The sequence below is a fragment of the Pseudomonas plecoglossicida NBRC 103162 = DSM 15088 genome (genome assembly GCF_000730665.1).
GTDB classification, from domain to species: Bacteria; Pseudomonadota; Gammaproteobacteria; order Pseudomonadales; family Pseudomonadaceae; genus Aquipseudomonas; species Aquipseudomonas plecoglossicida.
The window spans coordinates 55,908-113,578 of the sequence record NZ_BBIV01000009.1; the positions used below are offsets into that span (position 1 = coordinate 55,908).

The window sequence follows — 57,671 nt, forward strand, 5'->3', positions numbered from 1 at the left end:
AACTTGCCGATTTCGACTACGACCTGTAGCCCTGCGCAAAGCCTCCATGCGGAGGCTTTGCGCATTCAGGCTTCACGTCAGGCCATGCCGACGGGCCAGTTCGATCAGATCCACCAGCGAATGCGCGTTGAGTTTCAGTAGCAAGCGGGTCTTGTAGGTACTGACCGTCTTGTTGCTGAGGAACATGCTCTCGGCGATTTCCTTGTTCGACCTGCCCCGCGCCAATTGCTGCAATACCATCATTTCCCTTGCCGACAAGCGATCGACCATCTCCATTTCGCTGCCCGCCCCCACTCGGCCACGAGACTTGTGCAAGGCCTGGTTGGGAAAATAGCTATAGCCAGACAACACGGCCTTGATGGCACTGAGCAGTTCGGTAAGTTCCTGTTGTTTGCACACATAGCCGCAAGCACCTGCCTGCATGCAGCGCATGGAGAAATGCCCCGGCGCCTGCGAAGTCAACACCAGCACTCGGCTCCCAGGGCTGGCGGAAGATAAACGGGCGATCACCTCCAGCCCGTCGAGTTTGGGAATGCCGATATCCAGTACCACGATATCGGGGAGGTATTCCCGCGTAAGCTGCAAGGCTGCTACTCCGTTGTCGGTTTCCGCGACCACATCGTAGCCATGCCGCTCCATCAGCATGCGCACTGCCAGGCGTATGACCGGATGGTCATCCACGATTAGGACTTTATTCATGCGATATCCATTCATTCATTATTTTGCTTTGGCGACGGCCCCACGATAACCGAGCCGCACGCTCGAAGGCGTGTCAAATCCCAAAGCAAATACATGAATAGATGAACCTTACGTCGCTTTCAGAATATTCCTACAAACAAGAATTTAAACCCACTCAGCAAATAGAAGGCCGGCATGGCAAGCCAATGCCTTTCCCAATAGCGTCATTCATTACCGACAAAGGGCAGCGGGATCATTTTCATGGCCCGGAATAAATCCACTATTCCGTTTCAAGGCATGCCCGGGCTATAGATAGAGAAAACCGCAGGAGGCGGCCAACATGACAACGCAACCCGCAGCTCCGCTGACCATCATTGCGATCTTCGCTGGAATCATCGAGTCCTCTGCGCTGGCAACGCTACCCTTCCTGAGCGACGAAAGTCAGACCTTGTACACATGGTTTCTTGTGGGGTTTCCGTTCTTTCTGACGGCGCTGTTTTTTCTGACACTTAACTTCAACTACAAATCGCTCTACAAGCCCGAAGAGATAAAAGACGTCAATGAAGCCACCCGCGCGACGGCAAGTAATTTCAAGCCAACCTCCACGGCCAAGGCAGAACCCATCACTGTCATGCTTTCCGGTCCAGATGTGCAAAAGATGATTACCCAGCAGTTACTTCACGTCATGGAAAACCCTCATGAGTCGGGCCAAGCCTGGTTGTTCTGCAACCTGGAGAATCAGCAATGCTTTCGCTTGTCGATAGGCGATCTTGCGGACAACGCTCAGGAACTGAGCGCAAAAAAAAACCCGACCTGAAGTCGGGTTTTTTAGCCAGCCACTCGACTCATCGTCAGAGCAAGGCACGGCCCTTGTTGGCTGCAATGCGCATGCGCAGTGCATTGAGCTTGATGAAGCCCGCAGCGTCAGCCTGGTTGTAGGCGCCGCCATCTTCCTCGAAGGTCGCGATGTTGGCGTCGAACAGCGAGTCGTCCGACTTGCGGCCGACCACGGTAACGTTGCCCTTGTACAGCTTCAGCCGCACGACACCGTTCACATTGACCTGCGAAGCGTCGATCATCTGCTGCAGCATCAGGCGCTCCGGGCTCCACCAGTAGCCGGTGTAGATCAGGCTGGCGTACTTCGGCATCAGCTCATCCTTGAGGTGAGCGACTTCGCGGTCCAGGGTGATCGACTCGATGGCACGGTGAGCCCTGAGCATGATGGTGCCACCAGGGGTTTCGTAGCAGCCACGCGACTTCATGCCGACGTAACGGTTCTCGACGATGTCGAGGCGACCGATACCGTTGGCACCGCCGATGCGGTTCAGGTCGGCCAGCACGGTGGCCGGGGACTTCTCGACACCGTCGATGGCCACGATGTCACCGTTGCGGTAGGTGAGCTCGATGTAGGTCGCCTGGTCCGGGGCATTCTCCGGCGAGACGCTCCAGCGCCACATGTCTTCTTCGTGCTCGGTCCAGGTATCTTCCAGGACACCGCCTTCATAGGAGATGTGCAGCAGGTTGGCGTCCATCGAGTACGGCGACTTCTTCTTGCCATGGCGCTCGATCGGGATGCCGTGCTTCTCGGCGTAGTCCATCAGCTTCTCGCGGGACAGCAGGTCCCACTCGCGCCATGGAGCGATGACCTTGACGCCTGGCTTCAGCGCGTAGGCGCCCAGCTCGAAACGAACCTGGTCGTTACCCTTGCCGGTGGCGCCGTGGGAAATGGCGTCGGCGCCGGTTTCGTTGGCGATCTCGATCAGGCGCTTGGCGATCAGCGGACGGGCGATGGAAGTACCCAGCAGGTACTCGCCTTCGTAGACGGTGTTGGCGCGGAACATCGGGAAGACGAAATCACGCACGAATTCTTCGCGCAGATCGTCGATGTAGATCTCTTTGACGCCCATAGCCTGGGCTTTGGCGCGAGCCGGCTCGACTTCTTCGCCCTGCCCCAGGTCAGCGGTGAAGGTCACCACTTCGCAGTTGTAGGTATCCTGCAGCCACTTGAGAATCACCGAAGTATCAAGGCCGCCGGAATACGCCAGTACGACCTTTTTTACGTCCGCCATGCCATCACTCCACGGGGTTGTACGGAAAAGGCCCGATTCTACCGACGTTGCGGAAAAATTTACAGTGGGGCGACAGCTTCTGACGACAAAGCGACAGGAATTGTCGAGGGCGCGACGTCCTGTCGCACTCAGGACGCCTTGGCCCCCGGTGCAGCCGAGGGATTGCCCGGCGCCGTCGTCGCGGGGGCTGTGGCCGGTGCTGCAGTGGGCTGCGGAACGGTCTGCTGGGCCGGCTGAACTGCAGGCTTCTCGACCGGGGTGACGCGGTCCAGTTCGATATTCACGCGTCGGTTGCGCGCACGGTTGGCCGCACTGTTGTTTTTCGCCAACGGATACCGTTCGCCATGGAAGCGCACGAGGATCTGATCTTGCGCAATGCCGTGGGCAACCAGGTAATCGGCCACCGCCAGTGCGCGACGGCGCGACATGTCGCGGTTGGTCAGGCGATTGCCGATGTTGTCCGAGTGGCCGTTGAGTTCGATGTGATTCACCGTCGGATCGGCCTTGAGGTAGTCGACGATCAGATCCAGGCGCGCCCGCGCCGCGGCGTCCAGTTCGGTACCTGCGCCCGGAAAGCCGATTTGGGTCTGGCGCACCTGGTCATAGTTCATCGCCAGCATCTTGCCGGCACACACCTGGTAGTCGCTGTAGGCCTTGGCAAAACTCACCGGCAGCACCCGTACTTCCATTGCCCGACCAGCCTCGCCGGCAAAACTGCGCACCACCGTGCTGCGCCCGTCGAGCAAACCATTGATCAGGCGGCTGGCCTGGCCCTGGGAAGAAGTGAACAACACGCCATTGCGGGCCATGCGCACGGCGCCGAGATTGATATCCCCTCGCCCGGGTTGCCACGGCGCCGCTGCCGCCAGCAAGGTGGCCGAGCCGACGCCGAGTACATTGCTGTCCGAACGCAGCTGGAATACAGGTTGCTCACCCGCCCGACGCACGAACTCGCCAGTGCCGAAGCCGTCGATCGGCTGGATCAGGCGACATTCGAACTGGTCACCCTCGACCTTCCAGGCGATGTTCTCCATGCGTGTCTGGAAAGTCAGTGCACCGGCCGGGAGGCTGGCGAACAGGGTCAACAGGGCTAGGTAACGCTGGCGCACAGGCGGCTCCACTCTTTCTGACGGCTTACCTGGAGGCTATCGGACACGCAGCGGAAAACTTGATAGCCGTGCTCCAGCCAGGGTTTTCCGGTAGCATTGACGCCTGAGTTCGACCCGCCTGGAATCCCCAATGTCCGATCGCCTGACCCTCCTGCGTCCCGACGACTGGCACATCCATCTGCGCGATGGTGCCGTCCTGCCTCATACCGTTGGCGATGTGGCGCGTACTTTCGCCCGTGCCATCATCATGCCCAACCTGGTTCCGCCGGTGCGCAATGCCGTCGAAGCTGGCGCCTACCGCGAGCGCATCCTCGCCGCCCGCCCGGCCGGCAGCCGCTTCGAACCGCTGATGGTGCTGTACCTCACCGACCGCACCAGCCCCGAGGACATCCGCGCGGCCAAGGCCAGCGGCATCGTGTACGCCGCCAAGTTGTACCCGGCCGGCGCCACTACCAACTCCGATTCGGGCGTGACCAGCATCGACAACATCTTCCCGGCCATCGAGGCACTGGCCGAGACCGGCCTGCCCTTGCTGGTGCATGGCGAAGTGACACGCAGCGAGATCGACGTGTTCGACCGCGAAAAGCGTTTCATCGACGAGCACATGCGTCGCCTGGTCGAACGCTTCCCGACGCTGAAAGTGGTGTTCGAGCACATCACCACGGCCGATGCCGCGCAGTTCGTCACCGAGGCACCGGCCAATGTCGGCGCGACCATCACCGCCCAGCACCTGCTGTACAACCGCAACCACATGCTGGTCGGCGGCATCCGCCCACACTTCTATTGCCTGCCGATCCTCAAGCGCAACACCCACCAGGTGGCGCTGCTGGATGCGGCCACCAGCGGTAACCCGAAGTTCTTCCTTGGGACCGACTCGGCGCCCCACGCCCGTCACGCCAAGGAAGCCGCCTGCGGCTGTGCCGGCTGCTACACCGCCTATGCGGCCATCGAGATGTACGCCGAAGCGTTCGAGCAGCGCAATGCGCTGGACAAGCTGGAAGGCTTCGCCAGCCTGCACGGCCCTGCTTTCTACGGCCTGCCGGCGAACACCGACACCATTACCCTGGTTCGCGAGGAATGGACCGCGCCGGACAGCCTGCCATTTGGCGAGCAGACGGTAGTCCCATTGCGCGCCGGTGAAAAACTGCGCTGGCGTCTGCTGGAGGGCAACGCGTGAGCGAAGACCTCTACGAAGACGACCAGGACGGCCAGAGCGGCGGCGGTTCGCGCCACCCGATGGCCGAGCGCTTCCGTGGCTACCTGCCCGTGGTGGTGGATGTCGAGACGGGCGGCTTCAACAGCGCCACCGACGCACTGCTGGAAATCGCCGCCGTGACCATCGGCATGGACGAGAAAGGCTTCCTGTTCCCCGAGCACACGTATTTCTATCGCGTAGAGCCGTTCGAGGGCGCCAACATCGAGCCCGCGGCCCTGGAATTCACCGGTATCAAGCTGGACCACCCGCTGCGCATGGCAGTGAGCGAGGAAAGCGCGCTTACCGACATCTTCCGTGGTGTGCGCAAGGCGCTGAAGGCCAACGGCTGCAAGCGGGCGATCCTGGTCGGTCACAACAGCAGCTTCGACCTGGGCTTCCTCAATGCCGCGGTGGCGCGCAACGACCTCAAGCGCAACCCGTTCCACCCGTTCTCCAGCTTCGACACCGCCACCCTGGCCGGGCTCGCTTATGGCCAGACCGTGCTGGCACGCGCCTGCCAGAGCGCCGACATCGACTTCGACGGACGCGAGGCGCACTCGGCGCGTTATGACACCGAGAAGACTGCCGAACTGTTCTGCGGCATCGTCAATCGCTGGAAGGAAATGGGCGGCTGGCGCGACTTCAACGACTGAGTCGAGGGCCAGATCGCCGGCATCGAGCTGCTCTCACGCTCACTGTGGGAGCCGGCTTGCCGGCGATGAGGCCCGAACAGCCACTGCAAGCCCTGAATTGCAGGCACAAAAAAACCGGCCACCAGGGCCGGTTTTTTCATGCGCATGGCAATTACAGCTTGCCAGCGTTCTCGCTCAGGTAAGCAGCAACGCCTTCCGGCGAAGCGTTCATGCCCTTGTCGCCTTTCTTCCAGTTGGCTGGGCAGACTTCGCCGTGCTCTTCGTGGAATTGCAGGGCATCGACCAGACGCAGCAGCTCGTCCATGTTACGGCCCAGCGGCAGGTCGTTGATGATCTGCGAACGAACGACACCGTTGGTGTCGATCAGGAAGGCGCCACGGAAGGCCACGCCGCCTTCGGACTCGACGTCATAGGCCTTGCAGATTTCGTGGGTCATGTCGGCTGCCAGGGTGTACTTCACCTGGCCGATGCCGCCGTTGTTGACCGGGGTGTTGCGCCAGGCGTTGTGGGTGAAGTGCGAGTCGATCGACACGCCGATCACTTCGACGTTGCGCGCCTGGAAGTCAGGGATGCGGTTGTCCAGGGCGATCAGCTCGGATGGGCAGACGAAGGTGAAGTCCAGTGGGTAGAAGAACACCAGGCCGTACTTGCCCTTGATGGCCGAGGCCAGGTTGAAGCTGTCGACGATCTCGCCGTTGCCCAGCACAGCTGGAACGGTGAAGTCGGGGGCTTGTTTGCCAACGAGTACGCTCATTGTAATCTCCTGATGAGGGTGAGAAACCGTTTGCCGGGGCAAGGCAGGCTTGCCCGACATCCAACAAAGGCCGACCATCATACACGGCTTCTGATGACAGGCCGAATCCAACCGCCGGTCGCTCAACGGCAGCGCTTTCGGAAAGTCCTTTGACAAGCATTCTCATTAACATTAAGCTCCAACCCATCGACTCAACCCGCGATGGTCAGCCCTTATGTATGTGTGTCTTTGTGTCGGCGTTACCGACGGACAGATCCGCGATGCGATCTATGAAGGATGCTGCAGCTACAAGGAAGTCCGTGCTGCGACCAATGTCGCCAGCCAGTGCGGCAAATGCGCTTGCCTGGCCAAGCAGGTGGTCCGCGAAACGATCACCGAGCTGCAGGTGAGCCAGCAGGCCGCCCTGCCCTACCCGGTGGAGTTTACCGCTGCCTGATATCACCGAATTTGAAGAACCGGACCTTGCGTCCGGTTTTTTTATGCCCAGATTTCAATAAGTTAGCGCACCAACGCGGTTCACAAACATTCTTATTCCTATTAATTTTCACTTATTATTCAAGAACTTAGGTTTGACACACCTAAGTATCGGGCTCAAACTTCTGTGTATTGGCACACTTCACAGGGCAGGAACCCGAAATGAAAGGCGACGTAAGCGTCATCCAGCATCTCAACAAGATCCTCGGAAACGAGCTGGTCGCGATCAACCAATACTTCCTGCACGCTCGCATGTACGAAGATTGGGGCCTGAACAAGCTCGGCAAGCACGAGTACAAGGAATCCATCGACGAGATGAAGCACGCTGACAAACTGATCAAGCGTATTCTCTTCCTCGAAGGCATCCCCAACGTTCAGGACCTGGGCAAGCTCCTGATCGGCGAGCACACCAAGGAAATGCTCGAGTGCGACCTGAAGATCGAACAGAAGGGCCTGGCCGACCTGAAAGCCGCCATCGCCCACTGCGAAACCGTCGGCGACTTCGGCTCGCGTGACTTGCTCGAAGAGATCCTCGAGTCCGAGGAAGAGCACATCGACTGGCTGGAAACTCAATTGAGCCTGATCGACAAGATTACCCTCGAGAACTACCTGCAGTCGCAGATGGGCGAAGAGTAATTTCCCAGGCAATAAAAAACCCGCCTTGAGCGGGTTTTTTATTGCCTGCCAGATGATCAGGCTTCGGACGCCTTGGCCTTGGCGGCTGCATCCTTGATCAGGGTCTGCAGCTCACCCTTCTCGAACATTTCCAGCATGATGTCGCTACCGCCGACCAGCTCGCCAGCTACCCACAGTTGCGGGAAGGTTGGCCAGTTGGCGTACTTGGGCAGGTTGGCGCGGATTTCCGGGTTCTGCAGGATGTCGACGTAGGCGAACTTCTCGCCACAACCCATCACGGCCTGCGAGGCACGCGCGGAAAAGCCACACTGTGGGGCATTCGGCGAGCCTTTCATGTAAAGCAGAACGGTGTTGTTGGCAATCTGCTCTTTGATCGTTTCGATGATATCCATGTAGCACCTCGGCTGAACTTTGCGACGCGGTCGTCGGACGGTGACGCATTGTAACGGAATCCCAAGCGGCGTGCTCGGCCTCTACATCGCTCGAGCGGCCTCGACCTGCACAGGCACGCCATTGAGCGCAGCATTGCCGGATACCGGGTCGCGCAGACGCTCATCGGTCAGGTCGTTGGCACTCACGCCAGGCTGCGCCTGAGCGATCTGCAGGTGCACGCCAAGGCGACCATGGCCGAAGCCATGGGGCAGGCTGACCACGCCCGGCATCAAGTCCTCGCAGGCTTGCACATCGACTTCCAGGGCGCCGGTGCGCGAGCGGATACGCACCCGCTGGCCATCCTGCAGGTGGCGCTGCTGCAAGTCCTGCGGGTGCATCAACAGCTGATGGCGCGGTTTGCCTTTCACCAGGCGATGGAAATTGTGCATCCATGAATTGTTGCTACGAATGTGGCGACGGCCGATCAGCAGCAGCTCACCAGGCACCGGCGGTACCTGGCTGGCAAGCCGGCGCAAATCGTCCAGCAGCACCTGCGGGGCCGCTTCGACCGCCTTGCTGGCGGTCATCAGCCGCGGGCCGAGATTGCTCCGCAACGGGCCGAGATCAAGGCCATGGGGGTGTTGGTCCAGGGTATCGAGCGAGAGGTTGAAGGCGGAGTCCTCGCCATAGCGCCCTTTGCGCAGGGCCAGATCGATCATCTGAGCGGGCGGTCGAGTCGCCTTCAGTTCCAGCTCGGCTCGCTCGGCAAAAGCCTGCGCCAGGCCAACGAAGATTTCCCAGTCATGCAGCGCTCCATTCGGCTTGGCCAGGATGGCCCGGTTGAAACGCGTGACATTGCGAACCGCCAGCAAGTTGAAGGTGCTGTCGTAATGGTCATTTTCCAGTGCTGAGGTGGACGGCAGGATCAGGTCGGCATGGCGGGTCGTTTCGTTGATATAGAGGTCGATACTGAGCATGAACTCCAGACCCTGCAGCGCCCTGTCCAGCTGACGACCATTGGGCGTGGACAGCACCGGGTTACCCGCCACGGTGACCAGCGCACGCACCTGGCCTTCACCCGGTGTGAGCATCTCTTCTGCAAGGACTGTCACCGGCAGCTCCCCGCCATACTCAGGCAAACCCGACACGCGGCTCTGCCAGGCATTGAAATGCCCGCCCGAGGTGCTTGCCACCAGGTCGACGGCAGGTTCGGTGCACAGCGCCCCACCCTCGCGATCAAGATTGCCCGTGACCAGGTTGATCACTTGCACCAGCCAATGACACAAGCTGCCGAAGGCTTGGGTGGATACCCCCATGCGTCCGTAGCAGACGGCTTTGTCGGCAGCGGCGAAATCCCGTGCCAGTTGACGAATGTCAGCCGCATCGATCCCGCAGTGTGCGCTCATGGCCTCGGCGCTGAATGCCGCGATGGCCTCGCGCACCTGCTCAAGGCCGATGACCGGCAAGTGCGTACCGCGGGCCAGGCCTTCGTCGAACAGGGTGTGCAACAGCCCGCACAGCAAGGCCGCATCGCCACCTGGGCGGACGAACAGATGCTGGTCGGCCATGGCGGCCGTTTCACTGCGCCGCGGGTCGACTACCACCAGCCGCCCACCTCGTGCACGCAGGGCCTTCAGGCGTTTTTCCACGTCTGGTACGGTCATGATGCTGCCATTGGAGGCCAGTGGATTGCCTCCCAGGATCAGCATGAACTGGGTATGGTCGATGTCCGGAATCGGCAACAGCAGCCCGTGACCGTACATCAAGTAGCTGGTCAGGTGCTGGGGCAACTGGTCCACCGACGTGGCGGAAAAGCGGTTGCGGGTCTTGAGCAAACCAAGGAAATAGTTGCTGTGGGTCATCAACCCATAGTTGTGCACGCTGGGGTTGCCCTGGTACACCGCCACGGCGTTGCGGCCATGGGCTTGCTGTATCGCCCAGAGCCTTTCGGCGGCCAGTGCGAACGCCGCGTCCCAGCCGATGGCCTGCCATTGCTCGCCTACCCGGCGATGGGGTTGGCGCAGGCGGTCCGGATCGTTCTGGATATCCTGCAAGGCCACGGCCTTGGGGCAGATGTGGCCACGGCTGAAGGGATCGTCAGGGTCGCCCTTGATCGCGCTGATGCGCGCCGGTCCGTCATGATCATGGCTCACCTCGATGTTGAGCCCGCAGATGGCTTCGCACAGGTGGCAGGCACGGTGATGCAGGGTCTTGGTCATGGCCGCCTCTGCGTTGTCGTTGTCGAAGGCCAACTATGCGCGCCACCCTCATCTGCTGCCATCCGGTTTCGTGGCGTGAATCCTGCGACATCAGGCTGGCGATTCGAGCAAAGCCATTTGCCAAGTCGCCAGCAAGCCGTGTACAACCCGTGTAGCAAATAAAAAACAGCCAGGTGCAAAGCCCCGCGACACCCTTTGCAATAGAGCCGCTGTTTCCCCTCTTGGTTTTAGGCGACATTTAATTATAGTATTGCGCCTTTCCCTATTTCGTCCGCCCCGTGCGGCTTACGCCGCAGGTCACCCCCGTTGTCAAAAAAAACCATACGGTCGACCTGCATACCGTTGCAGATAAGGTAGTCAATCATGAGCGCTAGGCACTTTCTCTCCCTGCTGGACTTCACCACCGACGAATTGCTCGGTGTGATCCGCCGCGGCATCGAGCTGAAGGACCTGCGCAAGCGAGGCGTGCTGTTCGAGCCCCTGAAGAATCGCGTGCTGGGCATGATCTTCGAGAAATCCTCGACCCGTACCCGCGTGTCGTTCGAGGCCGGCATGATCCAGCTCGGTGGCCAGGCCATCTTCCTGTCCCCGCGCGACACCCAGCTGGGCCGTGGCGAGCCGATCAGCGACAGCGCCATCGTGCTGTCGAGCATGCTCGATGCAGTCATGATCCGTACCCATGCCCACAGCACCCTCACCGAATTCGCCGCCAATTCGCGGGTGCCGGTGATCAATGGTCTGTCGGACGAATCGCACCCCTGCCAGCTGTTGGCCGACATGCAGACGTTCCTCGAGCACCGCGGTTCGATCCAGGGCAAGGCCGTTGCCTGGATAGGCGACGGCTTCAACATGTGCAACTCGTACATCGAGGCGGCCCGCCAGTTCGACTTCCAGCTGCGCATCGCTTGCCCGGAGGGTTATGAGCCGGACCCACGCTTCATGGCGCTGGGAGGTGACCGCGTGCAGATCATTCGCGATCCGAAGGAAGCCGTGCGTGGCGCACACCTGGTGACCACCGATGTCTGGACTTCCATGGGGCAAGAGGAGGAAACTGCACGGCGTCTGGCGCATTTCGCGCCTTACCAGGTCACCCGCGAACTGCTTGACCTGGCGGCACCCGACGCCCTGTTCATGCATTGCCTGCCCGCCCACCGCGGTGAGGAAATCAGCCAGGACCTGCTCGACGACCCGCGCTCGGTCGCCTGGGACCAGGCTGAAAACCGGCTGCATGCACAGAAGGCCCTTCTCGAATTCCTTGTAGAACCGGCTTACCACCACGCATGAGTCAACCCCTACTGCTCAACCTGCGCAACCTCGCCTGCGGCTACGGCGACCAGCGCATCGTCCAGAACCTCAACCTGCACCTCAATGCAGGCGACATCGGTTGCCTGCTGGGGTCCTCGGGGTGCGGCAAGACCACCACCCTGCGCGCCATCGCTGGCTTCGAGCCGGTGCACGAGGGTGAGATACAGCTGGCTGGCGAAGTCATTTCCCGTGCAGGCTTCACCCAGGCACCGGAAAAACGCCGGATCGGCATGGTGTTCCAGGACTATGCGCTTTTCCCTCACCTGACCGTGGCCCAGAACATCGCCTTTGGCATTGCCAAGCACCCGCGCCAGGCGCAGGTCGTCGAAGAGATGCTGGACCTGGTGAAGCTCGGCGGCCTGGGCGGGCGCTACCCGCACGAACTGTCAGGCGGCCAGCAGCAACGTGTCGCCCTGGCCCGTGCGCTGGCCCCGGAACCGCAACTGCTGCTGCTCGACGAGCCATTTTCCAACCTCGACGTGGAACTGCGCCGACGGCTCAGCCATGAGGTCCGCGACATTCTCAAGAGCCGCGGCACCAGCGCCATCCTGGTCACCCATGACCAGGAAGAAGCCTTCGCGGTCAGCGACCACGTGGGCGTGTTCAAGGAAGGCCGGCTGGAGCAATGGGATACCCCCTACAACCTCTATCACGAGCCGCAGACACCGTTCGTGGCCAGCTTCATCGGCCAGGGCTATTTCATCCGTGGTCAGATGAGCAGCCATGAAGCGGTCAATACGGAGCTGGGCGAGTTGCGTGGCAACCGCGCCTACATCATGGCCCCAGGCAGTTCGGTGGACGTGCTGCTGCGTCCTGACGACATTGTCCATGCTGCGGACAGTGCCCTGCGTGCCAATATCGTCGGCAAGAGTTTCCTTGGCGCTTCGACCCTGTACCGCCTGCAGCTGCCGACCGGCAGCCAGTTGGAAGCGATCTTCCCAAGCCATATCGACCATCAGGTGGGTGAAGATGTAGGGATTTCCGTCAAGGCCGATCACCTGGTGCTGTTCCCGGTGCCAGGCAGTGTCGCGGCGCAGTTGCCACGGCAAGAGAACGGTGTTCGTCGCTACAGCTCGGCGAGCTGATTCAAGATCCGGGGGCCGCTATACGGCCCTTTCGCGACACAAGGCCGCTCCTACAAGGATCGCTGGGCTGCGCTGCAGCCCTGAAACCTCAGCCCCGCCCGATCCCGGCAAACTTGCCCTGGGTGTGCTCGGCCAGCACCGTCGCTGCCAGTTCGACTTCCAGCCCTCGCCGTCCAGCGCTGACATGGATGGTTGCAAAATTCTGCGCAGAGTCATCGATGAAGGTGCGCAGCCGCTTCTTCTGCCCCAGCGGGCTGATGCCCCCAACCAGGTAACCGGTGGCGCGCTGTGCGACGGCAGGGTCTGCCATTTCGCACTTCTTCACACCTGCTGCATGGGCCAACGCCTTGAGGTCCAGCGTGCCGACCACAGGCACCACAGCTACCAGTAGCTCGCCCTTCTCGCTGCTCGCCAACAAGGTCTTGAACACCTGCTGTGGGTCGAGCCCGAGCTTTTCTGCTGCCTCCAACCCGTATGACGCCGATTTGGGGTCATGTTCATAACTGTGCACACGGTGCTCGGCGCGGGCTTTTTTCAACAGGTCGAGGGCGGGGGTCATGCAGGGCTCCGGTCTGGAACAGGTCGGCGGCTACTTTAGGCCAATTACCACATCCCAGCCAGTTCAACGCTCATGCGCTCGTCTAGCGTGCGGATTTGACCGTGCATCAGGCGTTCAGAACGTGACCGACAGTTCACTTTCGACCTTTGACATAAGCGTTTCTTGTCTATATTTTTTCGTTTCTGAATAAAGTGGTGCACTTTTTAGGTGCGATACCTGTATCTGCCCGGGGTCAACGGAGATCGACACCGGGCCTTGCTGTCGAGCGCCCACGCGCCTCACAACAAAAAAAATCGAGGTCATACATGACGACTGCTCTACGCGAACCCACGCTGTCCAGCCAATGCCTGGCCGAGTTCCTCGGCACAGCGCTGCTCATTTTCTTCGGTACCGGTTGCGTCGCCGCCCTCAAGGTTGCGGGCGCCAGCTTCGGGCTGTGGGAAATCAGCATCATCTGGGGTGTCGGCGTGAGCATGGCGATCTACCTCACCGCCGGTATTTCCGGCGCACACCTGAACCCCGCCGTGAGCATCGCGCTCACCCTGTTCGCCGGTTTCGACAGGCGCAAGCTGCCGAGCTACATGCTGGCCCAGCTCTGCGGTGCATTCTGCGGTGCAGCGCTGGTCTACACCTTGTACAGCAACCTGTTCTTCGATTTCGAACAAGCCCACGCCATGCTCCGCGGCAGCAGCGAGAGCCTGGAGCTGGCCTCGGTGTTTTCCACCTACCCACATCCGTTGCTGTCCACTGGCCAGGCATTTCTGGTCGAAGTGGTGATCACCGCCATCCTCATGGCGGTGATCATGGCCCTGACCGACGAGCGCAATGGCCTGCCCCGCGGGGCAATGGCACCGCTGCTGATCGGCCTGCTGATCGCCGTGATCGGCAGCGCCATGGGCCCTCTGACGGGCTTTGCGATGAACCCCGCGCGCGACTTCGCTCCAAAACTGATGACGTTCCTGGCCGGATGGGGCGAAATCGCCTTCACTGGCGGTCGGGACATTCCTTATTTCCTGGTTCCGATTTTTGCTCCGATCCTCGGCGCTTGCCTGGGTGCCGCTGCCTATCGCGGCCTGATCGCCCGCAACCTGCCAGCTATGCCAATCGCGAACCCGGAGACAAACGACAATCGCCAGGGCGATACTCAAGCCAACTGATGCTGGTGCCCTGACCTCCTTATTTTGCAAGGCCTACGACCATGACAGACACCCAGGACAAGAACTACATCATCGCCCTGGACCAGGGCACCACGAGTTCGCGGGCCATCATTTTCGACCGCGACGCCAATGTGGTCGGTACCTCCCAGCGCGAGTTCGCCCAGCACTATCCACAAGCGGGCTGGGTCGAACACGACCCGATGGAAATCTTCGCGACCCAGAGCGCGACCATGGTCGAGGCCCTGGCCCAGGCCGGCATCAGCCATGCCCAGGTCGCCGCGCTGGGCATCACCAACCAGCGTGAGACCACGGTGGTGTGGGACAAGGAAACCGGTCGCCCGGTCTACAACGCCATCGTCTGGCAGTGCCGCCGCAGTACCGAAATCTGCGCCCAGCTCAAGCGTGACGGGCACGAAGACTACATTCGCGAAACCACCGGCCTGGTCACCGACCCGTACTTTTCGGGCACCAAGCTCAAGTGGATCCTGGACAATGTCGAGGGTGCACGCGAACGTGCCGAACGTGGCGAGCTGTTGTTCGGCACCGTCGATACCTGGTTGATCTGGAAGTTCTCCGGCGGCAAGGTACATGTCACCGACTACACCAACGCCTCGCGCACGCTGATGTTCAACATCCACAGCCTGCAGTGGGACGACAAGCTACTGGAGATCCTCGACATCCCGCGGCAGATGCTGCCCGAGGTGCGCCCGTCGTCCGAAGTCTATGGCCACACCAAGAGCGGCATCGCCATCGCCGGTATCGCCGGCGACCAGCAGTCCGCGCTGTTCGGCCAGATGTGCGTGGAGCCCGGCCAGGCCAAGAACACCTATGGCACCGGCTGCTTCCTGCTGATGAACACCGGCGAACAGGCGGTGCGGTCGTCCCATGGCCTGCTCACCACCATCGCCTGCGGCCCGCGTGGCGAGGTGGCCTATGCACTGGAGGGTGCGGTGTTCAATGGCGGGTCCACCGTGCAATGGCTTCGCGATGAGCTCAAGATCGTCAACGATGCCCTCGATACCGAGTACTTCGCCAGCAAGGTCAAGGACAGCAATGGCGTGTACCTGGTGCCTGCCTTCACCGGCCTCGGCGCCCCGTACTGGGACCCGTATGCACGTGGGGCGCTGTTCGGCCTGACCCGCGGGGTGAAGGTCGACCACATCATTCGCGCCGCGCTGGAATCCATCGCCTTCCAGACCCGCGACGTGCTCGACGCCATGCAGCAGGACTGTGGCCAACGCCTGTCGGAACTGCGCGTGGACGGTGGCGCGGTGGCCAACAACTTCCTCATGCAATTCCAGGCCGATATCCTCGGCACCTGCGTGGAGCGCCCGCAGATGCGTGAAACCACGGCCCTTGGCGCTGCCTACCTGGCAGGCCTGGCCTGTGGCTTCTGGAGTGGCCTGGACGAGTTGCGCGACAAGGCGATCATCGAGCGCGAGTTCAGCCCGCAACTGGACGAGTCACAGAAAGAGAAGCTCTATGCCGGGTGGCGCAAGGCTGTCGATCGTACCCGTGACTGGGAAGATCACGAGGCCTGATGTGATGTGAGTCTTGCGGCCTCATTGCGGCAAGCCGGCTCCCACGCAACCTGTGGGAGCCGGCTTGCCGGCGATGGCCGCATGGCGACCCCAATAGTCTACTGGCCGTCATCCCCTTCGTACGGCATCATTGCAGAATTTGTCCGGCAGCCCCAAAGGACCGCCCATGAATCTGCCCCCACGCCAACAACAAATCCTCGAGCTGGTCCGTGATCGCGGCTACGTCAGCATCGAAGAAATGGCGCAGCTGTTCATCGTCACCCCGCAAACCATCCGTCGCGATATCAATCAGCTGGCCGAACTCAACCTGCTGCGCCGATACCACGGGGGCGCAGCTTATGACTCGAGCATCGAGAACACCGCCTACGCCATGCGCGCCGACCAGATGCGCGATGAGAAACAGCGCATTGCCGAAGCCGTGGCCAGGCAGATTCCCGACCATGCGTCGGTGTTCATCAACATCGGGACCACGACCGAGTCCATTGCCCGCGCTTTGCTCAACCACAACCACCTGAAGGTCATCACCAACAACCTGCACGTAGCTGCGATCCTGGCGGCCAAGGATGACTTCGAAGTGTTGGTCGCTGGCGGCACGGTACGCCGTGACGGCGGCGTGGTGGGTCAGGCCAGTGTCGACTTCATCCACCAATTCAAGGTCGATTTTGCCCTGGTCGGCATCAGCGGCATCGATGAAGACGGCAGCCTGCTGGATTTCGACTACCAGGAAGTGCGGGTTTCCCAGGCGATCATCGCCAATGCACGCCAGGTAATCCTTGCCGCCGACTCCAGCAAATTCGGGCGCAATGCCATGGTTCGCCTGGGTTCGATCAGCCTGGTCGATTGCCTGGTGACCGACCAGCCGCCCAGCCCGGCACTCAGCCAGTTGCTCAACCAGTACAAGATTCGCCTCGACGTGGTCTGAGCCCAGGCGGGCCATTCCAGGCCCGCCATTTTCGATAATGTTCACTTTATTGTCATCCGATCAGTTTTTTCTATAAAGACTGACTGGCGACCCGCATTGTGTTGCGCTAGTATTTTCGGAAACGAACATAAATGTTCATATTCGAGGAGGCTTTGCCTGTGTCCCAACCCGTTTCGTCCCAGCTCCCACTCGCCGACTGCTACGACCTCGCCGTGATCGGCGGTGGCATCAACGGCGTGGGCATCGCTGCCGACGCCGCCGGGCGCGGTTTGAACGTGTTCCTTTGTGAAAAGGACGACCTGGCCCAACACACCTCCTCGGCCAGTAGCAAACTGATCCATGGTGGTCTGCGCTACCTCGAACACTATGAATTCCGGCTCGTGCGCGAGGCGCTGGCCGAACGCGAGGTGCTGCTGGCCAAGGCCCCGCACATCGTCAAGCCGATGCGCTTCGTGCTGCCGCACCGCCCACACCTGCGCCCGGCGTGGATGATCCGTGCCGGCCTGTTCCTGTACGACCACCTGGGCAAGCGCAAGCGTCTGGGCGCCTCGCGCGGCCTGCGCTTTGGCCCGGGCTACCCGCTCAAGCCGTCGATCACCCGCGGTTTCGAATACGCCGACTGCGCCGTCGACGATGCGCGCCTGGTCGTCCTCAATGCCATGGCCGCCCGCGAGAAGGGTGCACATATCCAGACCCGCACACGCTGCCTGCGCGCCGAACGCAGCGACGGGCTGTGGCAGGTCGAACTGCAGCATGCCGATGGCAGCGTGCAGACCATCCGTGCTCGCGCTTTGGTGAATGCCGCCGGCCCATGGGTCGCCAGCTTCATCAAGGATGACCTCAAGCTCGACGCCCCCTACGGCATCCGACTGATCCAGGGCAGCCACCTGATCGTTCCGCGTCTCTATGAGGGCGAACACGCCTACATCCTGCAGAACGAAGATCAGCGCATCGTCTTCTGCATTCCCTACCTCGATCGCTTCACCCTGATCGGCACCACCGACCGTGAATACAGCGGCGACCCCGCCAAGGTCGCGATCACCGAAGAGGAAACCGACTACCTGCTCAAGGTGGTCAACGCCCACTTCAACCAGCCGCTGAGCCGCGCCGATATCCTGCACACCTACTCCGGGGTGCGGCCACTGTGCAATGACGAGTCGGACAACCCTTCGGCCGTTACCCGCGACTACACCTTGGCGCTCTCCGCCAGCGAGGGCCAGGCACCGCTGCTGTCAGTGTTCGGCGGCAAGCTGACCACCTACCGCAAACTGGCCGAATCGGCCATGGACGAGCTCAAGCCCTACTTCACCCAGATGCGCGGCAGCTGGACCGCCAGCGCACCGCTACCGGGTGGTGAAGACATGACCACCGCGCAAGCGCTTGCCGGCGCCGTGCTGGCCCGCTGCAGCTGGCTGCCCGTGGATATCGCCAAACGCTGGGCGTTGACCTACGGTAGTCGCGTATGGCACCTGCTCGAAGGCGTACAAGGGCCACAAGACCTGGGCCAGGCCATCGGCGGTGGCCTGTTCGGTCGCGAAGTGGATTACCTGCGAAACGAGGAATGGGCCATCAGCGCCGATGACATCCTGTGGCGCCGGACCAAGTTGGGCCTGTTCACGACTGATGCCGAACAGCAAATCCTGCGCGATTACCTGCAACGGCTTCAGGCACAGGATCGCGCCGCCTGATCGACGCGAGCGCCCCAAACGGGGCGCTCGCTTGATTTACCGCTGGGATCGCTCGTAAGCCTCACGGGCCAGGGTCCGGATCAGCTCACGCTCAGCCACATGCAGTTCATGCATCAAGGCATTGCTGGCCTCCAGATAGGCCTGCTCACCTCCCGTGCTCGCCGCGTTTTCGGCTTCGACCAGACGCTGGTGGAAACCCTCCACCAGCACCTCGAAACGCAGGTTTTCGCGCTCGCGCACGTGGTTCTGCCAGAACGGCCGCTCGGCCAGCGAATCACTGACTGCCTGCGCAGTTTCCGCAGCCTGCACCGCACGCAGCGCACGCTTCAGATCGCTGCTAGTCACCTGGGCAAAACTTTCGTAGTGCATCGTGTCGGGCTGCGCCGGCAACTCCAGTGCGGGGGCCAGCTTGACCCGATAGCACAGACGCACCTCGATATCATCAATGGCTGACGCCCCCCGCTCGTGCAGACGAACAATGTGCCGGGCCGCCTCCTGGTCGACCTGGTCGAGACGAAACAACGTGGTGCCCAACCGTACCAGCCGTCGTTCGAGATCGGCGACACTGACGTTGTCGATGCCCCGTTGGACCAGCACGCTGATTTCCATCTGGCTGAGCATCAGCAGCAGCCGATCGTCACAGGTGCGCGGTCCGCCGGCTTCCCTGAACAACGAAGTGCGCACCGACTCGTGCTGCTCGCAGGTTTCCAGCAAGCGCCAGATGCGCATGCGGTAATGGCCCGGATGCTCCTGGAAGTCGTCCGACACGGCAAAATCGGCAAGAAAGCGGAACAGGTCGGCCGACCCTGGCTCGCCGTGCAGGGTGTCCCACAAGGCCTCCCGGTCGCTGCGCAGGTCGTCGCGAACACTGCCAATCCATATCTCGCGCACTGTCGCATCCGGGCTCTGGTGACGATAGCCGGCACTGCCCCTCGCGGCGCCGTGGTCGTTTCCGCGAGCTTGATCCAGGCGCCGGGCGCTGGGCTCGTCCAGCGGGTTGTCATGTAGGTGCAGGCGCTGCACGCGCAAGCGCAGGCCGTCGACATGCTCACGGATCTGGCGGATATGGTTTTCCCGCAAGTCGGCCAATGACTGCCAGCCCAGGCTACTGGGCGCAGGCAGCTCGGCGAGTGCCGTAGCCCTCAGATGCAGATGACGCAAATGAATCAGGCTTGAGACATCGGGTGTCTCGCCCAACTGGCTGAAGCTCAGGTCCAGCCTTTGCAAATGCGTCAAGGCGCCGAGGCGCCGATTGCCATCGGCATCCATCACGATCCGGTTGCTACTGAGGTCCAGCAGCCTTAACTGGCTCAGATTCTCCAGGCCCGGAGGTATTGCAGTGAGCTGATTGCCACGCAGGTCGAGTTCGACCAGGTTGCCGAATCTGTGCAGGAAATCAGTGCCCAGTGTGCTCAGGTCCATACCGCGCAATGTCATGCGCCTGACATGGCCGTAATCCACACCCTCGGGCAGTACTGGAAGCTCCCCTGTGCGCTCGCCATCGATGAACAGCACATACTCATCGGCCAGGTTGACCACTTTGCGCCGCCAGCAACGTCGCAAGGCCTCCGCCACGCGGCGCCGCCTGAGCATCTGCCGCAAGCCACGGCCCTGCTCCTGCCAGCTGTCCAGCGCTGCGCGCAGGCTGGACAGCTGGGCTTGCAGTTGCTGGTAGTGATCCCAGAGGTTCACTTCGCGATTCATCAGGTCGAGCAGGTAGACCTCCATCTCAGCATCCTGCAATGTCGGAAAAATCTGCTGAATACCCCGCCGGATTGCCTGACGGCTGCTCTCGCCGCGCCCACTGAGCGGGTATCCCAGGCGACCATCGGCAAAGCGTCGTGGCGGACGAATGCCGGCCCCGACCGGTGCCATGCCAAGCAGCGCGGCCGCCTGTTCGCGATGCTCGCTGGCATGGTTTGCCTGCCAGATGCGCAAGTCCTCCACTGCCTCGGGTAACGGCGCAGTCGGACCGGTCAGTCCCAGGGCCAATCTCTGCGTATCGGCATTGCTCGCCTCTGCCATGTGCAACCCCAGACAGGCGCGATCGAGACGACTGTCACGCACATACCAGCGCGCCTGCTCCGCCAGTGCCAAGGGCACCCGCCCCTGGTCGAGCAGGCTGTCACGCTGGGCAGTACTTGCCTGCTCGAGGATTTGCGCTGCACCACGCACGCTCAGGCCAGGGAAATCCCGCAGCAGCACCGCCTGCTCCGCTGACGGCATACCCTGCAGGCTGGCAAGGTGCAGCTCCAGCGCATGCGCCTGCAGCGCCGGGCTCTGGTGCAGGACAAGGTAACGATCACGAAGGTCGAGCAAGCGCGCCGGGGCGGGTGCACCGTCATGATGCAGACGGCGTAACTGGTCGAGGCGCATCCCGGTGCTCTGCAGCAGCACCTCGGCGGTCCCGTCGGTGTCATCGGCCAGCGCCCCGCCCCATCGACGCAACAGGGAGCCATGATCTTGCAGGTCATGCACGGGCGCCTCACCCTGGGCCAGCTTCAAACGGCTCGCTCCGCGCGGCTCCGGCACCAGCTCATCGACGAACTCGACGCGCTTGAGCACGGCCTTGCCCGCAACCATCGCCCCCCCCAGCAACAGGCTCTCGGCCACGCCCAGCGCCACGCCGAAGACATGATCGAGCGCACCTTGCCTGTCACCCAGTTGCCAGTCCCGATAGCCTTCGTAGACCTCATCGGCAACTTGCACGGCAGCCACCGCGAACATCACCTCGCCCAATACCGGGACAAACAATGCCGCCAGGTTGAGCAGGTCAAGGCCAGCGCCGACCATCGCTTGCAGGCGAAGGTGGCGTTCAAGCAGGTCCTCTTGCGCGGTGGGCACCGCCAGCATGCCGGCATCGTCCAGAAGCTTGTCGAGCTGACGGTTGCGCAAGCAGGCAAAGACTTCCGACTCGATGGCAAAGTGGCGAATATCCAGCTCGGCATTCTCCAGGCCCAGTTGCACGCCAAGGGCAACGTCGAAGGCTGGCCGATCCCGTTCACGGATAAAGCGCGCGAAATGGCGCCGGTACCCGCTGCTCCGTAAGCGCTGCGCCAGGGCAGCCTGCAGGTCCTCCCAGCTGGCATGCTGGGACAAGGTTGCAAGCGGGTCTTGTGGCAGCCACAACACGATGCAGCTCGGTGTGTCGGCCTGCGGCGCGTGTATCCCCAGGGCCAGCGCCCCAACGATCGGCTTGCCCAGCAGATTCAGATGATGGGCAGTCACCCGTCCTGGCAGCGCTGGCACGGTCGGCACGGCGGCGATCAGTGGAAGCAGATGCAGGTAAGCGGCATGGCTGAGCATACCTTTCAACGCAGCCAGGCGCACGGCGGCTTCCAGTTGCAAACGCAGATTGGTTTCCATCAGTCGCTCGATGCCTGCGCCAGCCATCCCTTTCGGGCTGCCAGGCCGATCCTTGGGCCGCAAGATCTGACCGATCAGCGTCTGATAGCGACCGCCGAGATCCAGTTGCCTGCAGCAGCGTGCGAATGACTGAAAGTCGAGCGACAGCGGTTGGCCGTGCGCATCCACCAGCATCGCCTGTCGTCGCAACATGGGCTGCGTGTCATCAGCATGAAAATTGTGCAGCGCCGCTGCCAACAGGCTCTGCCGGGACCTGAACGTCTGAGTGGGCACTGGCAAACGCGGCGCAGCCGTGGGCAGGTCGAGCTCCTGAGTGATACGCACCTGCATGCGGCGTACATCAGGTACTTCGACACCCAGGTCGCGCAACGCCTGATCGAGCAAGGGCATGGCGAACTGGTCGAGCGCAGGAAGGCGCGCGAAGACTCGCTTGAGCCGTTCCGCGCACTCCTGCTGTTGGCTCAGCGCCCGATGCAGCTTGCGCAGGTGTTCTGGCTGGGCCAAAGTCAGCCAACCGGGCAGTTGACGGGCGATAAGCGCATCTACAGAGTCGGGGGGGAAAGTCATGGCGGGCACTCCTGGGGATGGGAGGCCAGCTCAACGCAGATCGCCAAAGCAGCGGTATTAGTTAACTGCCACTTCAGCGGTCACTCATTCGGATTTCCGAACGGGCGCAATGCAACTCATTCGGAAGCCCGTCCGCCCTGCGCAGTTGTAAAAACACCGCAATTCCTTCAGCCCCAGTATTTTCGGGGGGTTATGATCGATGTCAGGGCTTGGCACGAGTCATGCTCTACACTTGGAAGTCGAATGCACACCGCTTCTTGCTGTATTCGTTGAACGAAAGAGTCCGCCAACGGCTCCATAAAAAAAACAAACACGTCGAGGAAAATTTGATGCGCATCGTTCGTCAATTGCTGGGCGCCGCCATCGCGGCTGCAGTCATCGCTTCGCCGGCCATGGCCGAGGAGCTGACCGGCACCCTGAAGAAGATCAAGGACTCGGGCACCATCACCCTGGGGCACCGTGACTCCTCCATTCCGTTTTCCTACCTGGCCGGCAAGCCCGAGCCCGTGGGCTATTCGCACGACATCCAGCTGGCTGTCGTCGACGCCCTGAAGAAGCAACTGGGTACGGACATCAAGGTCCGTTACAACCTGGTCACCTCGCAAACCCGCATCCCGCTGGTGCAGAACGGCACCGTCGACCTGGAGTGCGGCTCCACCACCAACAACGTCGAGCGCCAGCAGCAGGTCGGCTTCTCGGTGGGCATCTTCGAAGTCGGTACCCGCCTGCTGACCAAGGTCAAGGACGGTCAGCCTTCCTACAAGGACTTCCCTGACCTGGCCGGCAAGAACGTCGTGACCACCGCCGGTACCACCTCCGAGCGCATCCTCAAGGCGATGAACGCCGACAAGCAGATGAAGATGAACGTGATTTCCGCCAAGGACCACGGTGAAGCCTTCAACATGCTCGAAAGCGGCCGCGCCGTGGCCTTCATGATGGACGACGCCCTCCTCGCCGGTGAAATGGCCAAGGCCCGCAAGCCGGCCGACTGGGTCATCACCGGCACCCCGCAGTCGTACGAAATCTACGGCTGCATGGTGCGCAAGGATGACGCAGCGTTCAAGAAAGCGGTCGACGACGCCATCGTTGCCTACTTCAAGTCGGGCGAAGTCAACAAGAGCTACGACAAGTGGTTCCAGCAACCGATTCCGCCAAAAGGCCTGAACCTGCAGTTCCCGATGAGCGACGAGCTGAAAAAACTGATCGCCGAGCCGACCGACAAGGCCGCGGACGAGAAGAAGTCCTGATCCTCAGATAGTGGCCTGGTGCGCAAGCGCACGAATCAATCCTGCAGGCCACTCATTAGTGTCTAACCTTTCATCCGAGGGCGCATGCCGCCCTTGGATGCTCGAAGGTGCCCGTGAAACAACCGTCTGAGGGGAAATCCCGATGAATTACAACTGGGACTGGGGCGTGTTCTTCAAGTCCACCGGCGTGGGCAGCGAAACCTATCTGGACTGGTACATCACCGGTTTGGGCTGGACCATCGCCATCGCCATCTCCGCCTGGATCATCGCGCTGCTGCTGGGCTCTGTGCTCGGCGTCATGCGTACCGTGCCGAACCGACTGGTCTCGGGCATCGCCACCGCCTATGTGGAACTGTTCCGCAACGTGCCGCTGCTGGTGCAGCTGTTCGTCTGGTACTTCCTGGTACCGGACCTGCTCCCCGAAGGCCTGCAGGAATGGTTCAAGCAGGACCTCAACCCGACCACTTCGGCGCTGATCAGCGTGGTCATCTGCCTGGGCCTGTTCACCGCCGCCCGCGTTTGCGAACAGGTGCGTACCGGTATCCAGGCGCTGCCCAAAGGCCAGGAAGCCGCCGCCCGTGCGATGGGCTTCAGCCTGCCGCAGATCTACAACAACGTGCTGCTGCCGCAGGCCTACCGGATCATCATTCCGCCGCTTACCTCCGAGTTCCTCAACGTGTTCAAGAACTCCTCGGTGGCATCGCTGATCGGCTTGATGGAGCTGCTGGCACAGACCAAGCAGACTGCCGAGTTCTCGGCCAACCTGTTCGAGGCCTTCACCCTGGCCACGTTGATCTACTTCACCCTGAACATGGGGTTGATGCTGCTGATGCGCATGGTCGAGAAGAAAGTCTCGGTGCCGGGCCTGATTTCCGTGGGAGGCAAGTAAATGGACATGGATTTCAGCGAAATCATCCCGGCTTTGCCAGCCCTCTGGGAAGGCATGATCATGACCTTGCAGCTGATGGTCATGGGCGTGGTCGGCGGTATCGTCCTCGGTACCCTCCTGGCCTTGATGCGCCTGTCGTCGAACAAGCTGATGTCGAACCTGGCGGGTGCCTACGTCAACTACTTCCGCTCGATCCCGTTGCTGCTGGTGATCACCTGGTTCTACCTGGCAGTGCCATTCGTGCTGCGCTGGATCACTGGTGAAGATACCCCGGTGGGGGCCTTCACCTCCTGCGTGGTGGCCTTCATGATGTTCGAGGCCGCCTATTTCTGCGAAATCGTGCGGGCTGGCGTGCAGTCGATCTCGAAGGGCCAGATGGGCGCCGCCCAGGCCCTGGGCATGACCTACGGCCAGACCATGCGCCTGATCATCCTGCCCCAGGCCTTCCGCAAGATGACCCCGCTGCTGCTGCAGCAGAGCATCATCCTGTTCCAGGACACCTCGCTGGTGTACACCGTCGGCCTGGTGGATTTCCTCAACTCGGCACGCTCCAACGGCGACATCATCGGGCGCTCCCATGAGTTCCTGATCTTTGCCGGGGTCGTCTACTTCCTCATCAGCTTCTCCGCTTCGTGGCTGGTCAAGCGCCTGCAAAAAAGGATCACCGTATGATTTCCATCAAGAACGTCAACAAGTGGTACGGCGACTTCCAGGTACTGACCGACTGCAGCACCGAGGTCAAGAAGGGTGAAGTGGTGGTGGTCTGCGGCCCCTCGGGCTCTGGCAAGTCCACGTTGATCAAGTGCGTCAACGCCCTGGAGCCGTTCCAGAAGGGCGACATCGTGGTCGATGGCACTTCGATCGCCGACCCGAAGACCAACCTGCCCAAGCTGCGCTCGCGGGTGGGCATGGTGTTCCAGCACTTCGAGCTGTTCCCGCACCTGACCATCACCGAGAACCTGACCATCGCCCAGCGCAAGGTACTGGGCCGCAGCGAAGCGGAAGCCACCAAGAAGGGCCTGGCCCTGCTCGAACGTGTCGGCCTCAGCGCCCACGCCAAGAAGCACCCCGGCCAGCTGTCCGGCGGCCAGCAGCAGCGCGTGGCCATTGCCCGCGCGCTGTCGATGGACCCGATCGTCATGCTGTTCGACGAACCGACCTCGGCGCTGGACCCGGAAATGGTCAACGAAGTGCTCGACGTGATGGTCGAACTGGCCCACGAAGGCATGACCATGATGTGCGTGACCCACGAAATGGGCTTCGCCCGCAAGGTGGCCAACCGTGTGATCTTCATGGACAAGGGCAGCATCATCGAGGACTGCCAGAAGGAAGACTTCTTCGGCAACCCGACTGCTCGTCACGAACGCACCCAGCACTTCCTCAGCAAGATCCTGCAACATTAAGTCGTCCACAGCATCCGCTGCCCTGCCCTGTACCGGGCAGTGGATGCTGGTGGTGACAAGGCCACTGTGATGAAATGCGACCCCTCGCTTCTTCGCCCTGCCCAGCCTGCCGTGAAATCCCGCCTGATCCGCCAACTGCTGCTACCCCCTCTGATCATCCTGCTGATGCTCGGCCTTGGCCTGGCCGGCTTTTTGATCAGCGAGAACAACGGCATCCGCACCCTTAGCGAAAACGGCGAGCGCCAGCTGGAGCTGCACGCGCGCACGGTCGAAAGCGAAATCAGCAAGTACACCTACCTGCCAAGCCTGCTGGAGCTGGAAGACAGCGTCTCGCTGTTGCTTACCGACCCCGACGGCGCCAACCGCCAAACCGTCAACGAATACCTCGAAGGCCTGAACCGGCGCAGCCGCAGCCGGGCGATCTTCGTCCTGGATACCAACGGCCGCGTCCAGGCCACCAGCAACTGGCGTGATGCCGACTCGTTCCTGGGTGAAGACCTGTCGTTCCGTGCCTATTTCCAAAGTGCCGTGCGCGGCGAACCGGGGCGCTTCTACGGCATCGGCAGCACCACCGGCGAAGCCGGCTACTACCTGGCCCACGGCCTTGAAGAACACGGCAAGATCATCGGTGTGGCGGTGATCAAGGTACGTCTGGACACCCTGGAGGAGCGCTGGCAACGGGCGCGCCTGGAAGCCTTCGTCAGCGACGAGAACGGCATCATCATCCTCTCCAGCGACCCGGCCCGGCGGCTGAAATCGGTGCGCCCGCTGACGCCACAGATCAAGGAACGCCTGGCCCGCAGCCTGCAGTACTACTGGTGGCCGCTCAACGAATTGCAGCCGCTGGCCCGCGAAACCCTGGCCGATGGCGTGGAAAAGCTCACCTTCCCGGCCAACAGCGAAACCGCTCAGGGCAAACCCCACGAGGTCGCCTACCTGGCGCAGACGCGGCGGCTGGCCGATACACCGTGGCATTTCACCTTGCTCACGCCCCTGCAGGACCTCAAACGTGAATCGCTGGTGCAAGGCATCCTCGCAGGTGTGGCGTTTGCCCTGCTGGCGATCCTCGGCATCGCCTGGAACGAGCGGCGCAAGGTGATCGCCACCCGCCTGGCCGCTCGCGAAGCGCTGGAGGAAGCCAACAGCCAGCTGGAGCGGCGGATTGCCGACCGCACCGCCGACCTGCGGGCAAGCAACGAGCGACTCAAGGGCCAGATCCGCGAGCGTCGCCACGCCGAACAGACCCTGCGCCACGCCCAGGACGAACTGGTGCAAGCCGGCAAGCTGGCGGCCATCGGGCAGATGTCCACCAGCATTGCCCACGAGCTCAACCAACCACTGGCGGCACTGCGCACCTTGTCCGGCAACACGGTACGCTTCCTCGAGCGCGGCGCGCTGGAAACCGCCAGCACCAACCTGCGCACCATGAACGACCTGATCGACCGCATGGGCCGCATCACCGCCAGCCTGCGCTCGTTCGCCCGACGCGGCGACGACACCGGCCAGGCATCGCTGGCCAAGGCCGTCGACGCCTCGCTGCAGGTACTGGCCAACCGCATCAGTGCCTGCCACTTGCAGTTGCACAGCCAGTTCGACGACCATCAACTGGCCATCGACCAGACGCGCCTGGAGCAGATCCTGGTCAACCTGATCGGCAATGCCCTCGATGCCATGACCACCCAGCCGCTGCCCGAGCTATGGCTGGAAGGCGAGCTGCAAGGCGACAAGTACCGCCTGCAGGTACGCGACAATGGCCACGGCATCGACGCCGAAGCACGCAAGCACCTGTTCGAACCTTTCTTCACCACCAAACCCGGCGAACACGGCCTGGGCCTGGGCCTGACCCTGTCGGCGAGCCTCGCCGCCGCCGCCAAGGGCAGCCTGAACGTCGAGCATCCCGCCAGTGGCGGCACCGCCTTCGTGCTTGCCCTGCCTCTGGTCACGCCCCCTAGCGAAACGGCAGAGCATCCATGAACCCAGCACCCCTTACCGTCCTGATCGTCGAAGACGACCCGCATGTGCTGCTCGGCTGCCAGCAAGCCCTGGCACTCGAAGACATCGCCTGCGAAGGGGTCGGCAGCGCCGAGCAAGCCCTGGAGCGCATCGGTGACGACTTCGCTGGCATCGTCGTCAGCGATATTCGCCTGCCAGGCATCGACGGCCTGGAGCTGCTCAACCGCCTCAAGGCCCGCGACCGCAGCTTGCCGGTGGTGCTGATCACCGGCCACGGCGATATCGACATGGCCGTCGGCGCCATGCGCAACGGCGCCTACGACTTCATGGAAAAACCCTTCTCGCCCGAACGCCTGGTCGACGTGGTCAGGCGCGCCCTGGAACAGCGCGGACTGTCGCGCGAGGTGTTCGCCCTGCGCCGCCAGCTCGCCGAGCAGAGCAGCCTGGAGGGGCGCATCATTGGCCGCTCGCCGGCGATGGAACAGTTGCGCGAACTGATCGCCAACGTGGCCGACACGTCGGCCAACGTACTGATCGAAGGCGAAACCGGGACAGGCAAGGAGCTGGTCGCGCGATGCCTGCACGATTTCAGCCGTCGCCAGGGCCAGCCTTTCGTGGCGCTGAACTGCGGTGGGTTGCCGGAGAATCTGTTCGAGAGCGAGATTTTCGGCCACGAGGCCAATGCCTTTACCGGGGCAGGCAAGCGCCGCATCGGCAAGATCGAGCATGCCAACGGCGGCACCCTGTTCCTCGACGAAGTCGAGAGCATGCCGATCAACTTGCAGATCAAGCTGCTGCGCGTCCTTCAGGAGCGCACCCTGGAGCGCCTGGGCTCGAACCAGAGCATCCCGGTGGACTGCCGGGTGATCGCCGCGACCAAGGCCGAGCTGGCCACCCTGGGCCAGAGCGGCCAGTTCCGCAGTGACCTCTACTACCGCTTGAACGTGGTCACCCTCGAATTGCCCCCCCTGCGTGAACGGCGCGAAGACATTCGCCAGCTGTTCGAGCACTTCCTGCAGCAATCGGCACTGCGCTTCGACCGGGAACTGCCGCAGCTGGACAGCCAGACCCTGTCCCGGCTGATGTCCCACGACTGGCCGGGCAACGTGCGCGAGCTGCGCAACGTCGCCGAACGTTTCGCCCTGGGCCTGCCTGCCTTCAAGAAGGGCCCGACCGGCGGCGCCAGCCAGGGGCTGGGTTTTGCCGAGGCGGTCGAGGCCTTCGAGCGCAATCTGCTCGGCGACGCCCTGCAACGTACCGGCGGCAATCTCAGCCAGGCCAGCCAGGAACTGGGCATGGCCAAGACCACGCTGTTCGACAAGGTGAAAAAGTACGGGCTTGGCTGAAATCGGCAAGGGAAGCGTTGCTCGCCTGCTGAAAGCTGACGCAACTCCTGTGGGAGCCGGCTTGCCGGCGATAGCGCAGGCCTTTCGATCTGAGCCCCTACAGGCCGGCGATATGCGTCACGTTCTGTCGGTGTGATTGCAGGTACGGCAACACCGCCCCGAGCAATGGCGCCTTGAACGGCTCCTGGAAGCGGTGCGCCAACCCCGGAATCAGGCGCAGCTCGCTGCCGCGGATATGCGCCGCCAGGTGCACGCCATGCATGACCGGCAACAACGGATCGGCCGTGCCATGCACCACCAGGGTTGGCACCCGCAGTCGATCGAGCAGCGCCACCCTGCTCGGCTCGGCCAGGATCGCCATGATCTGGCGCTTGGCCCCTTCGGGATTGAACGCTCGATCATAGGCCGCTGCAGCCTGCTGCAACAGCACTGCCCGATCGTCTCGCACCTGCGGGCTACCGAGCGCCGCCAACAGGTCGGCCTGCTGCTCGATGGCGACCTCCCGGCTGGGTGCACTACGCCGCGCCAGCAACTGCACCAGTGCCGGGCTTGGCGCGGGCAGACCGGCCGCCCCCGAGCTGGACATCACCAGGGTCAGGCTGCGCACCCGCTCCGGCGCCATGGCCGCCAGGTGCTGGGCGATCATGCCGCCCATGCTCACGCCCAGCACATGGAACTGACGGATGCCCAAGGCATTCATCAACCCCAGGCCATCGTCGGCCATGTCGGTCAAGGTGTAAGGCGCCGCCACCGGCAAGCCCAGCTTGTAGCGCAGCAACTGGACCGTGAGGTTGGCCGTGGGCGGCAACCGGTTCCAGCGTGACAGGCCAACATCGCGGTTGTCGTAGCGGATTACCCGGAAACCCTGGTTGCACAAGGCCTCGACCACATCGTCCGGCCAGTGGATGAGCTGGCCGCCCAGGCCCATGACCAGCAACAAGGCCGGATCGCGCGGCGACCCGACGCTCTGGTAGACCAGGCTCACGGCGCCGATCTCGGCCCGTTGCACCGGCACACTGGCGTCGCAGCGGTTGTCGGCCAGGCTCGCCGACACGCTGAACAGGAAATAGAAAACGACCCAAAAAACACGCATGAAAGAAAACCAGAATGCAGATCCCCAGTAGAGCGCGAGTCTGATGACTTTCATTCAAGCGCGCTGCCACAGTTCGGTGACAGTTTGATGAACCCTGCCGAGCGGTTGGCCCAACGGTGTGTCGACATGCAGGGCCAACATGAGGGAAACTCAACTCATTCCCTGTTTCCTCACCATTTTTTCTCGGAGTCAGCCGTGCTGGAGATCCGCCACCTGAAAACCCTTCATGCCCTGCGCGAAGCGGACAGCCTCGTCGAGGCTGCCGAACGCCTGCACCTGACGCAATCGGCGCTGTCGCACCAGTTCAAGGAACTGGAAGAGCGCCTGGGCTTGCCCTTGTTCGTGCGCAAGACCAAGCCGATCCGCTTCACCAGCGCCGGCCTGCGTCTGCTGCAACTGGCCGACGCCACCCTGCCCCTGCTGCGCGGCGCCGAACGCGACATCGCCCGCCTGGCCGGTGGCACGGCTGGACGCCTGCACATGGCCATCGAGTGTCACAGCTGCTTCCAGTGGCTGATGCCGACCATCGACCAGTTCCGTGATGCCTGGCCGGAAGTGGAGCTGGACCTGGCTTCGGGGTTCGCCTTCGCCCCGCTGCCGGCCCTGGCCCGAGGCGACCTCGACCTGGTGGTGACCTCCGACCCGGTGGACCTGGCCGGTATCACCTACGTGCCGCTGTTCACCTACGAAGCCATGCTCGCCGTGGCCAACCAGCACCCACTGGCCAGCAAGCCTTACATGGTGCCGCAGGACCTGATCGACCAGACCCTGATCACCTACCCGGTGGAACGCGATCGCCTGGACATCTTCACCCGCTTCCTGGAACCGGCCGACATCGAGCCGGCGGCCGTGCGCACTTCGGAGCTGACGGTGATGATGATGCAGCTGGTGGCCAGCGGCCGCGGTGTTTGCGGCATGCCGCACTGGGCGCTGCACGAATACAGTTCGCGCGGCTATGTGAAGGGCAAGCGCCTGGGCGAAAAGGGCCTGTTCGCCACCCTTTACGCGGCGGTGCGCACCGACATGCTCGATGCGCCATACATGCGCGACTTCCTGCTGACGGCCAAGGACACCTCGTTCGCCACCCTCGATGGGGTCAGTGCGGTGCGCTGACCGCCTGGCGATACAGCGGCAGGATCAGGTCGCGGGTCAGCGGCGCCAGCTGCAGTTCAGGTGACTGATCAGCGGCCAGCCACACCACTTCTTCGATTTCCGCCGCAGGCGCCACGGCCTCGGCGCAGTCGACCCGAAACAGTTGCGCTTGCACCTCGAATCCTGGTTCGTTGGCGGCCGGGGCACTGAACTGGCCCAGCGCGATGGCCTGCGCCGGGTCGATATGCAGGCCCAGTTCCTCGTGCAGTTCGCGCACCAGCGCGGCGACCGCCGACTCGCCGGCATCGATCTTGCCGCCCGGCTGCATGAACGCCTGGGTGCCGCGTTTGCGCACCAGCAAGGTGCGGCCTTGGGGGTCGATCAACAGGGCGGCGGCGATGCGGATGATGTTGGGCATGGAATAGGCTCGCGGGCAAAGGCAGGGAGGATCCCATGGGCTCCTGGGCCTGACAAGGACAGTGCTGACTGTACCGGCCCTGTCGCCGGCTTGCCGGCGACAGGGCCCTCGCAGACGAACGGCCCCTTGCCAATCCGCCGTCCACCCTCCATAACCAACACATGAACCTGCCAGCCCACCAGCACCCGGTGCTCGAGCTGTTCCATCCCGCCGTCGGTGCCTGGTTCCGTCGCCATTTCGCCACGGTCACCGATGCCCAGGCCAAGGCCTGGCCGCTGATCCATGCCGGCCAGTCGATGCTGCTCGCCGCGCCGACCGGCTCGGGCAAGACCCTCAGCGCCTTCCTTGCGGTGCTGGACGAACTGTTCCGCCAGGGCCTGGAACACCACGGCGTATTGCCCGCCCAGACCCAGGTCATCTACGTATCGCCCCTCAAGGCGTTGTCCAACGACATCCGCCTGAACCTCCAGGCACCGCTCGAAGGCATCAGCCAGACCCTCGCAGCGCAGGGCCTGAAGGCACCGCACATCACCACCGCCGTGCGCACCGGAGACACGCCACAGAAGGAGCGCGCGGCCATGCGCAAGCTGGCCCCGCACATTCTGGTGACCACACCCGAATCGCTCTACGTGCTCATGGGCTCGGCCTCCGGACGCGCAGGCCTGGCCAGCGTGCACACCGTGATCGTCGACGAAATCCACGCCTTGGCCGGCAACAAGCGTGGCGCCCACCTGGCGCTGACGCTGGAACGTCTGCAGGCGCTTTGCGGGCAACCGTTGCGGCGCATCGGCCTGTCCGCCACGCAACGCCCGGTCGAGCGTGTGGCGCAGTTTCTGGTCGGCTATCAGCGGCCCTGCGCGATCGTCGATATCGGCCATGCCCGCCAGCGCGACCTGGCCATCGAGGCGCCCCCCGTGCCACTGGGTGCGGTGATGGCCACCGATGTGTGGGGCCTGGTCTATGACCGCCTGGCCGCGCTCGCCCGCGAACATCGAACCACGCTGGTGTTCGTCAACACCAGGCGCCTGGCCGAACGCCTGACCCGCCACCTCAGTGACCGCCTGGGCAAGGAAGCGGTGGCCGCGCACCACGGCAGCCTGGCCAAGGAGTTGCGCCTGGATGCCGAGCAGCGGCTCAAGAACGGGCAGTTGCAGGTGCTGGTGGCCACCGCGTCGCTGGAACTGGGCATCGACATCGGCGATGTCGACCTGGTCTGCCAGATCGCCTCGCCTGGCTCGATCGCCGCCTTTCTGCAGCGCGTCGGGCGCTCCGGGCATCAGGTCGAAGGCGTGCCCAAGGGGCGGTTGTTCGCCACCTCACGAGACGACTTGATCGAATGCGTCGCCTTGCTCGACTGCATCCGCCAGGGCGAGCTGGACGAGCTGCACATCCCCAGGGCGCCGCTGGACGTGCTGGCCCAGCAGATCGTTGCCGAGGCCAGCAACCAGGCCTGGCCGGAACAGGCCTTGTTCGACTGCCTGCGCCAGGCGACGCCCTACGCAGAACTCGACGCCAACCACTACCAGGCGCTGCTGCGCATGCTCGCCGAAGGCTACAACGGCCGCCTGGGGGTACGCAGCGCCTACCTGCACCGCGACGCGGTCAGCGGCACCTTGCGCGGGCGGCGGGGCAGCCAGCTGACCGCGCTGACCAGCGGCGGCACCATCCCCGAGACCGCCGACTACACGGTGCTGCTCGAACCCCAGGCGCTCAGCATCGGCAGCGTCAACGAAGACTTTGCGGTAGAAAGCATCGCCGGCGATATCTTCCAGCTAGGCAATGCCTCCTACCGCATCCTGCGGGTCGAGCCGGGCCGGGTGCGGGTCGAGGACGCCCATGGCCTGCCACCGACCATTCCGTTCTGGCTCGGCGAAGCGCCGGGGCGCAGTGACGAACTGTCCGCCGCGGTGTCCCGCCTGCAGGCGCGCATCGACGAGCAGTTGGGGCGGCACGATGGCGATTTCACCCCGGTATTGCAGTGGCTTCACGTCACATTCGAGTTGAACGAGGCCTGCGCCAGCCAGTTGCTGGACTACCTGGGCCGAACCCGCGAAGTGCTGGGCGCCCTGCCGTCCCAGCAGACCCTGGTGATGGAGCGCTTCTTCGACGAGTCCGGCGGCACCCAGCTGATCATCCATTCGCCCTATGGCAGCCGCATCAACCGCGCCTGGGGCCTGGCCTTGCGCAAGCGCTTCTGCCGCACGTTCAACTTCGAGTTGCAGGCTGCGGCCAGCGAGGACGCCATCGTACTGTCGCTGTCCACCAGCCACAGTTTCGAGCTGGATGAAGTGTGGCGTTACCTGTCCAGCCGCAGTGCCGAGCAGATCCTGGTGCAGGCCTTGCTCGACGCGCCGCTGTTCGGTGTGCGCTGGCGCTGGAACGCCGCCGTGGCCATGGCCCTGCCGCGCTTCGTCGGGGGTCGCAAGGTGGCCCCGCAGATCCAGCGCATGAAGAGCGAAGACTTGATTGCCGCAGTATTCCCCGACCAGATCGCCTGCCTGGAAAACATCGCCGGCGAACGGCAGATCCCCGATCACCCGCTGGTCGAGCAGACCCTCGACGACTGCCTGCACGAAGCCATGGACAGCGAAGGCTGGCTGGCCTTGCTCAAGCGCATGGAGCATGGCGAGGTAAGGCTGCTGAGCCACGACTTGCCGGCACCCTCCCCACTGGCCTCGGCCATTCTCAATGCCAGGCCCTATGCCTTTCTTGACGATGCCCCGCTGGAGGAGCGGCGCACCCAGGCGGTACTCAACCGGCGCTGGAACCCCGTGCAAAGCGGCGATGACCTTGGCGCGCTGGATGCCGATGCCATCGCTGCCGTCGAGGCCGAGGCGTGGCCACACCCGGGCAACGCCGACGAAATGCACGAAGCCTTGATGAGCCTGGGTGCCATCAGCCAGCACGAAGTGCACGTCAACGCCAGTTGGGACCTGCTGCTGCGCCAACTGGCCAAGGCCGGACGCGCGCTGCAATTGCCCACGCAACAGCTGTGGCTGGCCCGCGAGCGCCTGAACCTGTTGCTGGGGCTGTATCCACAAGCGCGCCGCAAGCCTGCGCTCGACGTACTACCCGGGTTCGACCAGGCCATCGACCCGGACACGGCCCTCGGCGAGCTGCTGCGGGCCCGCTTGAGCGGCTATGGTCCGCTGACCCTGGCCCAGATCGCCAGCCCGCTTAGCCAGCCAGACGCGGCGGTCGAGCAGGCGCTGGCCCGGCTGGAAGCCGAAGGCTATGTGATGCGCGGGCACTTCAGCCCTGGCCAGACCGAAACCCAGTGGTGCGAACGTCACCTGCTGGCGCGTATCCACCGCTACACGGTCAAGCGCCTGCGCCGGGAAATCGAGCCGGTCAGCCTGCAGGATTTCACCCGTTTTCTGCTCGACTGGCAGCACCTGGCGCCTGACGAACGCCTGCGCGGGCCGCTGGCCGTGACCGAGGTGCTTGGCCAGTTGCAGGGCTTCCCCAGCGCGGCTGCAGCCTGGGAGGCGGAACTGTTGCCGGCACGAATCGCCGACTACAGCCCGCATTGGCTGGATGATGCCTGCCGCAGCGGGCAGTTCGCCTGGAGCCGGCTGGCGGCAACGGCGGCCAGCAATACCCTGTCCAGTACCCCGCTGGTGCTGCTGCCGCGGGAAAACCTGAACACCTGGCGCAGCCTGGCACCGGCCACTGCGGTAGACACCCTCGGCCCGCGTGCGCAGCGGGTCCATGAAGTGCTGCAAGCGCAAGGGGCGTTGTTCTTCGACGAGCTGACGCAGGAGGCCCATCTGCTGCCCAGCGAGCTGGAAACTGCCCTTCAGGCCCTGGTAGGCGCCGGGTTGGTGGGGGCCGACAGCTTCATCGGCCTGCGCAGCCTGATCACCCCGGCGGCAAAGCGCACTTCGCGCAACAGCAGGCGTGGCCACCCACCGCTCTCGAGCAGCATGGCCCATGCCGGACGCTGGGCCTTGTTGCGCCGCAGCAGCGGTAATGCCGATGACAGCGAACGCCTGGAACACATCGCCCGGGCCCTGCTGCGCCGCTATGGGGTGATGTGCTGGCGCTTGCTGGAACGCGAGAGCGATGTGCTGCCGCCCTGGCGCGAGTTGCTGCGTTGCTATCATCGCTTGGAGGCGCGTGGCGAGATCCGCGGCGGGCGCTTCATTGCCGGCCTGGCAGGTGAGCAGTTCGCCTTGCCGGAGGCGCTCGGCCTGCTCAGGCAAGTGCGACGGCGAGCGCTGGACGGCGCGCTGGTGGTGGTCAGTGCCAGCGACCCGCTGAACCTGGTGGGCTCGCTGCTGCCTGGGGCGAAAGTACCCGCGGTCAGTGGCAACCGCCTGCTCTACCGCGATGGAATGCCGGTGGCAGTACGGATCGCCGGGCGCTACAGCTATCTGGTCGAGGCGTCGAGCCTGGAACAGGAAAGCTGGCGGCAAAAACTCTTGCGCGAATGATTTTCTTTAACTCGATTTTCATTTTCTCCGCCGGCCAACCGGGCTATGGTCGGGGTTTGTTCCAGGCCCTGAGCCTGACCGAGCCATCGCAAGGACCCCGTATGAGCCTGTCACTTCTCAGCCGCTACGCCTTTTTCGCCGCCTGTGTACTGTTCACCTTGGCGAGCCTGCCGTTTCTCCATCACGAATGGCTGTGGCCATTCACCCTGGCCACCGCGCTGCTCAGCCTGATCGGCGTGATCGACCTGCTACAGCAGCGTCACGCGGTGCGCCGCAATTACCCGATCCTTGGCAACATTCGCTACCTGGTCGAAGGCATTCGCCCGGAAATCCGCCAGTACCTGCTGGAAGCCGACAGCGATGCCCTACCCTTCTCCCGCGCCCAGCGTTCGCTGGTGTACGCACGGGCCAAGAACGAGGCGTCGGACAAGCCCTTCGGCACCCTGATCGACGTGTATCAATCCGGCTTCGAGTTCATCGGCCACTCCATGCGCCCGGCGCCGCTGGCCGACCCGGCGAGTTTCCGCACCATCATCGGAGGCCCGCAGTGCAGCCAGCCGTACTCGGCGTCGATCTTCAACATTTCCGCCATGAGCTTCGGCTCGCTCAGTGCCAATGCCATCCGCGCGCTGAACCAGGGCGCCAAGCTGGGCAACTTCCACCATGACACCGGAGAAGGCAGCATCAGCCCCTATCACCGCGAACACGGCGGCGATCTGGTCTGGGAGCTAGGTAGCGGCTACTTCGGCTGCCGCACGGCAGATGGCCGCTTCGACCCCGAGCGCTTCGCGGCCCAGGCTCGCACCCCGCAGGTGCGGATGATCGAGATCAAGATGAGCCAGGGCGCCAAGCCCGGCCACGGCGGCATCCTGCCCAAACACAAGGTGACCAAGGAAATCGCCGATACCCGTGGCGTCCTGATGGGCGAGGACTGCATCTCGCCATCGCGCCACAGCGCGTTCTCCACGCCAGTCGAGATGATGCATTTCATCGCCCAGCTGCGCGAGCTGTCGGGCGGCAAGCCGGTGGGCTTCAAGTTCTGCCTTGGCCACCCGTGGGAATTCATGGGTATCGCCAAGGCCATGATGGAGACTGGCATACTGCCCGACTTCATCGTCGTCGACGGCAAGGAAGGCGGTACCGGTGCCGCGCCGGTGGAATTCACCGACCACATCGGGGTGCCGCTGCGCGAGGGCCTGCTGTTCGTGCACAACACCCTGGTCGGCCTGAACCTGCGCGACAAGATCAAGCTCGGCGCCAGCGGCAAGATCGTCAGCGCCTTCGATATCGCCAGCGTGCTGGCCATCGGTGCGGACTGGGCCAACTCGGCACGCGGCTTCATGTTCGCCATTGGCTGCATCCAGTCGCAGAGCTGCCACACCAACAAGTGCCCGACCGGCGTGGCCACCCAGGACCCGCTGCGTCAACGGGCGCTGGTGGTGCCGGACAAGGCCCAGCGGGTGCTGAACTTCCACCACAACACCCTGCGTGCCCTGGCCGAGATGCTCGCCGCGGCGGGCCTGGAGCACCCGGCGCAACTGGAAGCCAAGCACCTGGTACGGCGTGTGTCGGCCACCGAGATCAAGCTGTTCTCGCAGATGCATGTGTTCCTCAAGCCGGGGGAGCTGCTGACCGGCGAGGTGGATGGCCAATTCTATTCGCGCATGTGGCAGATGGCGCGCGCGGACAGTTTCGAGCCGCACAGCGAAGTGGCGGCCTGAGATGGCTAACGATTGACTCACCCAGGCGCTGCGAAGAGCAGCGCCTGGGTCGAGCCCTCGATTATCTCGTCGATTTTTACCCACCCATCGAGCGGCACGTATGGCGTGTTACTGGCCGTTGGGCTGTTCACCAGCCACAGCCGCTTGAATCGCCGGGTCAGTGCCTGTGGGTTTGCAACGTAAAGCTCATCAGAGCGTTGATACAACAGCGTCAACGTGCCGTAAGTGGTTGCTGCCTTGCCGGTGGCATCGGGCTCGATCCGGGTATAGAGAAATGCCGGGCGTCCGGTGGCGTTGTAGTACTCGATCGAGAAGTAGGACCTTTTGCGATCAGCCAGCAATGCATCACCGGTGCGCCATTGCTCATTGACCTGGGCCATGACAGTGGCCAGTTCACCACCCGGTTTGCCCTGATAGCTGAAGAAAAAGGTCAACCCGGTCAGTTCCATGAGCAAACAGCCGACAATCGCTAACCACAACGCTCGCGTTGGCAATGTATCTGCAGCAATTGCCACCACCAGCGGTAGTGCCAACAGTGCAAAGAACAGATACCGATTGATGTACAACGGCATGAAAATGGAGACCAGCCAGACCACGCAGACAGGCACAAAGCAGTAACACAACAACAGAACACTCGGCTTGCCGGGCTTCGAATCCCGGCGCAGTACATGGAGCGACGCAAGCAGAAGCAAAACCGACAACAGCACGGCGTACACATCGGTGTGTGCGGTGCTGGTGTTCATGGTAAAGGCTTTCCAGAACGTTCGCGGCAGGCTCATGACCGAGGTGGGGTAATGAACGATCCATCCCACCAGCTCGCGATGTTCCAGTTGGCTGAACAAGGTCGGCAGCCAGGGCAGATAGGCAATGGCCACCGCTGCATTCGCCACCCACCACGCGCGCGAGAGTGCCTGCACCTTGCCCCGTGCATCCCTTGTCAGCGACAGATAGACCCAATTGGCCAATGCACACAGCAGTGCAAAATAATGCGTGTACAGTGCAGCGACCATCAACACGGCATAGGCAACCAGGTAGAGGGTTCTCTGCTTGTTGACCCACAGCCAGAGCATGTAGACGGCCGTGATGAGCAGCAAGCCCAGCAATGCGTACATACGCACTTCCTGGCTGTACCGTATCGCGATGGGAAAGAAGGCCAGTAACAGGCCGGCAAGTACTGCGGCGCGGCGCGACGCCAGTTGCCGAGTCAGCAGCATGGCCACGCCAACGGTGGCGATGCCGGCGACAATGCTCAGACCACGAGCCGCGAGGGGGGCGCTGCCGAACCCGTTCATCCAGTAATGCAAGATCAGGTAGTACAGAGGCGGGTGAACGTCCCGGGCGGTATGGAACAGGATTTCCTCGACCGACAGCCGACTGAGCATGACGCTGAACGCTTCGTCATACCAGATCTCAGGCATGGTTGCCTGATGCAGTCGCACCGCCGCGCTCATCAGCAGGATGATCACCGTTAGGCCCACGGTTGCGCCCTTCGGCTGCCATCGTGGCGAAACGGTCATCGTTGTTCCTTGAACACGCTGCGACCACCTTGAGTCGCATTGCGCCCCAGCGTGCGTTTGACGACATAACGCGGCCGGTGCTTGGACTCCATGTAGATGCGACCGATGTATTCCCCCAGGACACCGATTCCAACCAGCTGAACCCCGCCCAGGAACAGGATGGCCGTCATGAGCGAGGGATAGCCTGGCACGGGGTTGCCCAGGATGAGCTTGTCCATGACCAGCAGCGCCGCATAGGCAAACGCCATGATGGCGATGGCGCCCCCCACGTAGCTCCACAGCCGCAGTGGCACGGTGCTGAACGAGGTGATGCCATCGAGCGCCAGGTTCCACAGTTTCCAGGCATTGAAGCGGCTGCCGCCCAATGTTCGCGGCGCCCGCTCGTACTCGACGACCGTCGTGCTGAAGCCCGCCCAGGACAACATGCCTTTCATGAACAGTTGCTGCTCTGGCATCGACTTGATCACGTCCACGACCTTGCGATCGAGCAAGCGGAAGTCGCCGACATTTTCTTCGATGTGTACTTGCGAGATGCGATTGAGCAGGAAGTAGAACCCCCCGGCCGAGATGCGCTTCAGGTAGGTATCACTGGATCGATCGCGGCGCTTGGCAAGTACCACATCGTAGCCGGCGCGCCACTCTTCGATCAGCAACGGAATGACCTCCACCGGGTCCTGCAGGTCTACATCGATCGGAATGATCACGTCGCCCTCGGCCATTTCCAGGCCGGCGAACAGTGCAGCCTCCTTGCCGAAGTTTCGCGACAGGTCGACCAGCATGACATCCGGGTCGCCGGCAACCAGCTGACGAATCTGCCACTCGGTATCGTCCTGACTGCCATCGTTGACGAAGATCACCTCGACCCTAGCGGTTTCGCCGCCCAATGCCTGGCGAACCGCGTCATAGAAAGGTCGGATCGCCAGTTCTTCATTGAATACCGGTACGATCAGCGAAATAACCATCCGCGCCGCTCCGTGAAGATCCATCGAGACAGCAGGAAACCCAGCAGCAGGCTGAGCGCCGAATACACAACGACAGTGGCCATCGGGCGCCAGCTCTGAAGATCGGCAATAGACCCCACTGCCACACTCAGGCTGCCCATGCCTGCCACGAACGTCAGGTAGCGCAGGAGCGATACCGGTGCCCTGAAGGTGTACCGGGCATTGGCCATGAACGAGAACGACAGCGCCACGAAGAAGGCTGTCAGGTTGCTGATCGCCTGATCAGTACCGGCCAACAGCTGCATTGCCGTGAACACGGCGGCGTGAATGGCGGTATTGAAACAACCTACGAGCAGGTACTTGAAGAACGTCGGCGTTGTGAATCGCATGATCGGTCATGCCCTTCCTTGCCCGGCATGAACGCCACGTTAGGCGAGATGGGGAAGGTGTTCTACTGACAAAAATGCCAGTTGACGATCACATCGACCTGGAGGATAGAAGGGTGAAAGGGCCGCAGCAGCGGCCCTCTTGCACTGTCAGAGCGCTGGGCTGACCACGCCCTGCGCTTGTTTCGGCGCGAGCCGGAACACGTGATACAGCACCGTCAGCAGCACCAGGAACGCCGGGCCGATGTACAGCGCCACGCGGGTGTCCTCGAAGTACGCCATCAGGCCCACCACCAGCACCAGGAACGCCAGGGCCAGGTAGGAGCTCAGCGGCCACAGCCACATGCGGTACTTCAGGGCCTTGCGCTCGGCGCTCGACAGCCCGGCGCGGAATTTCAGCTGGGCCAGCAGGATCATCACCCAGGTCCAGATCGCGCCGAAGGTGGCGATCGAGGTGACCCAGACGAACACTTTCTCCGGCACCAGATAGTTGGCCAGCACCCCCAGCAGCAAGGCCCCCATCGACAGCAGCAGTGCGTTGCGCGGCACGCCGTTTTTCGAGGTCCGGGCGAAGGCCGCCGGGGCCTGGCCATTCTGCGCCAGGCTGTAGAGCATGCGCCCGGTGCTGAAGATACCGCCGTTGCAGGACGACAGCGCGGCAGTGATGACCACGAAGTTGATGATGCCGGCGGCGGTCTTTATCCCTAAGCGCTCGAAGGTCATCACGAATGGACTGCCCTGGCTGCCGATCTCGTTCCACGGGTAGATCGACAGGATCACGAACAGTGCACCGACATAGAACAGCAGGATGCGCCAGAACACCGAACCGATGGCTTGCGGGATGGTTTTCTGCGGGTTGCGTGCTTCACCGGCGGTCAGGCCGATCATTTCCACGCCCAGGTAGGCGAACATCACCATCTGCAGCGACATCAGCACACCGGTCACACCGTTCGGCATGAAGCCGCCATTGCTCCAGAGGTTGGAAATGCCCACCGCCACGCCGTCATTGCCGAAACCGAAGGCAATGATGCCGATGCCGCCCAGGACCATGGCGACGATGGTGACGATCTTGATCAGGGCGAACCAGAACTCGAACTCGCCGAACGCCTTGACCGCGATCAGATTCACCGCACCCATGCTGCCCAGTGCCGCCAGGGCCCAGATCCAGCGCGGCACGTCAGGGAACCATATGCCCATGTAGATGGCCACGGCGGTAATTTCCGCGACGCAGGTCACCAGCCACAGGAACCAGTAGTTCCAGCCGGTGAGAAAGCCCGCGAGTGGGCCAAGGTAGTCTTGCGCATAGCTGCTGAACGAGCCGGCGACCGGGTTGTGCACGGCCATTTCGCCGAGCGCGCGCATGATCACCAGGATCGCCAGGCCGCCAATGATGTAGGAAAGCATGATGGCAGGGCCGGCCATTTCAATGGCCTTGGCCGAACCGAGGAAAAGACCGACACCGATACAGGCGCCTAGCGCCATCAGACGGATGTGCCGTTCGCCCAGTTCACGCTTGAGTGGGCCGCCCTGGGCGGTCTCGGCATGGGCAGGGTGGTTGCCGACTGGCATAGCAATACAACCTCATTTTGTTATTGGATTTGACCTTCGTGCAGCCGAGGCCCGCCGATAGGCGTGGCGTTGGCTCGCCAGGCTGGCCTTGTGGGCCGGCCTGCATGCCGGTGTAGAGCGGCCGGCAGGGCGAAGGGGCCGAGCAGTATAGGAAGCCCGACGTAGGGCTTTTCACTGTAAATCTCGAGAAATTTGGCGAGAACTCGGGCTGGAAACCTGTGCCTTGTGTCGCCATGCAGCCACCCTAGCAATATCGTCGCAGGAAAAAACCCACACCAAAGCCGCATATCCCACTTCTGTTTTCTGCACTTCCTACAAATTTTTCACCTCTTTCCGTCAACGTCTAAGCTTCAGGCAAAGCAATACGAAAATACCTGGCCGGATTGAAGACTATGGGCGCACTGTGGCAATCGGAACCAACCAGAACGGAAGCACCCGAAACACCTCTGGCCGAGACGCCACAGCCAAAGTCACCCCGTCTACGTCGGCTTTGGTGGCGGCTGATCCTGCTGATCCTGCTGGTGGCGATCATTGCCATCGGCTTCGCTGCCTATGATGAATTCCGCACCTCCGAGTTGCAGTCGCGGGAATTCAGCAAGCTGGCCACCACCCTGACCTACTCGCTGCAGCCCGGCCCCAGCGATGCCATCGTCTATCCGGGCGAAGGCCCCTTCGACAAGCGCCTTGGCTACAGTGCCCTGGGCGAATTCCTGCCGCGGCTGCTCAAGCGCGACTACCTGATCAGCGAACAGGTGAAATTCTCCCCGGCCTTGATGAACTACGTGGATCACGGCCTGTTCGCACCCTACATCGAGAAGATCCAGGCGGGCCTTGCGATCACCGACTGCCGCGGCGACATGCTGTACCAGTACAACTACCCGCAACACCTGTACCCCAACTTCGCGGCGATCCCGCCGGTGATGGTCAACAGCCTGCTGTTCATCGAGAACCGCGACCTGCTGGACCCCAAGGACCCGAAGAACAACCCGGCGGTAGACTGGCCGCGCTTCGCCAAGGCCGCCTACAGCCAGGTGGCCAAGTACCTGGCCCTGCCCGGCCAGTCCGCCGGCGGCAGCACCTTGGCCACCCAGCTGGAAAAGTACCGCCACTCGCCCGACGGCCTGACCGTGTCAGGCGCCGAAAAGATTCGCCAGATGATGTCCGCCAGCGTGCGCGCCTACCAGGGCGGCCCGGACACCACCGAAGCCCGCCAGCGCATCGTGCGTGACTACCTCAACAGCGTGCCGCTCTCGGCAGTGCCCGGGCATGGCGAGGTGCACGGCATGGCCGAAGGCCTGCGGGTGTGGTACGGCGCCGATTTCGACCAGGTCAACCAGGCACTGACCTCCACTGCCAGCGATCCGGACAGCATGGCCGCGCGCGGTCTGGCCCTGCGCCAGGTGCTGTCGTTGATGATCGCCCAGCGGCGCCCCTCGCACTATCTGTCCAAGGGACGGGTGGAGCTGGCCGAGCTGACCGATTCGCACATTCGCGTACTGGCCGCCAACAACATCATCGAACGCCCGCTGGCCGACGCAGCGCTGGCCAGCAAAGCGGTGTACCGCGACTGGGTGGCGCAACCGACCATCGTGCCGATCATCACCAACAAGGGCATCAGCCTGGCGCGCAACCGCCTGGCCGCCATGCTCAACCGCCCCCTGTACGACCTCGACCGCCTCGATGTGTCGGCTACCAGCACGTTGCAGGCCGACCTGCAGATGCAGGTCAGCCAGTACCTGAAGAACCTTTCCGATCCCGAGTTCGCCGCGCAGATCGGCCTGATCGGCGAGCGCCTGCTGACCTTGAAGACCACTGACCAGGTGCGCTACAGCTTCACCCTGTTCGAGCGCACCGCCGACGGCTCGCGGGTGCGGGTGCAGACCGACAGCACCGACCAGCCCTTCGACATCAACGAAGGCAGCAAGCTGGAGCTGGGCTCGACCGCCAAGCTGCGCGTGCTCACCACCTATCTGGAAATCATTGCCGAACTGCACGACAAGTACGCCGGCAAGCCTGCGGCCGAGCTGAAGCAGGTCGAAGTCGCCGAGCTCGACCGTATCACCCAGTGGTCGTTGGAATGGCTGCAGCAGAACAGCAAGAACCAGAGCCTGGACGCCATGCTCGACGCCGCGCTGGAGCGCAAGTACTCGGCCAATACCGGCGAAGCCTTCTTCACCGGCGGCGGCATGCACGTGTTCAACAACTTCCGCAAGGAAGACAACAGCCGCAACCCGACCTTGAAGATTGCCCTGCGCGAGTCGATCAACCTGCCGTTCATCCGCCTGATGCGTGACCTGGTGCGCTACGTGACCTACCAGCAACCCTTCAACCGGGTACCGCTGCTCAAGGACGATTCGGACCCGCGCCGCCAGGAGTACCTGGCGCGCTTTGCCGACAAGGAAGGCACCAACTACCTGATGCGCTTCTGGAAGAAATACCAGCGCAAGACCTCGCAGCAGCGCCTGGATACCTTCCTCGACAGCATGCGCGTTACCCCGCAGCGCCTGGCGGCGGTGCACCGCTACCTGTTCCCGGAAGCGGGCCAGGAAACCTTCAACGCCTTTGTCCGCGCGCACAGCAAGGACGACAAGATCGCCCTGGGCAAACTCACCGACGGCCGCCTGGCAGAAATGTACGAAGCCTACGGCCCTGGCAAGTACGACCTGCCCGACCAGGGCTATATCGCCAAGGTGCACCCGCTGGACCTGTGGTTGCTCGGCTATCTGCTGAAGAACCCGAGCGCTTCGCTGACCGAGATGGTCAATGCCAGTCGCTTCGAGCGCCAGGAAGTCTATGGCTGGTTGTTCAAGAGCCGACACCAGGGCGCCCGTGACAGCCGCATCCGTACCATGGTCGAGATCGAGGCCTTCACCGACATCCACCAGCGCTGGAAGCGCGTGGGCTACCCGTTCGATCACCTGGTGCCGTCGCTGGCCACCGCCATTGGCAGCTCGGGTGACCGCCCGGCAGCGCTATCCGAACTGGTCGGGATCATCCAGAACGACGGGGTACGCCTGCCGACCCTGCGTATCGACACCTTGCACTTCGCCGCCGACACGCCTTATGAAACCAAGCTGGTCAGCGACCCCGACCGCGGCCAGCGGATTCTTCCGGTGGAAGTGGCCCGGGCGCTCAAAGGGGCCATGTCGCAGGTGGTCGATGCCGGTACGGCGCGACGCATCTCCGGCAGCTTCAAGCTGCAGGACGGTACGCCAATGGTCATGGGGGGCAAGACCGGTACCGGCGACAACCGCATCGAGAGTTTCGGCGCGGGCGGCCGGCTGATCGGTTCGCGCTCGCTGAACCGCACCGCGACCTTCGTGTTCTTCCTCGGCGACAACCACTTCGGCACGCTCACGGCATTCGTACCAGGGCGCTCCGCCGAAGCGTTCAAATTCACTTCGGCGCTGCCGGTGCAAGTGCTCAAGGGTATGGCGCCGATCCTCATGCCGTATCTGCAACCCGGTAACGGAAATGCCTGCAAACCGCCTCAGGTGGCGATGCAGCCAGGAAATCCATCGAGCACTTAGATGATAATCATCTGCATTTGAGGGGTTGTCTTTAGATATATCTTGCGTAATATCTTTCGATATATCTAAACGATGGAGCCCCCCAATCATGCGCGATCATCACGCCCATGACCCCTTTGAACGCAGGCCCGGCCGTGGTGAGCGCGGCCCACGGGTATTCGCCCCGGGCGACCTGAAATTGCTGATGCTCTCACTGCTGGCCGAGCAACCGGGCCACGGCTACGACCTGATCCGCAAGATCGAGAACCTGTTCGAAGGCAGCTACACGCCAAGCCCCGGGGTGATATACCCGACCCTGAACTTCCTCGAGGAAGCCGAGCTGATCAGCGGCCAGGTGCAAGGCAGCAAACGCCTGTACGCCATCACCGAAGCCGGCCGCCACGCCCTCGCCGAACAGGCGGTGGCCCTCGACGGCATGCGCATGCGCATCGAAGTCAGCAAGCGAGCCCTGCGTGGCCACGACCGTCCGCCCGAGATCCATGAAGCGGTCGGCAACCTGCGCCACGCCCTGCACATGCACAGCGGCCACTGGACCCCGGAAGAAATCCAGCGGGTACGCAACCTGCTCAACGATACGGCCAAGGCCATCGCGTCAGGGCCGGCCGCCCCCGTTACGGAGACCACCCATGAGTGACAGCATTCACCGCGTCAACCACGAAATTCGCCAACGTTCCCTGCAGGTCCTGCGCGTGACCGAGCTGACCCCACGCATGCGCCGCATCACGCTGGGTGGCGCGCAGCTTAAGGGCTTCACCAGCCTCGGCAGTGACGACCACATCAAGCTGCTGTTCGCCGAAACGGCCGAGCAGCAGGCCATCGAAGCCGGCAACCTGCGCCGCGACGGCGCCGTGCGACCGACCATGCGCGAGTACACGCCACGGCGCATCGACCTGAGCGCCAACGAAATGGACATCGACTTCGTGCTGCACGGCGATGGCCCTGCCTCGACTTGGGCGGCGCAGGCTGCCCAGGGGCAGATACTGAACATCGCCGGGCCGCGCGCGTCGATGGTGGTGCCAGATATCTTCGACAGCTACCTGCTGGTGGGTGACGAGACGGCCATTCCGGCCATCGGCCGCCGTCTCGAGGAACTGCCGGCGGGTCGCCAGGTATTGGCGGTCATACAGATCGAGGATGAGCAGGAGCGCCAGCCGCTGCCGAGCCGGGCACAGGTCGAAGTGATCTGGGTGAAGCGCGATGAGGATTTGCTGGGGTTGCTGAAGGGGCTGGGCTTGCCTGGAGGGAAGCTTTACAGCTGGGTTGCCCTGGAGAAATCGCTGACCCGGCAGGCCAAGGCACTGTTGCTGGAGAAGGGAGTTGCGGAAGATGCGCTCAAGGCTGCGGCTTATTGGCGCGTGGAAGGTACTGCGGACGATGAGTGATCTCGTCTGTCTGCTCTGGCCCTATCGCCGGCAAGCCGGCGATAGGGCCACTACAGGCTATGCAAAGGTGTGCCCCCGCCGCCCTTTCCACCGATCCAGCCCCAGCAGCACCAGGCTGATTGCCCAGAACCCCGCCAGTATTCCCAGCGCGTTGAGCATCACCTGCCCATACCCCAATTCCGCCACATCGATGAACGGATAGGGGTAGACCCCGATCTCATCGCCCCGCCACAGCGCGTAGGCGAAATACGCCGCCGGGTACAACGCCCACGCCGCCAGGTGCCGAAGCCTCAGGTTGCCCTTGGGCACCACGAACCACCAGAACACCACATACAGTGTCGGCATCACATCGTGCAGCAATTCGTCCGCCAGCCATTGCCAACCCTCGGGTTGCCAGAGATGCCGCAGCAACACGCTGTAGGCCAGGGCCACCAGGACAATGCTGGCAGCCACTGCCGAACTGACCGCAGGCGACAGGAAAAAACGCCTGGCGCTCGACTCCCGCCCGAACGCCGCATAGCTCACGACGGTCGCCACCAGGGTATTGGTCAGCACCGTGAAGTAGCCGAACACATTGATCAGGCCACCGATGAGGCTGGCCTGTTCCTGCCAACGCGCGAGCAACACCAGGTAGACCTGCACCGTGAGGCCCAGCCAGCCCAGCACGGCCACCAGCGCCAACCAGGGACGATGCGGCATGTCAGGCCTGGCGCTGCAGTTTCACGTAGAGCTGCTCGACCTTCTCCCGCGCCCAGGGCGTCTTGCGCAGGAAGGTCAGGCTCGACTTGATGCTCGGGTTGCTCTTGAAGCAACGCACGTCCACACGCTCGGCCAGCCCCTGCCATTGGTAGTGCGCCACCAGCTCGGTGAGGATCTGTTCGAGGGTCTTGCCGTGCAGCGCGTTGTGTTGGCCCGTGCTCATGCCAGTGCTCCAGCGTGGAAAAAGATGCGCACCTTACACGAGTGTAGTGCTGGGCGGGCCTCCCGCAGCCTGCAAAAAACCGCTGGCCAGGGGCAAAAGCTCTGTGCTGAAATAGTGACGTTATATTGTAACAACACAAAAGCAACTGCCAAGGAACGTCACAGCCCCATGCTGCACATCCCGCTACGCCTCTCCCCCTTCACGGTCGCCCTGTGGCTTGCCAGCTCGCCCAGCCAGGCCGTCGAACTCGAACCCCAGGTCATCACCGCCAACCCCTTGGGCAGCCGCCAGTTGGCTGCGCCGAGCAGCGTGCTGACAGGTGACGATCTGCTGCAACAGCAACACGGCAGCCTCGGCGAAACCTTGAACAAACAGCCCGGTGTCGCTTCCACCTGGTTCGGCCCTGGCGCCAGTCGCCCGGTCATCCGCGGCCTTGACGGCGATCGCATTCGCATCCTGCGAAACGGCGTGGGCGCACTGGACGCCTCGTCGTTGTCCTACGATCACGCCGTAGCGCTTGACCCGGTGACCGTCGAGCGCGTGGAAATCGTCCGCGGCCCTGCCGCCTTGATGTATGGCGGCAACGCCATCGGTGGCGTGGTCAACACCTTCGACAACCGTATTCCGGACGCGCCGGTGGAGGGCATTCAAGGTGCGGGCGAACTGCGTTACGGCGGTGCCGATACCACCCGCAGCAGCGCCGGCAAACTGGAGGTCGGCGACGGTGCCTTTGCCCTGCACCTGGACGCCAACAGCCGCCAGTTCAACGACCTGCGCATCCCAGGCCATGCACGCAGCTCGAACGTGCGCAGTGCCGACGAACCGGGTAGCAAGCACCGCCTGGAAAACAGCGACGGTCGCCAGGATGGCGGCGCGATCGGTGGCGCCTACCACTGGGATCATGGCTACACCGGCATGTCCTACAGCCGCTACGACAGCAACTACGGCTCGGTCGCCGAACCCGGCGTGCGCCTGGACATGCAGCAGGACCACTATGGATTCGCCTCGGAACTGCGCGACCTGGACGGCCCGTTCAGCTCACTCAAGGTCGATGCCGGCTACACCGACTATCAACACCGCGAGATCGAAAGCGGTGAGGTCCACACGACCTTCAGGAACAAAGGCTACGAGGCCAGAATCGAGGCCCGCCATCAACCGATGGGCCCCCTCGAGGGCGTGATCGGCGCCCAGGTCAGCCGCAACGAATTTTCGGCGCTGGGTGAGGAAGCTTTCGTTCCACATACCGATACCGACAGCCTTGCGCTGTTCCTGCTGGAGCAATGGCAAGCCACAGAACGCCTTGGCCTGAGCCTTGGGGCCCGGTTGGAACACACGCGGGTGGACCCGGATGCCAAGGGCAACGAAAATTTCAGCGACGCAAGCAGCGCCAGCAGTTTCAACGCCTACAGCCTGTCTTCGGGGGCGGTGTACCAGCTCGACCCCGTCTGGTCGCTGGCCGCCAACCTTGGCTACACCGAGCGCGCGCCAACCTTCTACGAGCTGTACGCCAATGGCCCTCACGTCGCCACCGGGGCGTTCGAGGTCGGCGATGCGAACCTGGGCAAGGAAAAGGCCCTCTCTGCCGACCTGGCCCTGCGCTTCGACAACGGCGCACACAAAGGCAGCGTAGGCGTCTTCTACAGTCATTTTCGCAACTACATCGGGCTGATCGGCACCGGCAATCTGCGTGAAGGTCACGAGCATGGCGACGAGGATCACGACCATGATCACGGTGATTTGCCCGAGTATCAGTATCAAGGCGTGCGGGCACAGTTCTATGGCATCGAAGCCCAGGACCGCTGGCAGCTGCTGGAAAACCGTCTTGGCAGCTTTGCCCTTGAACTGTCTGGCGATTACACCCGGGCAAAGAACCTCGACAGCGGCGAGCCTTTGCCACGCATCGCGCCGCTACGCGTGAACAGTGGCCTGGTCTGGGCGCTGGAGCGCTGGCAGGCGCGGATCGATGTGCAACATGCCGCTTCGCAGCATCGCGCGCCAGCCAACGAGACCGATACCGAGGGCTACACCACGCTGGGTGCTAGCGTCGGTTACCGCTTCGACGTTGGCCAGAGCCAGTGGCTGGCCTTCGTGCGCGGCGAGAACCTGACGGACCAGACCGTGCGCTATGCCAGCTCCATCCTGCGAGACATCGCGCCAGCGCCTGGGCGCAGTGTCGAAGTAGGGTTGCGGACTACCTTCTGATCACCTTTGAAGCCGATCGCCGGCAAGCCGGCTTCCACGGTCATGTGGGGTACCTGTGGGAGCCGGCTTGCCGGCGTTGGGCTGTAGAGACAGTTGATTGTTACTCCCTCGGCAACAATGAACTGCGACAATCTGTCTTTTTTTCTTACAATTTCCCCTATATCCTCCCCATTGCAAGCTGAAACGCTTCACTTCAACCATCTTGTCGCCATATTCATTGAAGGCCCAACCTTCGATGCGCTTGCCGTTTTTTCAATAATCAGAAGATAGCGCTACCTCATGCTCCAACTGCCCAAACCCTGTTACATCGGCCTTGCCCTCGGCGCGCTGACGACTGCCGCCGCTGCCAGCGAACCCTTCGCCAGCGATTCCCCCTGGATGCTGGGCGACTGGGGCGGAACCCGCAGCGAACTGCTGGAACAAGGCTACGATTTCACCCTCGGCTACACCGGCGAAATGGGCAGCAACCTGCACGGCGGCCATGACCACGATCGCACTGCGCGCTACAGCGACCAATTCACATTCGGCAGCCACCTGGACTTGGAAAAGATCCTCGGCTGGCAAGACACCGAACTGCAGCTGACCATCACCGAGCGCCACGGCGACAACATCAGCAACGACCGCATCAACGATCCGCGTGTCGGGGGCTTCACCTCCGCCCAGGAAGTCTGGGGCCGAGGCGAAACCTGGCGACTCACGCAGATGTGGATCAAGCAGCAATACTTCGACGGCACCCTCGATGTGAAATTCGGCCGTTTCGGCGAAGGTGAGGACTTCAACAGCTTCCCCTGCGACTTCCAGAACCTGGCCTTCTGCGGCTCGCAGGTGGGCAACTGGGCCGGCAGCGTCTGGTACAACTGGCCAGTCAGCCAATGGGCCCTGCGAGTGCGCTACAACCTCGATGACACACTCTACGCGCAGGTCGGCGTATTCGAACAGAACCCCTCCAACCTCGAATCCGGCAATGGTTTCAAGCTCAGCGGCAGCGGCACGCAGGGCGCCGTGATGCCGGTCGAACTGGTCTGGAGCCCGACGGTCAATGGCCTGAAAGGGGAATATCGCACCGGCTACTACTACAGTAATGCCAAGGCACAGGATGTGCTGAAGGACAGCAACGGCCAGCCGGCCGCCATCAGTGGCGCCGCCTACCGCAGCAGTTCGAGCAAACACGGCCTGTGGATCGGGGCACAGCAGCAGGTCACATCGCTGGCATCCGACCGATCGCGCGGGCTGAGCCTGTTCGCCAACGCCACGGTGCACGACAAGAAGACCAATGCCATCGACAACTATGTTCAGGCAGGACTGCTATTCAAGGGCCCCTTCGACGCCCGCGCCAAGGACGATATCGGCTTCGCCCTCGCCCGCGTGCACGTCAATCCCGCCTATCGCAAGAATGCCCGCCTGGCCAATGAGGCAGCCGGGCTCGACGACTACGACGATCCGGGCTACCTGCCGGTGCAGGACACCGAATACAGCGCTGAACTCTATTACGGCATTCACCTGGCCGACTGGTTTACCGTGCGTCCGAACCTGCAGTACATCCGCCATCCGGGTGGGGTGTCGCAGGTCGATGATGCCGTGGTCGGCGGCCTGAAGATCCAGAGCACGTTCTGACAATTTTCAACCTAACGGAGAACATACGATGAGCACTGACGGTGCCGAGAATGGAAGCCGCTGGCTACCGCGCCTGATGGGCGTACTGCTGTTGCTGATGGGCCTGGGCCTGGTAGCCGGCGGGATCAAGCTGAGCCAGGTCGGCGGATCGCTTTACTACCTGATCGCCGGCATCGGCTTTGCCCTGTCGGGCATCCTGCTGCTGGCCCAGCGCCGCATCGCCCTTGGCCTGTATGGCCTGGTGCTGCTGGGCAGCACCGCGTGGGCCTTGCTGGAAGTGGGCCTGGACTGGTGGCAGCTGGTGCCGCGCCTGGCCCTGTGGTTCGCCATTGGCGTGGTCCTGCTGCTGCCCTGGGCACGGCGCCCGTTGATCGGCCCGGCCAACAAGGCCAACACGGCGCTGCTCAGCGTGGCTGTCCTGGCGTCCGGCGCCTGCGCGCTGGGCAGCCAGTTTACCCACCCCGGTGAAGTGTTCGGCGAACTCGGCCGCGAAAACAGCGAAATGGGCAGCGCCGCGCCGGCCATGCCTGACGGCGACTGGCAGGCCTATGGCCGCTCCGAACATGGCGACCGTTATTCACCGTTGCGCCAGATCACCCCGCAGAACGCCTACCGCCTGGAAGAGGCCTGGCGTATCCGCACCGGTGACCTGCCGACCGATAACGACCCGGTCGAGCTGACCAACGAAAACACCCCGCTCAAAGCCAACGGCATGCTCTACGCCTGCACAGCCCACAGCAAGGTGCTGGCACTCGACCCGGATACCGGCGCCGAGATCTGGCGCTTCGACCCGCAGATCAAGACACTGGTCGGCACCTTCAAAGGCTTTGCCCACATGACCTGCCGCGGGGTCTCGTACTATGACGAGAACGCCTACGTCAGCCGCGACGGCAGCCCGGCACCGAAAGTCTCCGACGCAGGCCAGGCCGTGGCCCTGGCCTGCCCACGCCGCCTTTACCTGCCCACCGCCGATGCTCGCCTGATCGCCATCAACGCCGACAACGGCAAGGTCTGCGAAGGCTTCGCCAACCAGGGCGCGATCGACCTGACCACAGGCATCGGCCCGTTCACCGCCGGCGGCTACTATTCCACCTCACCCGCGGCGATCACCCGCAGCCTGGTGATCATCGGCGGTCATGTCACCGACAACGAGTCGACCAACGAGCCCTCCGGCGTGATCCGCGCCTACGACGTGCACGATGGCCGCCTGGTCTGGAACTGGGACAGCAACAACCCGGACGACACCAAGCCATTGGCGCCGGGCAAGACCTACAGCCGCAACTCGGCCAACATGTGGTCGCTGGCCAGCGTCGATGAAGACCTCGGCATGGTCTACCTGCCGCTGGGCAACCAGACGCCCGACCAGTACGGCGCCGACCGCACTCCAGGTGCCGAGAAGTACAGTGCCGGCGTGGTCGCCCTGGACCTTGCCACTGGCAAGGCCCGCTGGAACTACCAGTTCACCCACCACGACCTGTGGGACATGGACGTCGGCAGCCAGCCGACCCTGGTGCACCTGAAGGCCAAGGACGGCGTCAAGCCGGCGATCATCGTGCCAACCAAGCAGGGCAGCCTGTACGTGCTCGATCGCCGTGACGGCACGCCGATCGTGCCGATCCGCGAGATCCCGGTGCCACAGGGCGCAGTCAAGGGAGACCGCACCGCGCCGACCCAGGCCCGCTCCGACCTCAACCTGCTCGGCCCGGAACTGACCGAACAGGCCATGTGGGGTGCGACCCCGTTCGACCAGATGCTGTGCCGCATCCAGTTCCGTGAACTGCGCTACGAAGGCCAGTACACGCCGCCATCCGAGCAAGGCTCGCTGGTCTACCCGGGCAACGTCGGCGTGTTCAACTGGGGCAGCGTGTCGGTCGACCCGGTTCGCCAGCTGCTGTTCACCTCGCCCAACTACATGGCGTTCGTGTCGAAGATGGTGCCGCGTGAACAGGTGGCCGCTGGCAGCAAGCGCGAAAGCGAGACCAGTGGCGTGCAACCTAACACCGGCGCACCTTACGCGGTCACCATGCACCCGTTCATGTCGCCGCTGGGCGTACCGTGCCAGGCGCCGGCCTGGGGCTACGTGGCAGCCATCGACCTGTTCACCAACAAGGTAGTGTGGAAGCGCAAGAACGGGACCACCCGTGACAGCACCCCGGTACCGATAGGCCTGCCCGTGGGCGTGCCGAGCATGGGGGGTTCGATCGTCACCGCCGGTGGCGTCGGTTTCCTCAGCGGCACCCTCGACCAGTACCTGCGCGCCTATGACGTGAACGACGGCAAGGAGTTGTGGAAGGCGCGCCTGCCTGCGGGTGGCCAAGCGACGCCGATGACGTACGCCGGCAAGGACGGCAAGCAGTACGTGCTGATCGTCGCCGGCGGCCATGGATCGCTGGGGACCCGCATGGGCGATTACATCATCGCTTACAAATTGGCTGAGTAACCCTTAGCTGCGGCGCTGAAGCCACCGCCGCCATCGCCGGCAAGCCGGCTCCCACAGGGTCCTCCACTGTTTTCAAGGCAAGTGGAGAACCTGTGGGAGCCGGCTTGCCGGCGGTGAGGCCGGCCCAGACGACCCGCACTGCCCCTCCTGCGCCCTTCGTCTACCATTGAAACCCATCCCCCCGCGCCCCATCTAAGCACCATAGTCATTCACGCAGGTGCCCCATGAGCGACCAGCAGGATTTCCCGGAACAACCCGAACAGCACAGCGAAGCCGAACATCTCGATACCCAGACCGAACCCGGCCACGCCCTCGCCCTGCCCGGCCAGCAGTTGCCGGACAAGGTCTACGTGATCCCGATCCACAACCGCCCGTTCTTCCCGGCCCAGGTGTTGCCGGTGATCGTCAACGAAGAACCCTGGGCCGAAACCCTCGACCTGGTGGCCAAGACCCCGCATCACTCACTGGCGCTGTTCTTCATGGACACCCCGCCGGAAGACCACCGTCACTTCGACACCTCCGCCCTCCCGCAGTACGGCACTCTGGTCAAGGTGCACCACGCCAGCCGCGAGAACGGCAAACTGCAGTTCGTCGCCCAGGGCCTGACCCGAGTGCGCATCCGCACCTGGCTCAAACACCACCGCCCGCCGTACCTGGTCGAAGTCGAGTACCCCCGCCAACCGGCCGAGCCGACCGACGAGGTCAAGGCCTACGGTATGGCCCTGATCAATGCGATCAAGGAACTGCTGCCGCTCAACCCGTTGTACAGCGAAGAGCTGAAGAACTACCTCAACCGCTTCAGTCCCAACGACCCTTCACCGCTCACCGACTTCGCCGCCGCACTGACTTCGGCCACCGGCAATCAGTTGCAGGAAGTGCTCGATTGCGTGCCCATGCTCAAGCGCATGGAGAAAGTCCTGCCGATGCTGCGCAAGGAAGTCGAAGTCGCGCGCCTGCAGAACGAGATCTCCGCCGAGGTCAACCGACAGATCGGCGAGCACCAGCGTGAGTTCTTCCTCAAGGAACAGCTCAAGGTCATCCAGCAGGAGCTGGGCCTGACCAAGGATGACCGCAGTGCCGACCTCGAACAGTTCGAGCAGCGCCTGCAGGGCAAGACCTTGCCGGACCAGGCCAAGAAGCGTATCGATGAAGAAATGGGCAAGCTGGCGATCCTCGAGACCGGCTCGCCCGAATACGCCGTTACCCGCAATTACCTGGAATGGGCCACCGTCCTGCCCTGGGGTATTTACGGCAAGGACAAACTCGACCTCAAACACGCACGCAAGGTGCTCGACCAGCACCATGCCGGCCTCGACGACATCAAGGAACGTATCCTCGAATTCCTCGCCGTGGGCGCCTGGAAGGGCGAGATCAGCGGCTCCATCGTCCTGTTGGTAGGCCCGCCCGGGGTGGGCAAGACCAGCATCGGCAAGTCCATCGCCGAATCCCTTGGCCGGCCTTTCTACCGTTTCAGTGTCGGCGGCATGCGCGATGAAGCTGAGATCAAGGGCCATCGTCGCACCTACATTGGTGCCCAACCGGGCAAGCTGGTGCAGGCGTTGAAGGATGTCGAGGTGATGAACCCGGTGATCATGCTCGACGAAATCGACAAGATGGGCCAGAGCTACCAGGGCGACCCGGCTTCGGCGCTACTGGAAACCCTCGACCCGGAACAGAACGTCGATTTCCTCGACCATTACCTGGACCTGCGCCTGGACCTTTCCAAGGTACTGTTCGTGTGCACCGCCAACACCCTGGACTCGATACCCGGGCCCTTGCTCGACCGTATGGAAGTGATTCGCCTGTCCGGCTACATCACCGAAGAAAAGCTGGCCATCGCCAAGCGCCACCTGTGGCCCAAGCAGTTGGACAAGGCCGGTGTCGCCAAGACCAGCCTGAGCATCAGCGACAGTGCCCTGCGCACCGTGATCGAGGGCTATGCCCGCGAGGCCGGCGTGCGGCAGCTGGAGAAGCAGCTGGGCAAGCTGGTGCGCAAGGCCGTGGTCAAACTGCTGGAAGACCCGGATGCCAAGCTCAAGATCGGCACCAAGGATCTCGAATCCGCCCTGGGCATGCCGGTGTTCCGCAGTGAACAAGTGCTGGCCGGCAAGGGTGTCATCACGGGCCTGGCCTGGACCAGCATGGGCGGTGCCACCCTTCCGATCGAAGCGACCCGCATTCACACCTTGAACCGCGGCTTCAAACTCACCGGCAAGTTGGGCGACGTGATGAAGGAGTCTGCTGAAATCGCCTACAGCTACGTCAGCTCCAACCTCAAGCAGTTTGGCGGTGATCCTGTCTTCTTCAACGAGGCGTTCATTCACCTGCACGTCCCCGAAGGCGCCACGCCCAAGGACGGCCCGAGTGCCGGCATCACCATGGCCAGCGCACTGCTGTCACTGGCCCGGGACCAGGTGCCGAAGAAAGGCGTGGCCATGACCGGCGAGCTGACCCTCACCGGCCAGGTGCTGCCCATTGGCGGGGTGCGCGAGAAAGTGATTGCGGCACGTCGACAGAAAATCTTCGAGCTGATCCTGCCGGAGCCGAACCGGGGGGATTATGAGGAGTTGCCCGACTACCTGCGCGAAGGCATAACCGTTCATTTCGCCAAGCGCTTTGCGGATGTCGCGAAGATCTTGTTCAACTGACCCATCTGGCGGGCCTCAGCGCCCGCCAGGCTCACACTTGTCGAGTTGAATCAAATGCCGAAAGCTGTTCCTGCGCAAACGTCTTGATACCAGCCCATTGCACCAGAAAAATCTTGTATCGAATCATGAAATCGGCAAGTTCCTCTTGGGTTTGCATGCTCACCAAATGCTGCTCCGATTGTTCAAGGTACGCATCCATTCCTTGCCAGGCCGAGTGAATGGAAGCGGTTCCGGATATATTGATGGAAAGACTCGCTTCCAATTTATGAAAGGTCACTTTCAATTGCGCGCCGGGGAGGCCAGCGGCCACACGCCCATAGCTTACGGAGTTGGGGTCATCCGCCAATCTTTGCTCTGATTTATAGGCACGTACCAGACGATCAAGCGCTCTGATTTTCTCCTGCACTGCTGGTCTCAGTTTGAATCTCGCCTCATCTCGAAATGCGGCCAAGTCGGAGTAGACGTGTTCAAGGGAAGCCTTGAAATGCTCCACAGGTGCCCTGAGCGCCTCAAACGAAGACGCCATCTTCAACAAAATAGCTTTATCCTGAACTTCAATCGCCGCGGGGGACC

General features: G+C 62.8%; 45 protein-coding genes (2 of these 45 cut by a window edge). 28 read left to right on the forward strand and 17 right to left on the reverse strand.

Annotated elements, in window-relative coordinates; genetic code table 11:
* Positions 1–29: the 3' portion of a PA3496 family putative envelope integrity protein gene (locus PPL01S_RS25390; RefSeq protein WP_016395693.1), read on the forward strand. 148 nt of this gene lie to the left of the window's left edge; only the last 29 of its 177 coding nucleotides appear in the window; its start codon lies off the left edge, out of view; it ends in the stop codon at positions 27–29.
* Positions 30–72: 43 nt separating this feature from the next.
* Here PPL01S_RS25390 and PPL01S_RS06645 read toward each other — a convergent pair whose 3' ends face one another.
* The gene (locus tag PPL01S_RS06645; protein ID WP_016395692.1) at positions 73–699 is read right to left on the reverse strand and encodes a response regulator transcription factor; all 627 of its coding nucleotides are present in this window, start codon (positions 697–699) and stop codon (positions 73–75) included.
* 319 nt (positions 700–1,018) lie between these two features.
* Here PPL01S_RS06645 and PPL01S_RS06650 point away from each other — a divergent pair, with 319 nt between their 5' ends.
* A complete protein-coding gene (locus PPL01S_RS06650; protein ID WP_016395691.1) occupies positions 1,019–1,495 on the forward strand; it encodes a hypothetical protein in 477 nt (158 codons plus the stop codon).
* Positions 1,496–1,529: 34 nt separating this feature from the next.
* On the opposite strand, the gene PPL01S_RS06655 is transcribed toward PPL01S_RS06650, so the two are convergent.
* Both PPL01S_RS06655 and PPL01S_RS06660 read right to left on the reverse strand, forming a co-directional pair.
* Complete coding sequence (locus PPL01S_RS06655; RefSeq protein WP_016395690.1) at positions 1,530–2,747, reverse strand: argininosuccinate synthase; 1,218 nt, start codon at positions 2,745–2,747, stop codon at positions 1,530–1,532.
* 128 nt (positions 2,748–2,875) lie between these two features.
* A complete protein-coding gene (locus PPL01S_RS06660; RefSeq protein ID WP_016395689.1) occupies positions 2,876–3,856 on the reverse strand; it encodes a flagellar protein MotY in 981 nt (326 codons plus the stop codon).
* A gap of 130 nt (positions 3,857–3,986) precedes the next feature.
* Here PPL01S_RS06660 and pyrC point away from each other — a divergent pair, with 130 nt between their 5' ends.
* Positions 3,987–5,033, forward strand: a complete 1,047-nt coding sequence (pyrC, locus tag PPL01S_RS06665) for a dihydroorotase (protein WP_016395688.1) — start codon at positions 3,987–3,989, stop codon at positions 5,031–5,033.
* Between the two features lie 59 nt (positions 5,034–5,092).
* Positions 5,093–5,704, forward strand: coding sequence for a ribonuclease T (gene rnt, locus PPL01S_RS06670; RefSeq protein WP_373271134.1), 612 nt, complete (start codon positions 5,093–5,095; stop codon positions 5,702–5,704).
* Positions 5,705–5,855: 151 nt separating this feature from the next.
* On the opposite strand, the gene PPL01S_RS06675 is transcribed toward rnt, so the two are convergent.
* Positions 5,856–6,458 carry a peroxiredoxin gene (locus tag PPL01S_RS06675; protein ID WP_008099573.1) on the reverse strand — a complete coding sequence of 201 codons (603 nt, stop codon included), beginning with the start codon at positions 6,456–6,458 and terminating at the stop codon, positions 5,856–5,858.
* A 214-nt stretch (positions 6,459–6,672) separates the two neighbouring features.
* Here PPL01S_RS06675 and PPL01S_RS06680 point away from each other — a divergent pair, with 214 nt between their 5' ends.
* Positions 6,673–6,894 (forward strand): bacterioferritin-associated ferredoxin, encoded by a 222-nt coding sequence (locus PPL01S_RS06680; protein ID WP_008099571.1) that lies wholly within the window; start codon positions 6,673–6,675, stop codon positions 6,892–6,894.
* 200 nt (positions 6,895–7,094) lie between these two features.
* Positions 7,095–7,568 carry a bacterioferritin gene (bfr, locus tag PPL01S_RS06685; RefSeq protein WP_016395686.1) on the forward strand — a complete coding sequence of 158 codons (474 nt, stop codon included), beginning with the start codon at positions 7,095–7,097 and terminating at the stop codon, positions 7,566–7,568.
* A gap of 56 nt (positions 7,569–7,624) precedes the next feature.
* On the opposite strand, the gene grxD is transcribed toward bfr, so the two are convergent.
* Together grxD and PPL01S_RS06695 are read right to left on the reverse strand one after the other, a co-directional pair.
* Complete coding sequence (gene grxD, locus PPL01S_RS06690; protein ID WP_016395685.1) at positions 7,625–7,960, reverse strand: Grx4 family monothiol glutaredoxin; 336 nt, start codon at positions 7,958–7,960, stop codon at positions 7,625–7,627.
* Positions 7,961–8,041: 81 nt separating this feature from the next.
* Positions 8,042–10,159, reverse strand: coding sequence for a molybdopterin oxidoreductase family protein (locus PPL01S_RS06695; protein WP_028625450.1), 2,118 nt, complete (start codon positions 10,157–10,159; stop codon positions 8,042–8,044).
* 363 nt (positions 10,160–10,522) lie between these two features.
* Between PPL01S_RS06695 and argF the strand changes: the two genes are divergently transcribed.
* Both argF and PPL01S_RS06705 read left to right on the forward strand, forming a co-directional pair.
* On the forward strand, positions 10,523–11,443 hold the full coding sequence (gene argF / locus PPL01S_RS06700; RefSeq protein ID WP_016395683.1) for an ornithine carbamoyltransferase: 921 nt from the start codon (positions 10,523–10,525) through the stop codon (positions 11,441–11,443).
* Positions 11,440–12,549 carry an ABC transporter ATP-binding protein gene (locus PPL01S_RS06705; RefSeq protein WP_016395682.1) on the forward strand — a complete coding sequence of 370 codons (1,110 nt, stop codon included), beginning with the start codon at positions 11,440–11,442 and terminating at the stop codon, positions 12,547–12,549. Before argF ends, PPL01S_RS06705 begins: the two co-directional genes overlap by 4 nt.
* A gap of 88 nt (positions 12,550–12,637) precedes the next feature.
* On the opposite strand, the gene ybaK is transcribed toward PPL01S_RS06705, so the two are convergent.
* A complete protein-coding gene (gene ybaK, locus PPL01S_RS06710) occupies positions 12,638–13,108 on the reverse strand; it encodes a Cys-tRNA(Pro) deacylase (RefSeq protein WP_016395681.1) in 471 nt (156 codons plus the stop codon).
* A 305-nt stretch (positions 13,109–13,413) separates the two neighbouring features.
* Between ybaK and PPL01S_RS06715 the strand changes: the two genes are divergently transcribed.
* The 4 genes from PPL01S_RS06715 (at position 13,414) to glpD (ending at position 18,416) form a co-directional block, all read left to right on the forward strand.
* Entirely contained in the window at positions 13,414–14,265 is an 852-nt protein-coding gene (locus PPL01S_RS06715; protein WP_028625451.1) for an MIP/aquaporin family protein, read from the forward strand.
* Positions 14,266–14,306: 41 nt separating this feature from the next.
* Positions 14,307–15,806 (forward strand): glycerol kinase GlpK, encoded by a 1,500-nt coding sequence (glpK, locus tag PPL01S_RS06720; RefSeq protein ID WP_016395679.1) that lies wholly within the window; start codon positions 14,307–14,309, stop codon positions 15,804–15,806.
* Between the two features lie 166 nt (positions 15,807–15,972).
* Positions 15,973–16,728 carry a DNA-binding transcriptional repressor GlpR gene (gene glpR / locus PPL01S_RS06725; protein WP_016395678.1) on the forward strand — a complete coding sequence of 252 codons (756 nt, stop codon included), beginning with the start codon at positions 15,973–15,975 and terminating at the stop codon, positions 16,726–16,728.
* A gap of 158 nt (positions 16,729–16,886) precedes the next feature.
* Positions 16,887–18,416, forward strand: a complete 1,530-nt coding sequence (glpD, locus tag PPL01S_RS06730; RefSeq protein ID WP_028625452.1) for a glycerol-3-phosphate dehydrogenase — start codon at positions 16,887–16,889, stop codon at positions 18,414–18,416.
* A 36-nt stretch (positions 18,417–18,452) separates the two neighbouring features.
* Here the strand turns inward: glpD and PPL01S_RS06735 are convergent, their stop codons facing one another.
* Positions 18,453–22,349, reverse strand: a complete 3,897-nt coding sequence (locus PPL01S_RS06735; RefSeq protein ID WP_033743314.1) for an NEL-type E3 ubiquitin ligase domain-containing protein — start codon at positions 22,347–22,349, stop codon at positions 18,453–18,455.
* Positions 22,350–22,678: 329 nt separating this feature from the next.
* Here PPL01S_RS06735 and PPL01S_RS06740 point away from each other — a divergent pair, with 329 nt between their 5' ends.
* From PPL01S_RS06740 to aauR, 6 genes are all read left to right on the forward strand, one after another.
* On the forward strand, positions 22,679–23,596 hold the full coding sequence (locus tag PPL01S_RS06740; RefSeq protein ID WP_016395676.1) for a glutamate/aspartate ABC transporter substrate-binding protein: 918 nt from the start codon (positions 22,679–22,681) through the stop codon (positions 23,594–23,596).
* A gap of 142 nt (positions 23,597–23,738) precedes the next feature.
* The gene (locus PPL01S_RS06745; RefSeq protein ID WP_016395675.1) at positions 23,739–24,485 is read left to right on the forward strand and encodes an amino acid ABC transporter permease; all 747 of its coding nucleotides are present in this window, start codon (positions 23,739–23,741) and stop codon (positions 24,483–24,485) included.
* Complete coding sequence (locus PPL01S_RS06750) at positions 24,486–25,157, forward strand: amino acid ABC transporter permease (protein WP_016395674.1); 672 nt, start codon at positions 24,486–24,488, stop codon at positions 25,155–25,157.
* Positions 25,154–25,888, forward strand: a complete 735-nt coding sequence (locus PPL01S_RS06755) for an amino acid ABC transporter ATP-binding protein (protein WP_016395673.1) — start codon at positions 25,154–25,156, stop codon at positions 25,886–25,888. Before PPL01S_RS06750 ends, PPL01S_RS06755 begins: the two co-directional genes overlap by 4 nt.
* Before the next feature lie 69 nt (positions 25,889–25,957).
* Positions 25,958–27,862 carry a two-component sensor histidine kinase AauS gene (aauS, locus tag PPL01S_RS06760; protein WP_028625454.1) on the forward strand — a complete coding sequence of 635 codons (1,905 nt, stop codon included), beginning with the start codon at positions 25,958–25,960 and terminating at the stop codon, positions 27,860–27,862.
* Positions 27,859–29,187 carry a two-component response regulator AauR gene (gene aauR / locus PPL01S_RS06765; RefSeq protein ID WP_028625455.1) on the forward strand — a complete coding sequence of 443 codons (1,329 nt, stop codon included), beginning with the start codon at positions 27,859–27,861 and terminating at the stop codon, positions 29,185–29,187. The genes aauS and aauR overlap by 4 nt, the downstream gene beginning before the upstream one ends.
* A gap of 97 nt (positions 29,188–29,284) precedes the next feature.
* On the opposite strand, the gene PPL01S_RS06770 is transcribed toward aauR, so the two are convergent.
* A complete protein-coding gene (locus PPL01S_RS06770; RefSeq protein ID WP_028625456.1) occupies positions 29,285–30,280 on the reverse strand; it encodes an alpha/beta fold hydrolase in 996 nt (331 codons plus the stop codon).
* 195 nt (positions 30,281–30,475) lie between these two features.
* Here PPL01S_RS06770 and metR point away from each other — a divergent pair, with 195 nt between their 5' ends.
* Positions 30,476–31,393, forward strand: coding sequence for a transcriptional regulator MetR (gene metR, locus PPL01S_RS06775; RefSeq protein ID WP_016395669.1), 918 nt, complete (start codon positions 30,476–30,478; stop codon positions 31,391–31,393).
* On the opposite strand, the gene PPL01S_RS06780 is transcribed toward metR, so the two are convergent.
* Positions 31,377–31,790 (reverse strand): NUDIX hydrolase, encoded by a 414-nt coding sequence (locus PPL01S_RS06780; protein WP_016395668.1) that lies wholly within the window; start codon positions 31,788–31,790, stop codon positions 31,377–31,379. The two genes, metR and PPL01S_RS06780, sit on opposite strands and share 17 nt — an antisense overlap.
* Positions 31,791–31,951: 161 nt before the next feature.
* On the opposite strand from PPL01S_RS06780, the gene PPL01S_RS06785 reads away from it, so the two are divergent.
* Together PPL01S_RS06785 and PPL01S_RS06790 are read left to right on the forward strand one after the other, a co-directional pair.
* Entirely contained in the window at positions 31,952–36,226 is a 4,275-nt protein-coding gene (locus tag PPL01S_RS06785) for a DEAD/DEAH box helicase (protein WP_016395667.1), read from the forward strand.
* Between the two features lie 101 nt (positions 36,227–36,327).
* Positions 36,328–37,947: an FMN-binding glutamate synthase family protein gene (locus PPL01S_RS06790; RefSeq protein WP_016395666.1), complete on the forward strand. Its 1,620-nt coding sequence runs from the start codon at positions 36,328–36,330 to the stop codon at positions 37,945–37,947.
* A 17-nt stretch (positions 37,948–37,964) separates the two neighbouring features.
* On the opposite strand, the gene PPL01S_RS06795 is transcribed toward PPL01S_RS06790, so the two are convergent.
* From PPL01S_RS06795 to PPL01S_RS06810, 4 genes are all read right to left on the reverse strand, one after another.
* Entirely contained in the window at positions 37,965–39,464 is a 1,500-nt protein-coding gene (locus tag PPL01S_RS06795; protein WP_016395665.1) for a glycosyltransferase family 39 protein, read from the reverse strand.
* Positions 39,461–40,426: a glycosyltransferase family 2 protein gene (locus PPL01S_RS06800; RefSeq protein WP_016395664.1), complete on the reverse strand. Its 966-nt coding sequence runs from the start codon at positions 40,424–40,426 to the stop codon at positions 39,461–39,463. Before PPL01S_RS06800 ends, PPL01S_RS06795 begins: the two co-directional genes overlap by 4 nt.
* Complete coding sequence (locus PPL01S_RS06805) at positions 40,411–40,794, reverse strand: GtrA family protein (RefSeq protein ID WP_016395663.1); 384 nt, start codon at positions 40,792–40,794, stop codon at positions 40,411–40,413. The genes PPL01S_RS06800 and PPL01S_RS06805 overlap by 16 nt, the downstream gene beginning before the upstream one ends.
* Positions 40,795–40,941: 147 nt before the next feature.
* Entirely contained in the window at positions 40,942–42,360 is a 1,419-nt protein-coding gene (locus PPL01S_RS06810) for an amino acid permease (RefSeq protein WP_016395662.1), read from the reverse strand.
* A gap of 392 nt (positions 42,361–42,752) precedes the next feature.
* Here PPL01S_RS06810 and PPL01S_RS06815 point away from each other — a divergent pair, with 392 nt between their 5' ends.
* From PPL01S_RS06815 to PPL01S_RS06825, 3 genes are all read left to right on the forward strand, one after another.
* Positions 42,753–45,890, forward strand: coding sequence for a biosynthetic peptidoglycan transglycosylase (locus PPL01S_RS06815; RefSeq protein ID WP_016395661.1), 3,138 nt, complete (start codon positions 42,753–42,755; stop codon positions 45,888–45,890).
* A gap of 88 nt (positions 45,891–45,978) precedes the next feature.
* Positions 45,979–46,524, forward strand: coding sequence for a PadR family transcriptional regulator (locus tag PPL01S_RS06820; protein ID WP_016395660.1), 546 nt, complete (start codon positions 45,979–45,981; stop codon positions 46,522–46,524).
* Positions 46,517–47,272, forward strand: a complete 756-nt coding sequence (locus PPL01S_RS06825; RefSeq protein ID WP_016395659.1) for a siderophore-interacting protein — start codon at positions 46,517–46,519, stop codon at positions 47,270–47,272. The genes PPL01S_RS06820 and PPL01S_RS06825 overlap by 8 nt, the downstream gene beginning before the upstream one ends.
* A 57-nt stretch (positions 47,273–47,329) precedes the next feature.
* Here the strand turns inward: PPL01S_RS06825 and PPL01S_RS06830 are convergent, their stop codons facing one another.
* Positions 47,330–47,971 (reverse strand): Pr6Pr family membrane protein, encoded by a 642-nt coding sequence (locus tag PPL01S_RS06830; RefSeq protein ID WP_016395658.1) that lies wholly within the window; start codon positions 47,969–47,971, stop codon positions 47,330–47,332.
* A 1-nt stretch (position 47,972) separates the two neighbouring features.
* Positions 47,973–48,194: a VF530 family protein gene (locus PPL01S_RS06835; protein WP_016395657.1), complete on the reverse strand. Its 222-nt coding sequence runs from the start codon at positions 48,192–48,194 to the stop codon at positions 47,973–47,975.
* Between the two features lie 168 nt (positions 48,195–48,362).
* On the opposite strand from PPL01S_RS06835, the gene PPL01S_RS06840 reads away from it, so the two are divergent.
* The 4 genes from PPL01S_RS06840 (at position 48,363) to lon (ending at position 57,098) form a co-directional block, all read left to right on the forward strand.
* A complete protein-coding gene (locus PPL01S_RS06840) occupies positions 48,363–50,396 on the forward strand; it encodes a TonB-dependent receptor (protein WP_028625457.1) in 2,034 nt (677 codons plus the stop codon).
* A gap of 279 nt (positions 50,397–50,675) precedes the next feature.
* Complete coding sequence (locus PPL01S_RS06845; RefSeq protein ID WP_028625458.1) at positions 50,676–52,010, forward strand: carbohydrate porin; 1,335 nt, start codon at positions 50,676–50,678, stop codon at positions 52,008–52,010.
* 28 nt (positions 52,011–52,038) lie between these two features.
* Complete coding sequence (locus PPL01S_RS06850; RefSeq protein WP_016395654.1) at positions 52,039–54,450, forward strand: glucose/quinate/shikimate family membrane-bound PQQ-dependent dehydrogenase; 2,412 nt, start codon at positions 52,039–52,041, stop codon at positions 54,448–54,450.
* Between the two features lie 224 nt (positions 54,451–54,674).
* On the forward strand, positions 54,675–57,098 hold the full coding sequence (gene lon / locus PPL01S_RS06855) for an endopeptidase La (RefSeq protein ID WP_016395653.1): 2,424 nt from the start codon (positions 54,675–54,677) through the stop codon (positions 57,096–57,098).
* A 31-nt stretch (positions 57,099–57,129) separates the two neighbouring features.
* Here the strand turns inward: lon and PPL01S_RS06860 are convergent, their stop codons facing one another.
* A protein-coding gene (locus PPL01S_RS06860) for a hypothetical protein (protein WP_016395652.1) crosses the window boundary here: on the reverse strand, positions 57,130–57,671 show its 3' portion. Its footprint extends 427 nt past the window's final position; the window shows 542 of its 969 coding nt (coding positions 428–969); its start codon lies off the right edge, out of view; it ends in the stop codon at positions 57,130–57,132.

What these genes read in the sequence shown, in the direction of transcription:
- PPL01S_RS06645 (WP_016395692.1), bottom strand. Translation starts at nt 699, where the DNA reads ATGAATAAAGTCCTAATCGTGGATGACCATCCGGTCATACGCCTGGCA.
- PPL01S_RS06650 (WP_016395691.1), top strand. Translation starts at nt 1,019, where the DNA reads ATGACAACGCAACCCGCAGCTCCGCTGACCATCATTGCGATCTTCGCT.
- PPL01S_RS06655 (WP_016395690.1), bottom strand. Translation starts at nt 2,747, where the DNA reads ATGGCGGACGTAAAAAAGGTCGTACTGGCGTATTCCGGCGGCCTTGAT.
- pyrC (WP_016395688.1), top strand. Translation starts at nt 3,987, where the DNA reads ATGTCCGATCGCCTGACCCTCCTGCGTCCCGACGACTGGCACATCCAT.
- rnt (WP_373271134.1), top strand. Translation starts at nt 5,093, where the DNA reads ATGGCCGAGCGCTTCCGTGGCTACCTGCCCGTGGTGGTGGATGTCGAG.
- PPL01S_RS06675 (WP_008099573.1), bottom strand. Translation starts at nt 6,458, where the DNA reads ATGAGCGTACTCGTTGGCAAACAAGCCCCCGACTTCACCGTTCCAGCT.
- PPL01S_RS06680 (WP_008099571.1), top strand. Translation starts at nt 6,673, where the DNA reads ATGTATGTGTGTCTTTGTGTCGGCGTTACCGACGGACAGATCCGCGAT.
- bfr (WP_016395686.1), top strand. Translation starts at nt 7,095, where the DNA reads ATGAAAGGCGACGTAAGCGTCATCCAGCATCTCAACAAGATCCTCGGA.
- grxD (WP_016395685.1), bottom strand. Translation starts at nt 7,960, where the DNA reads ATGGATATCATCGAAACGATCAAAGAGCAGATTGCCAACAACACCGTT.
- PPL01S_RS06695 (WP_028625450.1), bottom strand. Translation starts at nt 10,159, where the DNA reads ATGACCAAGACCCTGCATCACCGTGCCTGCCACCTGTGCGAAGCCATC.
- argF (WP_016395683.1), top strand. Translation starts at nt 10,523, where the DNA reads ATGAGCGCTAGGCACTTTCTCTCCCTGCTGGACTTCACCACCGACGAA.
- PPL01S_RS06705 (WP_016395682.1), top strand. Translation starts at nt 11,440, where the DNA reads ATGAGTCAACCCCTACTGCTCAACCTGCGCAACCTCGCCTGCGGCTAC.
- ybaK (WP_016395681.1), bottom strand. Translation starts at nt 13,108, where the DNA reads ATGACCCCCGCCCTCGACCTGTTGAAAAAAGCCCGCGCCGAGCACCGT.
- PPL01S_RS06715 (WP_028625451.1), top strand. Translation starts at nt 13,414, where the DNA reads ATGACGACTGCTCTACGCGAACCCACGCTGTCCAGCCAATGCCTGGCC.
- glpK (WP_016395679.1), top strand. Translation starts at nt 14,307, where the DNA reads ATGACAGACACCCAGGACAAGAACTACATCATCGCCCTGGACCAGGGC.
- glpR (WP_016395678.1), top strand. Translation starts at nt 15,973, where the DNA reads ATGAATCTGCCCCCACGCCAACAACAAATCCTCGAGCTGGTCCGTGAT.
- PPL01S_RS06735 (WP_033743314.1), bottom strand. Translation starts at nt 22,349, where the DNA reads ATGACTTTCCCCCCCGACTCTGTAGATGCGCTTATCGCCCGTCAACTG.
- PPL01S_RS06740 (WP_016395676.1), top strand. Translation starts at nt 22,679, where the DNA reads ATGCGCATCGTTCGTCAATTGCTGGGCGCCGCCATCGCGGCTGCAGTC.
- PPL01S_RS06745 (WP_016395675.1), top strand. Translation starts at nt 23,739, where the DNA reads ATGAATTACAACTGGGACTGGGGCGTGTTCTTCAAGTCCACCGGCGTG.
- PPL01S_RS06750 (WP_016395674.1), top strand. Translation starts at nt 24,486, where the DNA reads ATGGACATGGATTTCAGCGAAATCATCCCGGCTTTGCCAGCCCTCTGG.
- PPL01S_RS06755 (WP_016395673.1), top strand. Translation starts at nt 25,154, where the DNA reads ATGATTTCCATCAAGAACGTCAACAAGTGGTACGGCGACTTCCAGGTA.
- aauS (WP_028625454.1), top strand. Translation starts at nt 25,958, where the DNA reads ATGAAATGCGACCCCTCGCTTCTTCGCCCTGCCCAGCCTGCCGTGAAA.
- aauR (WP_028625455.1), top strand. Translation starts at nt 27,859, where the DNA reads ATGAACCCAGCACCCCTTACCGTCCTGATCGTCGAAGACGACCCGCAT.
- PPL01S_RS06770 (WP_028625456.1), bottom strand. Translation starts at nt 30,280, where the DNA reads ATGCGTGTTTTTTGGGTCGTTTTCTATTTCCTGTTCAGCGTGTCGGCG.
- PPL01S_RS06780 (WP_016395668.1), bottom strand. Translation starts at nt 31,790, where the DNA reads ATGCCCAACATCATCCGCATCGCCGCCGCCCTGTTGATCGACCCCCAA.
- PPL01S_RS06785 (WP_016395667.1), top strand. Translation starts at nt 31,952, where the DNA reads ATGAACCTGCCAGCCCACCAGCACCCGGTGCTCGAGCTGTTCCATCCC.
- PPL01S_RS06790 (WP_016395666.1), top strand. Translation starts at nt 36,328, where the DNA reads ATGAGCCTGTCACTTCTCAGCCGCTACGCCTTTTTCGCCGCCTGTGTA.
- PPL01S_RS06795 (WP_016395665.1), bottom strand. Translation starts at nt 39,464, where the DNA reads ATGACCGTTTCGCCACGATGGCAGCCGAAGGGCGCAACCGTGGGCCTA.
- PPL01S_RS06800 (WP_016395664.1), bottom strand. Translation starts at nt 40,426, where the DNA reads ATGGTTATTTCGCTGATCGTACCGGTATTCAATGAAGAACTGGCGATC.
- PPL01S_RS06805 (WP_016395663.1), bottom strand. Translation starts at nt 40,794, where the DNA reads ATGCGATTCACAACGCCGACGTTCTTCAAGTACCTGCTCGTAGGTTGT.
- PPL01S_RS06810 (WP_016395662.1), bottom strand. Translation starts at nt 42,360, where the DNA reads ATGCCAGTCGGCAACCACCCTGCCCATGCCGAGACCGCCCAGGGCGGC.
- PPL01S_RS06815 (WP_016395661.1), top strand. Translation starts at nt 42,753, where the DNA reads ATGGGCGCACTGTGGCAATCGGAACCAACCAGAACGGAAGCACCCGAA.
- PPL01S_RS06820 (WP_016395660.1), top strand. Translation starts at nt 45,979, where the DNA reads ATGCGCGATCATCACGCCCATGACCCCTTTGAACGCAGGCCCGGCCGT.
- PPL01S_RS06825 (WP_016395659.1), top strand. Translation starts at nt 46,517, where the DNA reads ATGAGTGACAGCATTCACCGCGTCAACCACGAAATTCGCCAACGTTCC.
- PPL01S_RS06830 (WP_016395658.1), bottom strand. Translation starts at nt 47,971, where the DNA reads ATGCCGCATCGTCCCTGGTTGGCGCTGGTGGCCGTGCTGGGCTGGCTG.
- PPL01S_RS06835 (WP_016395657.1), bottom strand. Translation starts at nt 48,194, where the DNA reads ATGAGCACGGGCCAACACAACGCGCTGCACGGCAAGACCCTCGAACAG.
- PPL01S_RS06840 (WP_028625457.1), top strand. Translation starts at nt 48,363, where the DNA reads ATGCTGCACATCCCGCTACGCCTCTCCCCCTTCACGGTCGCCCTGTGG.
- PPL01S_RS06845 (WP_028625458.1), top strand. Translation starts at nt 50,676, where the DNA reads ATGCTCCAACTGCCCAAACCCTGTTACATCGGCCTTGCCCTCGGCGCG.
- PPL01S_RS06850 (WP_016395654.1), top strand. Translation starts at nt 52,039, where the DNA reads ATGAGCACTGACGGTGCCGAGAATGGAAGCCGCTGGCTACCGCGCCTG.
- lon (WP_016395653.1), top strand. Translation starts at nt 54,675, where the DNA reads ATGAGCGACCAGCAGGATTTCCCGGAACAACCCGAACAGCACAGCGAA.